Source organism: Sphingopyxis sp. H073 (assembly GCF_001468395.1).
GTDB lineage: Bacteria > Pseudomonadota > Alphaproteobacteria > Sphingomonadales > Sphingomonadaceae > Sphingopyxis.
Genome location: NZ_LNSG01000005.1, coordinates 331,827 through 382,670 on the forward strand (window position 1 = coordinate 331,827; position 50,844 = coordinate 382,670).

At 65.2% G+C, this 50,844-nt stretch carries 59 protein-coding genes; 44 read left to right on the top strand and 15 right to left on the bottom strand.

Annotated features, from left to right (window positions below; all coding sequences use genetic code 11):
- Nucleotides 1-21: 21 nt before the first annotated feature.
- The 5 genes from thiD to folP all read left to right on the top strand — a co-directional run bounded on the left by thiD (nucleotide 22) and on the right by folP (nucleotide 5,255).
- A complete protein-coding gene (gene thiD, locus ATE64_RS12195) occupies nucleotides 22-1,164 on the top strand; it encodes a bifunctional hydroxymethylpyrimidine kinase/phosphomethylpyrimidine kinase (protein ID WP_058457199.1) in 1,143 nt (380 codons plus the stop codon).
- A 139-nt stretch (nucleotides 1,165-1,303) separates the two neighbouring features.
- Nucleotides 1,304-1,858 carry a ribonuclease HII gene (locus ATE64_RS12200; protein ID WP_197410142.1) on the top strand — a complete coding sequence of 185 codons (555 nt, stop codon included), beginning with the start codon at nucleotides 1,304-1,306 and terminating at the stop codon, nucleotides 1,856-1,858.
- Nucleotides 1,859-1,873: 15 nt separating this feature from the next.
- Nucleotides 1,874-2,770 carry an oxidoreductase gene (locus tag ATE64_RS12205; protein ID WP_058457197.1) on the top strand — a complete coding sequence of 299 codons (897 nt, stop codon included), beginning with the start codon at nucleotides 1,874-1,876 and terminating at the stop codon, nucleotides 2,768-2,770.
- A 206-nt stretch (nucleotides 2,771-2,976) separates the two neighbouring features.
- Complete coding sequence (locus ATE64_RS12210) at nucleotides 2,977-4,125, top strand: site-specific DNA-methyltransferase (protein WP_058457196.1); 1,149 nt, start codon at nucleotides 2,977-2,979, stop codon at nucleotides 4,123-4,125.
- Nucleotides 4,125-5,255: a dihydropteroate synthase gene (folP, locus tag ATE64_RS12215; RefSeq protein WP_058457195.1), complete on the top strand. Its 1,131-nt coding sequence runs from the start codon at nucleotides 4,125-4,127 to the stop codon at nucleotides 5,253-5,255. Before ATE64_RS12210 ends, folP begins: the two co-directional genes overlap by 1 nt.
- Here folP and ATE64_RS12220 read toward each other — a convergent pair.
- On the bottom strand, nucleotides 5,252-5,968 hold the full coding sequence (locus tag ATE64_RS12220) for an SDR family NAD(P)-dependent oxidoreductase (protein WP_058457194.1): 717 nt from the start codon (nucleotides 5,966-5,968) through the stop codon (nucleotides 5,252-5,254). The two genes, folP and ATE64_RS12220, sit on opposite strands and share 4 nt — an antisense overlap.
- Nucleotides 5,969-6,013: 45 nt before the next feature.
- Nucleotides 6,014-7,447 (bottom strand): sigma-54 dependent transcriptional regulator, encoded by a 1,434-nt coding sequence (locus ATE64_RS12225; RefSeq protein ID WP_058457193.1) that lies wholly within the window; start codon nucleotides 7,445-7,447, stop codon nucleotides 6,014-6,016.
- A gap of 268 nt (nucleotides 7,448-7,715) precedes the next feature.
- Between ATE64_RS12225 and ATE64_RS12230 the strand changes: the two genes are divergently transcribed.
- The 6 genes from ATE64_RS12230 to ATE64_RS12255 all read left to right on the top strand — a co-directional run bounded on the left by ATE64_RS12230 (nucleotide 7,716) and on the right by ATE64_RS12255 (nucleotide 12,479).
- Nucleotides 7,716-7,835, top strand: coding sequence for an aa3-type cytochrome c oxidase subunit IV (locus ATE64_RS12230; protein ID WP_058457192.1), 120 nt, complete (start codon nucleotides 7,716-7,718; stop codon nucleotides 7,833-7,835).
- A 13-nt stretch (nucleotides 7,836-7,848) separates the two neighbouring features.
- Nucleotides 7,849-8,970: an NAD(P) transhydrogenase subunit alpha gene (locus tag ATE64_RS12235; RefSeq protein WP_058457191.1), complete on the top strand. Its 1,122-nt coding sequence runs from the start codon at nucleotides 7,849-7,851 to the stop codon at nucleotides 8,968-8,970.
- Nucleotides 8,971-9,089: 119 nt separating this feature from the next.
- Nucleotides 9,090-9,704, top strand: coding sequence for a fasciclin domain-containing protein (locus tag ATE64_RS12240; protein WP_058457210.1), 615 nt, complete (start codon nucleotides 9,090-9,092; stop codon nucleotides 9,702-9,704).
- 147 nt (nucleotides 9,705-9,851) lie between these two features.
- Nucleotides 9,852-10,133, top strand: a complete 282-nt coding sequence (locus ATE64_RS12245; RefSeq protein WP_058457190.1) for a proton-translocating transhydrogenase family protein — start codon at nucleotides 9,852-9,854, stop codon at nucleotides 10,131-10,133.
- Between the two features lie 59 nt (nucleotides 10,134-10,192).
- Nucleotides 10,193-11,644, top strand: a complete 1,452-nt coding sequence (locus tag ATE64_RS12250) for an NAD(P)(+) transhydrogenase (Re/Si-specific) subunit beta (protein WP_058457189.1) — start codon at nucleotides 10,193-10,195, stop codon at nucleotides 11,642-11,644.
- Between the two features lie 136 nt (nucleotides 11,645-11,780).
- Nucleotides 11,781-12,479 (top strand): amino acid racemase, encoded by a 699-nt coding sequence (locus ATE64_RS12255; protein WP_058457188.1) that lies wholly within the window; start codon nucleotides 11,781-11,783, stop codon nucleotides 12,477-12,479.
- Between the two features lie 145 nt (nucleotides 12,480-12,624).
- Here ATE64_RS12255 and ATE64_RS12260 read toward each other — a convergent pair whose 3' ends face one another.
- Nucleotides 12,625-13,041: a DUF2147 domain-containing protein gene (locus ATE64_RS12260; RefSeq protein ID WP_058457187.1), complete on the bottom strand. Its 417-nt coding sequence runs from the start codon at nucleotides 13,039-13,041 to the stop codon at nucleotides 12,625-12,627.
- Between the two features lie 100 nt (nucleotides 13,042-13,141).
- Here ATE64_RS12260 and ATE64_RS12265 point away from each other — a divergent pair, with 100 nt between their 5' ends.
- The 8 genes from ATE64_RS12265 to ATE64_RS12300 all read left to right on the top strand — a co-directional run bounded on the left by ATE64_RS12265 (nucleotide 13,142) and on the right by ATE64_RS12300 (nucleotide 20,726).
- A complete protein-coding gene (locus ATE64_RS12265; RefSeq protein ID WP_058457186.1) occupies nucleotides 13,142-14,356 on the top strand; it encodes a parallel beta-helix domain-containing protein in 1,215 nt (404 codons plus the stop codon).
- On the top strand, nucleotides 14,353-15,378 hold the full coding sequence (locus tag ATE64_RS12270; RefSeq protein ID WP_058457185.1) for an SO2930 family diheme c-type cytochrome: 1,026 nt from the start codon (nucleotides 14,353-14,355) through the stop codon (nucleotides 15,376-15,378). Before ATE64_RS12265 ends, ATE64_RS12270 begins: the two co-directional genes overlap by 4 nt.
- 7 nt (nucleotides 15,379-15,385) lie before the next feature.
- Entirely contained in the window at nucleotides 15,386-16,018 is a 633-nt protein-coding gene (maiA, locus tag ATE64_RS12275) for a maleylacetoacetate isomerase (protein ID WP_058457184.1), read from the top strand.
- Complete coding sequence (locus ATE64_RS12280; RefSeq protein WP_058457183.1) at nucleotides 16,015-18,063, top strand: TonB-dependent receptor; 2,049 nt, start codon at nucleotides 16,015-16,017, stop codon at nucleotides 18,061-18,063. The genes maiA and ATE64_RS12280 overlap by 4 nt, the downstream gene beginning before the upstream one ends.
- A gap of 69 nt (nucleotides 18,064-18,132) precedes the next feature.
- Nucleotides 18,133-18,579 (top strand): MarR family winged helix-turn-helix transcriptional regulator, encoded by a 447-nt coding sequence (locus ATE64_RS12285; RefSeq protein WP_058457182.1) that lies wholly within the window; start codon nucleotides 18,133-18,135, stop codon nucleotides 18,577-18,579.
- Nucleotides 18,572-18,853, top strand: a complete 282-nt coding sequence (locus ATE64_RS12290; RefSeq protein WP_058457181.1) for an HPr-rel-A system PqqD family peptide chaperone — start codon at nucleotides 18,572-18,574, stop codon at nucleotides 18,851-18,853. Before ATE64_RS12285 ends, ATE64_RS12290 begins: the two co-directional genes overlap by 8 nt.
- Entirely contained in the window at nucleotides 18,850-19,716 is an 867-nt protein-coding gene (locus ATE64_RS12295) for an HprK-related kinase A (protein WP_058457180.1), read from the top strand. Before ATE64_RS12290 ends, ATE64_RS12295 begins: the two co-directional genes overlap by 4 nt.
- Nucleotides 19,713-20,726, top strand: coding sequence for a nucleotidyltransferase family protein (locus ATE64_RS12300; protein WP_082657731.1), 1,014 nt, complete (start codon nucleotides 19,713-19,715; stop codon nucleotides 20,724-20,726). Before ATE64_RS12295 ends, ATE64_RS12300 begins: the two co-directional genes overlap by 4 nt.
- Nucleotides 20,727-20,802: 76 nt before the next feature.
- Here ATE64_RS12300 and ATE64_RS12305 read toward each other — a convergent pair whose 3' ends face one another.
- Nucleotides 20,803-21,462 (bottom strand): HAD-IA family hydrolase, encoded by a 660-nt coding sequence (locus ATE64_RS12305; RefSeq protein WP_058457179.1) that lies wholly within the window; start codon nucleotides 21,460-21,462, stop codon nucleotides 20,803-20,805.
- A 149-nt stretch (nucleotides 21,463-21,611) separates the two neighbouring features.
- Between ATE64_RS12305 and glmU the strand changes: the two genes are divergently transcribed.
- Genes glmU through ATE64_RS12345 form a run of 8 tightly spaced genes read left to right on the top strand, consistent with a single transcriptional unit; the run spans nucleotide 21,612 to nucleotide 27,199 of the window.
- Nucleotides 21,612-22,976 (top strand): bifunctional UDP-N-acetylglucosamine diphosphorylase/glucosamine-1-phosphate N-acetyltransferase GlmU, encoded by a 1,365-nt coding sequence (gene glmU, locus ATE64_RS12310; protein WP_058457178.1) that lies wholly within the window; start codon nucleotides 21,612-21,614, stop codon nucleotides 22,974-22,976.
- A gap of 4 nt (nucleotides 22,977-22,980) precedes the next feature.
- Nucleotides 22,981-23,520 carry a GNAT family N-acetyltransferase gene (locus ATE64_RS12315; RefSeq protein WP_058457177.1) on the top strand — a complete coding sequence of 180 codons (540 nt, stop codon included), beginning with the start codon at nucleotides 22,981-22,983 and terminating at the stop codon, nucleotides 23,518-23,520.
- Complete coding sequence (locus tag ATE64_RS12320) at nucleotides 23,517-23,831, top strand: hypothetical protein (RefSeq protein ID WP_058457176.1); 315 nt, start codon at nucleotides 23,517-23,519, stop codon at nucleotides 23,829-23,831. The genes ATE64_RS12315 and ATE64_RS12320 overlap by 4 nt, the downstream gene beginning before the upstream one ends.
- A 30-nt stretch (nucleotides 23,832-23,861) precedes the next feature.
- Nucleotides 23,862-24,086, top strand: a complete 225-nt coding sequence (locus tag ATE64_RS12325; RefSeq protein ID WP_058457175.1) for a ribbon-helix-helix domain-containing protein — start codon at nucleotides 23,862-23,864, stop codon at nucleotides 24,084-24,086.
- Nucleotides 24,083-24,451, top strand: a complete 369-nt coding sequence (locus ATE64_RS12330) for a PIN domain-containing protein (RefSeq protein ID WP_058457174.1) — start codon at nucleotides 24,083-24,085, stop codon at nucleotides 24,449-24,451. Before ATE64_RS12325 ends, ATE64_RS12330 begins: the two co-directional genes overlap by 4 nt.
- 17 nt (nucleotides 24,452-24,468) lie before the next feature.
- On the top strand, nucleotides 24,469-26,292 hold the full coding sequence (gene glmS, locus ATE64_RS12335; protein ID WP_058457173.1) for a glutamine--fructose-6-phosphate transaminase (isomerizing): 1,824 nt from the start codon (nucleotides 24,469-24,471) through the stop codon (nucleotides 26,290-26,292).
- Nucleotides 26,289-26,789: an STM3941 family protein gene (locus ATE64_RS12340; RefSeq protein WP_058457172.1), complete on the top strand. Its 501-nt coding sequence runs from the start codon at nucleotides 26,289-26,291 to the stop codon at nucleotides 26,787-26,789. Before glmS ends, ATE64_RS12340 begins: the two co-directional genes overlap by 4 nt.
- Nucleotides 26,786-27,199: a hypothetical protein gene (locus ATE64_RS12345; protein WP_058457171.1), complete on the top strand. Its 414-nt coding sequence runs from the start codon at nucleotides 26,786-26,788 to the stop codon at nucleotides 27,197-27,199. The genes ATE64_RS12340 and ATE64_RS12345 overlap by 4 nt, the downstream gene beginning before the upstream one ends.
- Here ATE64_RS12345 and ATE64_RS12350 read toward each other — a convergent pair.
- Nucleotides 27,189-27,410 carry a hypothetical protein gene (locus tag ATE64_RS12350; protein WP_058457170.1) on the bottom strand — a complete coding sequence of 74 codons (222 nt, stop codon included), beginning with the start codon at nucleotides 27,408-27,410 and terminating at the stop codon, nucleotides 27,189-27,191. The two genes, ATE64_RS12345 and ATE64_RS12350, sit on opposite strands and share 11 nt — an antisense overlap.
- Before the next feature lie 60 nt (nucleotides 27,411-27,470).
- On the opposite strand from ATE64_RS12350, the gene ATE64_RS12355 reads away from it, so the two are divergent.
- The 3 genes from ATE64_RS12355 (at nucleotide 27,471) to ATE64_RS12365 (ending at nucleotide 30,875) form a co-directional block, all read left to right on the top strand.
- Nucleotides 27,471-28,130: an HAD family phosphatase gene (locus ATE64_RS12355; RefSeq protein WP_058457169.1), complete on the top strand. Its 660-nt coding sequence runs from the start codon at nucleotides 27,471-27,473 to the stop codon at nucleotides 28,128-28,130.
- Between the two features lie 263 nt (nucleotides 28,131-28,393).
- Nucleotides 28,394-29,266: a dienelactone hydrolase family protein gene (locus ATE64_RS12360; RefSeq protein ID WP_058457168.1), complete on the top strand. Its 873-nt coding sequence runs from the start codon at nucleotides 28,394-28,396 to the stop codon at nucleotides 29,264-29,266.
- 64 nt (nucleotides 29,267-29,330) lie between these two features.
- Nucleotides 29,331-30,875, top strand: a complete 1,545-nt coding sequence (locus ATE64_RS12365; RefSeq protein ID WP_082657726.1) for a long-chain fatty acid--CoA ligase — start codon at nucleotides 29,331-29,333, stop codon at nucleotides 30,873-30,875.
- Here the strand turns inward: ATE64_RS12365 and ATE64_RS12370 are convergent.
- Nucleotides 30,860-31,876 carry an aldo/keto reductase gene (locus tag ATE64_RS12370; RefSeq protein WP_058457167.1) on the bottom strand — a complete coding sequence of 339 codons (1,017 nt, stop codon included), beginning with the start codon at nucleotides 31,874-31,876 and terminating at the stop codon, nucleotides 30,860-30,862. The genes ATE64_RS12365 and ATE64_RS12370 overlap by 16 nt on opposite strands.
- A gap of 63 nt (nucleotides 31,877-31,939) precedes the next feature.
- The gene (locus ATE64_RS12375) at nucleotides 31,940-32,530 is read right to left on the bottom strand and encodes a LysE family translocator (protein WP_058457166.1); all 591 of its coding nucleotides are present in this window, start codon (nucleotides 32,528-32,530) and stop codon (nucleotides 31,940-31,942) included.
- A 74-nt stretch (nucleotides 32,531-32,604) separates the two neighbouring features.
- Between ATE64_RS12375 and ATE64_RS12380 the strand changes: the two genes are divergently transcribed.
- From ATE64_RS12380 to queE, 8 genes are all read left to right on the top strand, one after another.
- Nucleotides 32,605-33,057: an Lrp/AsnC family transcriptional regulator gene (locus tag ATE64_RS12380; protein WP_058457165.1), complete on the top strand. Its 453-nt coding sequence runs from the start codon at nucleotides 32,605-32,607 to the stop codon at nucleotides 33,055-33,057.
- Nucleotides 33,058-33,125: 68 nt separating this feature from the next.
- Nucleotides 33,126-34,112, top strand: a complete 987-nt coding sequence (locus ATE64_RS12385; RefSeq protein WP_058457207.1) for an LLM class flavin-dependent oxidoreductase — start codon at nucleotides 33,126-33,128, stop codon at nucleotides 34,110-34,112.
- A gap of 108 nt (nucleotides 34,113-34,220) precedes the next feature.
- On the top strand, nucleotides 34,221-35,408 hold the full coding sequence (locus ATE64_RS12390; protein WP_058457164.1) for an aspartate aminotransferase family protein: 1,188 nt from the start codon (nucleotides 34,221-34,223) through the stop codon (nucleotides 35,406-35,408).
- On the top strand, nucleotides 35,409-36,332 hold the full coding sequence (gene argF, locus ATE64_RS12395) for an ornithine carbamoyltransferase (protein WP_058457163.1): 924 nt from the start codon (nucleotides 35,409-35,411) through the stop codon (nucleotides 36,330-36,332).
- Entirely contained in the window at nucleotides 36,329-37,243 is a 915-nt protein-coding gene (locus ATE64_RS12400; RefSeq protein WP_058457162.1) for an Hsp33 family molecular chaperone HslO, read from the top strand. The genes argF and ATE64_RS12400 overlap by 4 nt, the downstream gene beginning before the upstream one ends.
- Before the next feature lie 145 nt (nucleotides 37,244-37,388).
- A complete protein-coding gene (locus ATE64_RS12405) occupies nucleotides 37,389-37,793 on the top strand; it encodes a hypothetical protein (RefSeq protein ID WP_231729135.1) in 405 nt (134 codons plus the stop codon).
- A 180-nt stretch (nucleotides 37,794-37,973) separates the two neighbouring features.
- Nucleotides 37,974-38,657 carry a 7-cyano-7-deazaguanine synthase QueC gene (queC, locus tag ATE64_RS12410; protein ID WP_058800171.1) on the top strand — a complete coding sequence of 228 codons (684 nt, stop codon included), beginning with the start codon at nucleotides 37,974-37,976 and terminating at the stop codon, nucleotides 38,655-38,657.
- A 4-nt stretch (nucleotides 38,658-38,661) separates the two neighbouring features.
- Complete coding sequence (queE, locus tag ATE64_RS12415; RefSeq protein WP_058457160.1) at nucleotides 38,662-39,294, top strand: 7-carboxy-7-deazaguanine synthase; 633 nt, start codon at nucleotides 38,662-38,664, stop codon at nucleotides 39,292-39,294.
- A gap of 4 nt (nucleotides 39,295-39,298) precedes the next feature.
- On the opposite strand, the gene ATE64_RS12420 is transcribed toward queE, so the two are convergent.
- Together ATE64_RS12420 and lipB are read right to left on the bottom strand one after the other, a co-directional pair.
- The gene (locus tag ATE64_RS12420) at nucleotides 39,299-39,634 is read right to left on the bottom strand and encodes a hypothetical protein (protein WP_058457159.1); all 336 of its coding nucleotides are present in this window, start codon (nucleotides 39,632-39,634) and stop codon (nucleotides 39,299-39,301) included.
- A gap of 10 nt (nucleotides 39,635-39,644) precedes the next feature.
- Entirely contained in the window at nucleotides 39,645-40,298 is a 654-nt protein-coding gene (lipB, locus tag ATE64_RS12425) for a lipoyl(octanoyl) transferase LipB (protein WP_058457158.1), read from the bottom strand.
- 132 nt (nucleotides 40,299-40,430) lie between these two features.
- Here lipB and ATE64_RS12430 point away from each other — a divergent pair, with 132 nt between their 5' ends.
- Nucleotides 40,431-41,171: a hypothetical protein gene (locus ATE64_RS12430; protein ID WP_058457157.1), complete on the top strand. Its 741-nt coding sequence runs from the start codon at nucleotides 40,431-40,433 to the stop codon at nucleotides 41,169-41,171.
- A gap of 117 nt (nucleotides 41,172-41,288) precedes the next feature.
- Complete coding sequence (locus ATE64_RS12435) at nucleotides 41,289-42,164, top strand: hypothetical protein (RefSeq protein ID WP_058457156.1); 876 nt, start codon at nucleotides 41,289-41,291, stop codon at nucleotides 42,162-42,164.
- Between the two features lie 52 nt (nucleotides 42,165-42,216).
- On the opposite strand, the gene hemF is transcribed toward ATE64_RS12435, so the two are convergent.
- Together hemF and ATE64_RS12445 are read right to left on the bottom strand one after the other, a co-directional pair.
- A complete protein-coding gene (hemF, locus tag ATE64_RS12440; protein ID WP_058457155.1) occupies nucleotides 42,217-43,077 on the bottom strand; it encodes an oxygen-dependent coproporphyrinogen oxidase in 861 nt (286 codons plus the stop codon).
- On the bottom strand, nucleotides 43,074-43,532 hold the full coding sequence (locus ATE64_RS12445) for a tRNA (cytidine(34)-2'-O)-methyltransferase (protein ID WP_058457154.1): 459 nt from the start codon (nucleotides 43,530-43,532) through the stop codon (nucleotides 43,074-43,076). Before ATE64_RS12445 ends, hemF begins: the two co-directional genes overlap by 4 nt.
- A gap of 225 nt (nucleotides 43,533-43,757) precedes the next feature.
- Between ATE64_RS12445 and petA the strand changes: the two genes are divergently transcribed.
- From petA to ATE64_RS12465, 4 genes are read left to right on the top strand one after another with little or no spacing between them, the layout of a single operon-like run.
- A complete protein-coding gene (gene petA / locus ATE64_RS12450; RefSeq protein WP_058457153.1) occupies nucleotides 43,758-44,315 on the top strand; it encodes a ubiquinol-cytochrome c reductase iron-sulfur subunit in 558 nt (185 codons plus the stop codon).
- A gap of 13 nt (nucleotides 44,316-44,328) precedes the next feature.
- Complete coding sequence (locus ATE64_RS12455) at nucleotides 44,329-45,609, top strand: cytochrome b/b6 (protein WP_058457152.1); 1,281 nt, start codon at nucleotides 44,329-44,331, stop codon at nucleotides 45,607-45,609.
- Between the two features lie 31 nt (nucleotides 45,610-45,640).
- The gene (locus tag ATE64_RS12460; protein ID WP_058457151.1) at nucleotides 45,641-46,450 is read left to right on the top strand and encodes a cytochrome c1; all 810 of its coding nucleotides are present in this window, start codon (nucleotides 45,641-45,643) and stop codon (nucleotides 46,448-46,450) included.
- 28 nt (nucleotides 46,451-46,478) lie between these two features.
- Nucleotides 46,479-47,033: an adenine phosphoribosyltransferase gene (locus ATE64_RS12465; protein ID WP_058457150.1), complete on the top strand. Its 555-nt coding sequence runs from the start codon at nucleotides 46,479-46,481 to the stop codon at nucleotides 47,031-47,033.
- A 505-nt stretch (nucleotides 47,034-47,538) separates the two neighbouring features.
- Here ATE64_RS12465 and ATE64_RS12470 read toward each other — a convergent pair.
- The 4 genes from ATE64_RS12470 to ATE64_RS22105 form a co-directional block, all read right to left on the bottom strand.
- Nucleotides 47,539-48,294: a DUF1134 domain-containing protein gene (locus tag ATE64_RS12470; protein ID WP_082657732.1), complete on the bottom strand. Its 756-nt coding sequence runs from the start codon at nucleotides 48,292-48,294 to the stop codon at nucleotides 47,539-47,541.
- A gap of 322 nt (nucleotides 48,295-48,616) precedes the next feature.
- A complete protein-coding gene (locus ATE64_RS12475) occupies nucleotides 48,617-49,696 on the bottom strand; it encodes a site-specific integrase (RefSeq protein WP_058457148.1) in 1,080 nt (359 codons plus the stop codon).
- 160 nt (nucleotides 49,697-49,856) lie between these two features.
- A complete protein-coding gene (locus tag ATE64_RS21680; protein ID WP_156416583.1) occupies nucleotides 49,857-50,030 on the bottom strand; it encodes a hypothetical protein in 174 nt (57 codons plus the stop codon).
- A 27-nt stretch (nucleotides 50,031-50,057) separates the two neighbouring features.
- Nucleotides 50,058-50,844: hypothetical protein (locus tag ATE64_RS22105; RefSeq protein ID WP_197410143.1), on the bottom strand; the 787-nt coding region annotated here is incomplete at its 5' end.

Consider the following 50,844-nt stretch of genomic DNA (forward strand, 5'->3'; position numbering starts at 1 on the left):
CGCTGAATGGAAAGATGCGTTGTGACCGCACGCGTTCTGATCATCGCCGGTTCCGACAGCGGGGGCGGTGCGGGAATCCAGGCCGACATCAAGGCGGTGACGATGCTGGGCGGTCACGCGATGACCGCGATCACTGCGATCACCGCGCAGAATACGCTGGGCGTGCAGGGCGTCCACCCGATCCCGACCGAGATGGTGCTCGCGCAGATCGACAGCGTGGTGGCCGATATCGGCGTCGATGCGGTGAAGATCGGCATGATCGGCAGCGCCGAAACGGCCGCCGCGGTCGCCGAGCGGCTGACGAAGTCCGACCTTGCGCACGCGGCGGTCGTCTTCGATCCGGTGATGGTGGCGACAAGCGGATCGGCGCTCGCCGATGACGCGACGATCGCGGCGTTCAAGGCTTTGCTCGACCGCGGGATGGTCGCGACGCCGAACCTGCCCGAACTCGCAGCGCTCGGCGGCGAGGAGGCGGTGCTGGCGCATGGCTGTTCGCTGCTGATCAAGGGCGGGCACGGCGAGGGCGAGACGGTGATCGACCGCCTGCTCGAAACCGGCGAGGGCGAGGTTGCGCGCTGGGAGGCGCCGCGCATCGACACGACAAGCACGCACGGCACGGGCTGTACGCTGGCCAGCGCGATCGCGACGGGACTTGCGCAGGGTATGCCGCTCGAACCCGCGGTTGCGCGGGCGCGCGATTTCGTGCGGCTCGCGCTGATGGGCGCGCCGGGGCTGGGGAGCGGGCATGGCCCGATGGGGCAGCAGTTCGTGCGCAACGACGGGCTGTTCACCGGCCCGGCGCTCAACCAGATCACCTTGCCCGCAAACGATTATGCGACGTCGGTCGCCTTCTACAAACAGATGGGGCTCACGCAGATCGTCGATAGCCCCGGCAATGGGTACGCGCGCTTCGAGGCGGCAAACGGCGTGACGCTGTCGATCCATGTCGGCGACGGCGCGGCGGGCGGGGCGACGACCTATCTGGAGAGCGGTGCGCTCGATGCGTGGGTTGCCTATCTCGCGCGGCGCGGGGTGCAGTTCGAGCAGATGCCGCAGGACGAGGAATGGGGCTGGCGCGAGGCGCGGCTGAGCGATCCGGCGGGGAACCGCCTCTGCCTCTATCAGGCGGGCGAGTATCGGAGATATCCGCCGTGGCGCATTTGATCCCCCCTCCCGCAGGCGGGAGGGGTTGGGGGTGGGCTCGAGCGAAGCGAGGTCCTGCCGCCGGCTTTGCCCACCCCGCTGCGACTAGCGAACAGGTTCGCAAGTCTCGCTGCCCCTCCCGCTTGCGGGAGGGGGAGTCGTGATCGTCGGCGTCGACGAAGCCGGGCGCGGGCCGCTCGCGGGGCCGGTGGTCGCAGCCGCCGTCCTGCTCTGCGAGGGCGGGATTGCCGGGCTCGATGATAGCAAGAAGCTGACCGCGAAACGCCGCGCCGAACTCGAAGTCGAGATCAAGGCGCGCTGCCGCTGGGGCATCGGCGAGGCGAGCGTCGCCGAGATCGACAGCATCAACATATTGCAGGCGACCTTCGTGGCGATGACGCGCGCGGTCGAGGCGCTGGGATTCGAGCCGGGCGAGGTGCTGGTCGACGGCAACCGGCTGCCCAGATGGCGCTATAGGGCGCGGGCGATCGTGGGCGGCGATGCGTCGCACCAGTGCATATCGGCGGCGAGCATATTGGCGAAGGAGCATCGCGACCGCTTCATGGTCGCGGCGGCGCGCGACCATCCGGGCTTTGGCTGGGAGACCAATATGGGCTATGGCACGGCGCAGCATCTCGCGGCGCTGCGCAAGCATGGACCGACGCCGCATCACCGGGCCAGTTTCGCGCCGGTTGCGCAACTGACCCTGATCTGACGGCGGGAGAAAGACATGCGCAGCGGGTTTACGGCCGACGATGTTGCGCAGCAAAGCGGACGCCGCTTCCTGATCACGGGGGCGAATGCCGGGCTCGGCTTCGAGGCCGCGAAGGTGCTGGCGGCGCGCGGCGCGCATGTCGTGCTCGCCTGCCGCGACGCCGGGCGCGCCGAAGCGGCGATGGATCTGATCCGCGACGAGATGCCGGCCGCCACGCTGAGTTTCCAGCCGCTAGACCTTGCCGATCTCGACCAGGTGAGGGAGGCGGCAAAGGCTGTGCTCGCCGGACCGCGGATCGATGTGCTGGTCAACAATGCGGGCGTGATGATCCCGCCGCGGACGCTGACCAAACAAGGCTATGAGCTGCAATTCGGGGTCAACCACCTCGGCACCTTCGCCTTCACCGGGCTGATCCACGGCCATGTCGATGACCGGATCGTCGTCACCGCCAGCATCGCGCACAAGAGCGGAACGATGGATTACAGCGATCTCGATGCGAGCCGCAGCTACCACAATTGGCCGCGCTACCAGATGAGCAAGCTTGCGAATCTGCTCTTCATGTATGAGCTCGACCGGCGGCTGAGCGCAGCGGGCCGCGCGACGCAGGCGATCGGGTGCCATCCGGGCGTCGCCATGACCGAGCTGACGCGGCATCTGCCGCTGCCGCTGCGCTATATGACGCCGCTCGCGACGCCCTTTTTCAACAGCGCGGCGCAGGGCGCGTGGCCGATGCTGCAAGCGGCGACCGGCGCGCATGTGCAGGGCGGCGATTATCTGGGGCCGCAGGGGCTGGGCGAGATATCGGGGCGTTCGGGCCCGGCGCGCGCGACGCGCGATGCGCGCGATCCGAAGCTGGCGCGCGATCTGTGGCGCCGTTCGATCGATCTGACCGGGGTCGATCCCGGGATCTGAAATTATTTTTCGCGGGTGAGTCCTCATCGCCACACCACCAGTGGTTGAGTCCGCGCGGCGCGCATGACTCCATATGTCGTGGCAGACTCGTTTCGTTCTCGTGCCGTTAACCATTATGACACCTGGAATCCCTAGAATCCCGAGCTTGACGGCGGACTCCGCCGGACTCATCAGGGGCTTCTTTCGGGTTTGAACAGGGGCGAAACATGGGTGTGATGGAACGGGTCAAGGCCCCGGCGGCGAAGCGTGCGTCGAAATCGGCGCCCAAAATCAGCCACGCCGACCTGCCGCTCGACAGCATCCTGCAGGGTGACTGCGTCGAGATGATGCGTTCGCTGCCCGCGGCGTCGGTCGACATGATTTTCGCCGATCCGCCCTACAATCTTCAGCTGGGTGGCGATCTTCACCGCCCCGACGGAAGCCAGGTCGACGCGGTAAACGACGAATGGGACAAGTTCGACAGCCTCGCGACCTACGATCGCTTCACCCATGCCTGGCTCAAGGAAGCGAAGCGCATCCTGAAGCCCGGCGGCAGCATCTGGGTGATCGGCAGCTATCACAACATCTTCCGCGTCGGCACCGCATTGCAGGACAATGGCTACTGGATCCTCAACGACATCGTGTGGCGCAAGGCGAACCCGATGCCGAACTTCAAGGGCACGCGCTTCACCAATGCACACGAGACCCTGATCTGGGCGTCGATGGGCGAGAAGGCGAAATATACCTTCAACTATCGGGCGATGAAGACGCTGAACGACGAGCTTCAGATGCGCAGCGACTGGCTGATCCCGATCTGCGGGGGTCAGGAGCGGCTCAAGAAGGGCGGGACGAAGGTTCATCCGACGCAGAAGCCCGAAGCCTTGCTCTATCGCATCCTGCTCGCCTGCTCGAACCCCGGCGACGTGGTCCTCGATCCCTTCTTCGGGACCGGCACCACCGGCGCTGTCGCGAAGCGCCTCGGTCGTCACTTCATCGGGATCGAGCGCGAAGACGATTATATCGAAGCCGCGCTCGAGCGCATCGAGATGGCGCTGCCGCTCGACGAAAGCGCGGTGAAGACGATGATGGCGCCGCAAGCCGCGACGCGCGTCGCCTTCGGGACGCTGGTCGAGGGCGGGCTGATCGCGCCGGGAACGGTGCTGACCGACAGCAAGCGCCGCTGGAAAGCGAAGGTGCGCGTCGACGGCAGCCTTGAATGCGAGGGCCAGCTCGCGGGCTCGATCCACAAGGTCGGCGCCAGTGTGCAGGGCGCGCCGAGCTGCAACGGCTGGACCTTCTGGCACGTCGATACCGGCAAGGAATTGCGCGTGATCGACGCGGTGCGGCAGGACTGGCTGCTGGCGAACGAGGCCTGATGTTCCAGCCACTGACCAAGCCCGATCTCGGCAAGACGTGGGAAGATGCCCGCGTCTATTGCCGCCCGGCGTGCTTCGTCGACCGACCGCACGAGCTTGACGACGGCTGCCTGCGGATCGCCGACACGATGATCTGGTTCGCGGCGTGGCATGTCAGCCTGCGCGACAATGAGAGCGTCAGATCGGCGATCGTGCCGATATCCGAACTCGACGACTGGATCGCGGCGATGCCCGACCGGCTCGCCGAGGCGGTGACGGCGCAGCGCGCGGCGGTCGTACGGCCGCGCGGCACGCTGCAGCTCGGCGAGCGCGTCGTGCGGCTGAACGAGCCGCAGGTCATGGGAATTCTCAACGTGACGCCCGACAGTTTTTCGGACGGCGGCAAGCATATCGACACCGCGGCCGCCAGCGAGGCGGGCTATGCGTTGGCCTCGGCTGGAGCGGCGATCGTCGATGTCGGCGGGGAATCGACCCGCCCCGGCGCGCCGCTGGTATGGGAAGGCGACGAGATCCAGCGCATCGAGGGCGTCGTTTCAGCGCTGGCGAAGGGCGGCGTCGCGGTTTCGATCGACACCCGCAAGGCGACGGTGATGGAAGCCGCGCTCGCGGCGGGCGCGACGATCGTGAACGATGTTTCGGCGCTCCGCTATGACGAGCGCGCGATGGAGGTGGTCGTGCGCGCAGGCTGCCCGGTGGTGCTGATGCACGCGCCATCGGCAAAGAGCGATCCGCATGAAGGCGGCACCTATTCGAATATATTGTTCGACGTTTACGACATGCTCGCCGAGCGCATCGCGGCGTGTACCGCGGCGGGGATCAATCCGGCGAAGATCATCGTCGACCCCGGCCTCGGCTTCGGCAAGGGCGTCGCCGACAATCTGGCGCTGGTGAACGGGGTGGCGTTGTTCCACACGCTCGGCTGTCCGATCCTGTTCGGCGCAAGCCGGAAGCGGATGATCGGCGCGCTGGATAATGAGGCGCCTACCGACCAGCGGTTGGGGGGCAGCGTCGCGCTCCATTATCAGGCGGCGACGCAGGGCGCGCAGTTGCTGCGCGTTCACGACGTTGCGGAGACCCGGCAGGCGCTGAGGGTATGGCGCGGCCTGAGGGACGCTGCGCTGACGGCCTAGAGCGAATAGCCGCCATCGGCGGCCAGCACGGCGCCGGTGATACTGGCAGCATCGTCCGACAGCAGGAATGAAATCTGGCGCGCGGTTTCGTCGGCGCTGGCCCAGCGGCCGAGCGGCGTTGCGGCTTTCGCCATCGCATCGATTGCGCCCTCGCGGCTGCCATGTTCGGCGATCATCGCCGGAAAGAAGTCGACATCATCCCAGATCGGCGTGTCGACCCCGCCGGGGGCAATCGCGTTGACGCGTATGGCGTGCGGCGCGCCTTCCTTTGCAGCGATCCGCGCGAGCTGGATGACGCCTGCCTTCGACGCACCATAAGCGCCGACACCAGGTTCGGCCTTGATTCCCGAAATCGAGGCGGTGACGACGATCGCGCCGCCGCGGCCGTGCGCGATCATGGCGCGCATCGCGGCGCGCAAGGTCAGCATCGCGCCGTCGAGATTGACCGAGAGCGTGCGGCGCCAGTCGGTGAAATCCATGTCGGCGATCTGTCCCGCGGTGGCAATGCCGGCGTTGACGACGGCGACGTCGGTGTCGACAAGCTCGCTCGCAAGGGCGTCCCACATTTCAGGGCTGGCGACGTCGCGGCCTTGCGACAGATCGACGCCGATGATGCGCGCGCCCTCGGCTTGCAGCAACGCGGCGGTTGCCGCCCCGATGCCCGATGCGCTGCCGGTGATGAGCGCGGTTCGTCCGGAAAATCGCTTGTCCATTCGCTTGACCCTAATCGGGCCGGCCGAGACCGTCGATGCCAAAAATCAGGCCGCGGTATCGATCCCCAAATCGCTCAATTTGCGATAGAGCGTCGAGCGGCCGATCCCCAGGCGCCGCGCGACTTCGCTCATGCGGCCGCGGTAGTGGCCGATCGCGAGGCGGATGACGTCGGCCTCGATCTCCTCGAGCGGACGCAGGTTGCCGTCGGGCAGGTAGAGCGTGACCCCGATCGCTTCGCCGTTGATCGCGACATCGCCTTCGCCGCCGGGCGCGCCGCCGCCGAGCGCGGCCTCGATCGCCTTGAAATCGGCGCCGGTCAGGACGTCGGTCTTGCTCGACGTCGCGGCGCGGAACAATACGTCCTGAAGCTGGCGGACATTGCCGGGCCAGGCATAGGCAGCGAGCAGACGCAGCGCGTCGTCGGTGATCCCGATCTGCCCCATGCCGGGCAGGCCGCCGATACGCGCGAGCAGGTGGCGCGCAAGCGGGCCGACGTCGCCGCGGCGTTCAGAGAGCGAGGGCAGGGTGAATTGCGCGGTCGAGAGCGCGTAATAGAGATCTTCGCGGAAGTGCCCGGCCTCGATCAGCTTGTCGAGCGGGCTCGCGGTCGTCGCGATGATGCGGACGTCGACGCTCTGGCGGATCGAGCCGCCGATCATCTGGACTTCGCCGGAGTTTATGAACTCCACGAGCTTGGCCTGCGTTTCCAGCGGGATACATTCGACATGGTCGATGATGATGCTGCCGCCGTCGGCCTGGACAAGACGGCCGATCTGGCGGTCGAAGGCGCCGGGAAAGGCGCCGCGTTCGTGGCCGAACAGGCCCGAGCCGATCAGGCCCGGCGATACCGCCGAGCAATCGACCATCACGAGATGGCCGCGCGCGCGCGGCGATGCGCTGTGGATCGCGCGGGCGAAGACCTCCTTGCCGGTGCCGGGCTTGCCGTTGATCATCACCGGAACGCGTGCACGCGCAGCCTTCGCGGCGATCGCGAGCGCGCTGCGGAAATTGGGACTCGACCCGATGATCTCCTCGAACGCCAGCGGCGCGCGGAGCTTTTCGGTGAGCGGGCGGAGTTCGCCCTGCGGTCCGTTCGGCGAGACGATGCGGTCGAGCGCACCGAGCAGGCGGTCGGGGGCGATCGGCTTTTGCACGAAATCGCTCGCGCCGGCGCGCATCGACGACACGGCGACCTCGACGCTGTTGCGCAATGTGATGACGATGAGGGGCAGGGCAGGACGCCAGCGTCGCAGTTCGGCGACGAATTCGCCGATTTCCATGCCCGGCGTGCCCTGGTCGACGAGGACGGCGTCGAGCGCCATGCCCTCCTGCGTGCCCAGCTTCGCAAGCGCGGTGTCAGTGTCGCCGGCGACGATGCTGCGCCAGCCGCCGCGCGACAGCAGCGCCGACAGGAACCGCTGCTGTGCGGGTTCGCTATCGACGATCATCACTGTTCGCGTGTCGCGCTGGCTGGCCATAATCCCCGTTCTGCCCCTATGTTCGGATGTCTGATGCCGTGCCATCCGTTCAAGCGCTGTGATCTACGGCATAGGGGTAAAGGGGCTATTAAGGCCGTTCGGCTTTCGCCACGATGAAGGGCTTTTTCCCGCCAGCGCCCCTTGAGCATCGCGAAAGGCGTGGCTAAGACCGGCGCGACGCTCGATTCTGGGGCGCGCCACCCGCGCATCCAAAGCGATTATGGGCGCGTGGGCGCGCCTTTCGGCGAACAGGCAAAGGGGACAGGGCATGGCGGAACAGGAAATGAAAGCGGCGAACGAAACCTATGCGGGTTTCCTCAGCATGCTGAAAATCGGCACGATCATCACGGTGGTCGTCGCGGCCTTCGTCGTCCTCATCATCTCCTGACCGGCCCTTTGCCATGCGCATCGCCGTCCTGAAGGAACTCGCCCCCGGCGAGACCCGCGTCGCCGCGACCCCCGAAACCGTGAAGAAATTCATCGGGCTGGGCGCTGAATTGGCCGTCGAGACGGGAGCGGGGGAGGCGGCATCGATCGCCGACGCCGACTATACCGCTGCCGGCGCCAGCGTCGGCAGCCGTGCCGAGGTGCTGAAGGGTGCGAACATCATCCTCGGCATCCAGGGACCGGACCCCAAAGACCTCAAGGGCTTTGCCGAAGGCGCCTGGCTCGCCGCGGGGCTCAACCCGTTCGGCGAGCGCGCGCGCGTCGACGACTATGCGAAGCTCGGGATCGAAGCGCTCGCGATGGAATTCATGCCGCGCATCACGCGCGCCCAGTCGATGGATATCCTGTCGAGCCAGGCGAACCTCGCGGGGTACAAGGCGGTGCTGATGGCGGCGAATGCCTATGGCCGCGCCTTCCCGATGATGATGACCGCCGCGGGCACCGTCAGCGCCGCCAAGGCGTTCGTGATGGGCGTCGGCGTCGCGGGGCTGCAGGCGATCGCGACCGCACGGCGCCTGGGCGCGCAGGTCAGCGCGACCGACGTGCGCTCGGCGACCAAGGAACAGATATTGTCGCTCGGCGCGAAGCCGATCTTCGTCGAAAGTGTCGCCGGGATCGAGGGCGAAGGCGCGGGCGGCTATGCCACCGAAATGTCGGAAGAATATCAGAAGGCGCAGGCCGAACTGGTGTCGGGCCATATCGCCAAGCAGGACATCGTCATCACCACCGCGCTGATCCCCGGCCGCCCCGCGCCGCGGCTTATTTCGGACGCGCAGCTTGCGACGATGCGGACGGGCAGCGTGATCGTCGACATGGCGGCCGAAAGCGGTGGCAATGTCGAGGGTGCGGTCGCCGGTGAGGCGAAGCGCATCCACGGCGTTACCGTGATCGGCGCGAAGAATATCGCGGCGCTGATGCCTGCCGATACCAGCGCGCTGTTCAGCCGCAACCTGTTCAACTTCCTGTCGGCTTTTTGGGACAAGGAAGCCGGCAAGCCGGTGCTCGACGAGGAAATCGGCAATGCCGTGCGCCTGACGCAGGGCGGCAAGGTCGTGAACGAGCGGTTGCTGGGATAAGCAATTCCGCGCTGTCTTTCTTCTGAAACTTTCGCGCCGCAGGGCGCGTTTCGCTGCGAGTGGCCGCGGATTCTTCGAATCCGCGGCATTTCGCCTTTGGTTTCAAGGAGAATGACGAGATGACGAAACATATGCTGCTTGCGGCCGTAGTGGGTGCCGGTCTGGCGCTCGGCGGGTGCAACAAGGCCGCCGAGGCGCCCAAAGCCGAGACCGACGCGGCCGCGACCGGCGATGTCGCCACCGCGAGTGGCAACCCGACCATCGGCGGCGCCGAGATGTTGCCGACCCGGAACATCGTCGAAAACGCCTCGGCCTCGCCGATCCACAAGCAGCTTGTCGCGGCGGTCAAGCAGGCGGGTCTCGTCGAGACGCTGTCGGGTCCCGGTCCCTTCACCGTCTTTGCGCCGACCGATGAAGGTTTTGCGCAGATTCCCGCAGTGACGCGCGACGGCTGGATGCGCCCCGCGCAAAAGGATGTGCTCGCGGGCGTGCTCAAATATCATGTCGTGCCGGGCAAGCTGACGATCGCCGATATCGAGGCGAAAATCGCGGAGGGCAAGGGCAGCGCGATGCTCAAGACCGCCGATGGGCAGGATCTGACCGCGACCGAGAGCGACGGCGCGATCCTGCTGACCAGCGCAAGCGGGAACAAGGCGCTGGTGACGCAGGGCGACGTCGCCCAGTCGAACGGGGTGATTCATGTCGTCGACGCGGTGCTGCTGCCCAAGATGTAGCTTGTTCCGCGCAATTTAATTACGCCCCGGGCGCGCCTTTCCTCCGATCGCGAAGGGTGCGCCCGTTTTTTTGACAGCTTTGGAGTCGACACGCCCCCTCGCGCACGGCAAGAGGTGCGCCAAGCGGAATCAGCAGGGGAGCCGGCCGTGGACTTTATCTCGATTTTCTCGATTTTCCTTCTGGCCTGTTTCGTGGGCTATTTTGTCGTCTGGTCGGTGACGCCCGCGCTGCACACGCCGCTGATGAGCGTCACCAACGCGATTTCCTCCGTCATCATCGTCGGTGCGCTGATCGCCAGCGCGGCCGCCGGTTCGCCGCTGTCGAAATGGCTTGGCCTTGCCGCCGTGGTGATGGCGAGCATCAACATTTTCGGCGGCTTCGCGGTCACCGAGCGGATGCTCGCGATGTACAAGAAGAAAGAGCGCTGAGGCGCGGCAATCCTTGGATTTGACGGGCCGGGGACGGACGGCCCGACGGGGGAATTAGAATGCACGAAGTAGCACCGATCAATCCCTGGGTGGCGCTGGCTTATCTGGCCTCGGGCATCCTTTTCATTCTGGCGTTGCGCGGGCTGTCGAGCCCGGCCTCGTCGCGACGCGGCAACCGCTACGGCATGATCGGCATGACGATCGCGGTCGTCACCACGCTGCTGACCCACGTCCCGCGGACGGGCGAGGGCGCGTTCGACACGATCGCGATCGCCGAAGTGCTCGGCGCGATCGGTATCGGCGCGGTGATCGGTATCGTCATGGCGCGCAGGATCGCGATGACCGCGATGCCGCAGCTCGTCGCGGCCTTTCACAGCCTCGTCGGCCTTGCTGCGGTCGCCGTGGCGGCGGCAGCCTATCTCAACCCCGGCGCCTTCCACATCGCCGACGCGGCGGGCGAAATCTTCGCTGTCAGCCGTGTCGAAATGGGTCTCGGCATCGCGATCGGTGCGATCACTTTCTCGGGATCGGTCATCGCCTTCCTGAAACTGAACGGCAATATGTCGGGCTCGCCGATCATGCTGCCGGGCCGCCATATCATCAACCTCGGCACGCTCGCCGCGATCATCGGCCTTGTCGCCTATTTCCTGACCGACCAAAGCCCATGGGTCTTCTGGACGATCACCGCGCTGAGCTTCCTGATCGGTTTCCTGCTCATCATCCCGATCGGCGGCGCCGACATGCCGGTCGTCGTGTCGATGCTGAACAGCTATTCGGGCTGGGCCGCGGCGGCGATGGGCTTCACGCTCGGCAACACCGCGATGATCATCACCGGCGCGCTCGTCGGTTCGTCGGGCGCGATCCTGTCGTACATCATGTGCCGTGCGATGAACCGCAGCTTCATCAGCGTCATCGCGGGCGGCTTCGGCGCCGACGCGGCGGCCGCTGCGGGCGGGGCAAAGGAACAGCGTCCGTGGAAGCCGGGCAGCGCCGACGACGCCGCCTTCCTGATGAGCCAGGCCGAGAATGTCATCATCGTCCCCGGTTACGGCATGGCGGTCGCGCAGGCGCAGCACGCGCTGCGCGAGATGGCCGACCAGCTGAAGAAGGAAGGCGTCAACGTCAAATATGCGATCCACCCGGTCGCAGGGCGTATGCCGGGCCATATGAACGTGCTGCTCGCCGAGGCGAACGTCCCCTATGACGAGGTATTCGAGCTCGAGGACATCAACGGCGAATTCGCACAGGCCGACGTCGCCTTCGTCATCGGCGCGAACGACGTGACCAATCCGGCGGCGAAGACCGACAAGACCTCGCCGATCTATGGCATGCCCGTGCTCGACGTCGAAAAGGCCAAGACCGTGCTGTTCGTGAAGCGTTCGATGGGCGGGGTCGGCTATGCCGGCGTCGACAATGACGTCTTTTACATGGACAATACGATGATGCTGCTCGGCGACGCGAAGAAGATGGCCGACGACATCGTCAAGGCGCTGAGCGGTAGCGGGCATTAGGACCCGCGCGGCTCCGGGCGCTGACGGCCTGCCGCAAAACTTCGCTCGCGGGCTTGCCCGACGGCGACAGTTTTTCTAGCCAAGTTCGGGACCGGGTCCGACGAGACCCGGTCCCGTTGCATTTCGGAGGACCATTTTGCGCAAGATCGGCCTGATCGGGGGAATGAGCTGGGCATCGACCGAGCTTTATTACAGGCATCTCAACAAGGGCGTCCAAAAACGTCTCGGCACCGCCTGCTCGGCGCCGATCCTGATGGAGAGCCTCAATTATTGCGAGCTTTCGCGCATCTCGACGCCGGAGCAATGGGCGCATGCGAAAGAGGTGCTGATCGCGTCGGCGAAGCGGCTGCAGGATGCGGGCGCGACCGCGCTGATGATCGCGGCCAATTCGATGCACAGGGTCGCCGAGGATGTTGCCGGGGCGATTTCGATCCCGCTGCTCCACATCGTCGACGAGACCGGCGAGAAGATGAAGGCCGACGGCGTCAAGGCCGCGGCGGTCATCGGCACGCGCAACGTCATGACCGAGCCCTGGTTTCGCCAGCGGCTCGTCCGCCACGGGCTGACGCTTGCGCCCTATGACACGAGCCGCGCCGAGGAGATCGACCGGATCATCTACGAAGAGCTGATGCTGGGCAAGGTGAACGAAAGCTCGCGCCGCACGATGAAGACTTTCATCACCGACATCGCGAAACAGGATGTCCAGGCGATCGTGCTGGCCTGCACCGAACTGGTGATGCTCGTCGACACCGATGCCAATGTCCTGCCGATCTATGACACGACGCGTATCCATGTGGCGGCGGGGGTCGACTGGATACTGGGGGATGCGCCCTGAACTCGAATCCTCCCTGTGGCGCAGCCATGGGGAGGGGGACCATCCGAAGGATGGTGGAGGGGCGGCGACGTTGCGCTAATTGCCCCTCCGTCAGCGCTTCGCGCTGCCACCTCCCCATCGCTGCGCGACAGGGAGGATCAAAGGATCAAGCGATCCGCGTCCAGGTGACGGTCTTGCAGAAGACCGCGACGCAGCCCTTCATCGTCAGCTTGTTGCCCTTCACGCGCAGATGCGCGGTGTAATAGCGGCCATCTTCGGGGCTGTAGCCCGGCCCTTTCCAGCCGTCGTCATGCGGCACGAGATCCCAATATATCTGCAGGCCGGTGACCTGCCGGCCGCGCTTCGCCTTGTCGGGATTGCGTTCGTCGAGCTGGCCGCCCGCGGGCTGTTTGATCAGCAGGCGCTCGATGCGCCCGCACATCTTCGTACCGCAGGGCGCCATCGCAACGATGGCCTTGCCGTCGTCGGTTTTCCAGCGCCCGCTGACCGCCGCCGCTGGCGCCGCAGCCATCGACGGAACGGCGATGAAGGCTGCAAGCGCGAATCCAATTCTCAAATACAAGGCGACCACTCCCGGTTTTTATTAGCTACACGCATGTCAGCAACCCGCTTGGCATCCGTCAAGTCTTGCCGCATGGTTCCGGAAAACAAGGGAGAGACTCATGCGATTCCAACGCCTGCGCCAAGCTGCGACGCTCTGTTTCGTGGCGGCTTTCGTCGCCGTTCCCGCGGCGGCAAAGACCATCAGCGTCAAGGCGGGAACGCCCGACGCCAATGAAAAGCTGCAGGAGGCGCTGATTCTCGCCGAACCCGGCGACACGGTCGAACTGGGCGCGGGGGTGTGGAAGCTGACCGACGGGCTGTCGCTCGACGTCGACAATGTGACCGTGCGCGGCGCGGGGACGAAGGACGGCGCAGGATCGATCCTTGATTTCTCGGGCCAGCAGGGCGCGGGCGAGGGGCTGCTGGTCACCAGCGACGACGTGTTCCTGACCAATTTCGCGGTCCTCAACACCAAGGGCGACGGGATCAAGTCGAAGGGCGCGAACCGCATCGTCTATCACCAGCTTCGCGTCGAATGGACCGCGGGGCCGAAGGAAACCAACGGCGCCTATGGCGTCTATCCGGTCGAGAGCAGCGACGTGCTGATCGACAGCGTCTATGTCCGCGGCGCGTCGGACGCGGGCATCTATGTCGGCCAGTCGAAAAATATCGTCGTTCGCGAATCGATCGCGACCGAGAATGTGGCGGGGATCGAAATCGAGAACAGCTTCGACGCCGACGTCCACGACAATATCGCGGCGAAGAATACGGGCGGAATTCTGGTCTTCGACCTGCCGAGCCTGCCGCAGCAGGGCGGGCATAATGTCCGCGTGTTCGAGAATATCGTCAGCGACAACAGCACGCCGAACTTCGCGCCGAAGGGCAATATCGTCGCGAGCGTCCCGACCGGCACCGGCGTGCTGGTGATGGCGAACCGCAATGTCGAGGTTTTCGGCAATGTCTTCGACCAGAACGGCACCGCCAATGTCATGATCGTCGGCTATCGCTACGATCACAAGGATCCGAACTACCAGCCGCTGCCGAAGGCGATCGTCGTGCGCGGCAACCAGCATGGCAAGGCGGGCTATGCCCCCGCGTTCGATGGCGGGGCGCAGATCGCGGCGGCGATGGGCGGGGCGATCCCGCCGGTGCTGTGGGACGGCGCGGGCGACGCGATCGTTCTCGACGAGGTCGGGGTGCTGTCGCTGAACCTGCCCGATGTGAAGACGCCGCGCGATCAGGCGAAACCGACGCCGGTGACGCTGAAGGGCACGCCCCCGGCGGCGCTGCCCGAGATCAAGCTGCCCGCGAGCATGGAGGCGAAGGTCCAGTGAAGCCCGTCGTAGTGGCGCTCGCTGCTGCGCTGCTTTTTGCTAGCGGTGCGGGCGGTGTCGCGCCGCCGGCCGTCGACCAGGCGCTGGTCGACGGCGACACGATGCCGCCGAAACTGTCCGCCTTTGGCCTGTTCGCGGGCAATGATCCGGCGCGTCCGATCGCGAGCTTCGCCTATACGCTGAACACGCCGCTGTTCAGCGACTATGCCGAGAAGCATCGCTTCGTTTCGATCCCGGCGGGCAAGAAGGCCGAGGTCGCCGACGACGGCACGATCGCGTTCCCCGTCGGCACGGTGATCGTCAAGAGTTTCGGCTGGCACGACCGGAACGGCGGCCGCCCGGTCGAGACGCGGCTGCTCATCCACCGCGCGAAGGGCTGGGTCGCGCTGCCCTATATCTGGGACGCCGACGGCAAGGATGCGTCGCTCGCGATCGCGGGCCGCCGCGTGCCGGTGAGCTTCGAGAGTCCCGGCGGCGGCGCGCACAGCATCCAATATGGCGTGCCGAACAAGAATCAGTGCAAGGAATGCCACAGCCGCGCCGGCGCGATCGTGCCGATCGGTCCGAAGGCGCGCAACCTCGTGCTGCCGGCGACGATGAGCGCGGATGCGAAACGGTTGTGGTTCGACCGGCCCGAGGCGCTCAAGCCGGTCATGCCGCGCTGGGACGATCCGGCGAGCGGCAGTTTGCAGGACCGCGCGCGCGCCTATCTCGACGTCAACTGCGCGCACTGCCACAATCCGGAAGGCAGCGCGTCGAACAGCGGCCTGTTCCTGCGCTGGACCGATCCGGTGAATGTCAATTATGGCATCGGCAAGCGCCCGACCGCGGCGGGGCGCGGCAGCGGCGGGATGGATTTTGCGATCGCGCCGGGCGAGCCCGACCGCAGCTTCCTCATCTATCGCCTCGAAAGCACCGAGCCGGGGATCGCGATGCCCGAGCTCGGCCGCTCGACGGTCCATAAGGAAGGCGCGGCGCTGCTGCGGCAATGGATTGCGGAGATGCCGAAAGCATCGCATTAGGGCGCGCATGACCAGCCTCGTCCTCCACGATTATTTTCGCTCCTCGGCCAGCTTTCGCGTCCGCATTGCGATGAACCTGAAAGGGCTTGAATATGAGCGCGTCGAGGTCAGCCTGATCGCGGGCGACCAGCGCAGCGACGCCTATCTGGAACAGAATGCGCAAGGATTCGTGCCGATGCTCGTCGTTGATGGCGAGCCGATCATCCAGAGCATGGCGATCATCGACTGGCTCGACCGTGCCTATCCCGAGCCGCGCCTGATCCCGGACGAGCCGATGCCGCGCGCGGTGGCGCTGGCGCGCGCGCAGGTGATCGCGAGCGACATCCATCCGCTCAACAACCTCCGCGTCCTCAAATATCTGACGAAGGATCTCGGGCTCAACGAACAGACGAAGGATCGCTGGATCGCGACATGGATCGCGCAGGGGTTCGAGGCGCTCGAAGCGATGGCGGGCGAGGGGCGCTATCTGGGCGGCGATGCGCCGGGGATCGCCGACTGCTGCCTGGTGCCGCAGATGTATAATGCGCGTCGGTTCGAGGTGCCGCTCGATGACTATCCGCGGCTCGTCGAGATCGATGCGGCGTGCATGGAGCTGGAGGCATTTCAGCGGGCGCATCCCGATGCGGTGAAGCCCGCGTGATCAGGTTGCTCGCGGGGGCGGCTGCGCTGGCGTTGCCGGCGGCGGCGATGGCGCAGGAGGGTACCTCCTCCGGTCCGAGCGACGAGATCGTCTTCGCCGACTACCGCATCGACCCTTATGATATTGTCGTGCGCGGCGGCCTGCTGCCTCACAATCAGCACGACGGGGTGCAGAGTTCGGCCATTCTTCGCAACCTAGATCCGGGTTTCGGCGCGCGGGTCGAAAATCGCCTGCGCGACGAGGCCGGAATCGTCCAGTTCCGTCGCTCCGACGGGCGCAGCGCACATCCGACGAGCCAGGGCGTTACCTTGCGCGGGCTGGGCGGCAATGCGTCGAGCCGCGCGTTGGTGACGCTCGACGGGGTGCCGCAGGCCGACCCGTTCGGGGGCTGGGTCGCCTGGTCCGCCTATGATGCGATCAACCTCGGCGGTATCGTCGTGACGCGCGGCGGCGGTAGCGGGGTCGATGGACCGGGCGCGCTCGCCGGGACGATCGGGCTCTATTCGACGATGACCGACGGCGTCGAGGCGAGCGCAGCCTATGGCAGCCGCGACGGTTGGGACGCGTCGGCCTCGGCGGGCGGCGAACTGGGCAGCGGGCAGGTCGTGATCGATGGGCGGTATAGCCGCGGCGATGGCTTCATCCCCATCGCGAAAGGCCAGCGCGGCAGCGTCGATCGCGCGGCGCCCTATGAACAGGGCGGGGTCGGGCTTCGCCTGCGCTTCGATGCCGGCGACGACAGCCGGATCGAGGCGAGCGTGCGCGGCTTTGCGGACCGGCGAGATCGCGGCACCGATTTCACGCAGAGCAAGGTCGACGGCGTCGATGCGAGCGTGCGCTTCGTTCACGATCCCTATGGCGCGACGCAATGGCTCGCGCTCGGCTATATCCAGCTTCGCGATTTCGAGAGCGGCTTCGCGAGCGTTGCGGCGGGACGGAACAGCGTTGCGCCCGCGCTCTTTCAGCGCGTGCCCGCGACCGGTCTCGGCGCGCGGGTCGAATTTCGTCCGGCTTTCGATGGCGGAAACCCGCTGCGCGTCGGCGCCGACTGGCGCCGTACCACCGGCCGCACCGAAGAAGATTTCTTCTTCACCGGCACCATCCCCGGCCGTCACCGCATCGCCGGAGGCAGCAGCGATACGGTCGGGGCTTTCGCCGAATGGACGTCGGGCGACGCGAACGACGGGTTCCTCTGGACGCTGAGCGGGCGGGTCGACCACTGGTGGCTCGGCGAGGGCTATCGGCTCGAGCGCAATATCGGCGGATCGCTGATCACCAACCTGCGCTTTGCGTCGCGACAGGGTTGGGAAGGCAGCGGGCGCGCGGGTGTGCGCTGGACGTCGGACGCATTCGCGCTGCGCGCCGCGGGGTATCGTGGTTGGCGCCTGCCCACGCTCAACGAACTTTACCGGCCCTTCCGTGTCGGCGCCGAGGTGACGACCGCGAACGAGGCGCTGGAACCCGAGCGCCTCTGGGGCGGCGAAGTGGGCGCCGATTGGCAGCAGGGCGGGACGAAGCTGTCGGTGACGCTGTTCGCCAACCATCTGTCGAACGCGATCGCCAACGTGACCCTCGCGCCCAACCTCAACCAGCGCCGGAATCTCGACGCGATCGACAGCAAGGGGGTCGAATTCAGCGCCGAGCAGCGCGTCGGCCCGGCGACGCTTCGTGCGACCTATGCGTTCACCGATGCCAAGGTCGACGCTTCGGGTGCGGCCGTTGCGCTCGACGGCCGCCGCCCGGCGCAGATCGCAAAGCATGGCGGCAGCGTCTCGCTGCGCAGCAATGGCAACGGGCCGTTCGGCGGCTTCGCGACGCTGCGCTATATCGGTAGCCAGAATGAGGATGACCTCGGCCTGCTCCGCCTCGACGATGCGCTGACGCTCGATGCCGGGCTGTCGTGGCGCGTGACCGATGCGGTCAGCATCGAGGCGCGTGGTGAAAATCTGACCGACGAACTGGTCCCTGCGGCGATCTCGTCAGCGGGAATCGTCGAACGCGCGACGCCGCGCACGATGTGGATCGGCGGCCGCGTCACATTCTGACCTTCACAGGCCCGAAACAGGCGATAGGATGATCCTGCCGGGGAAACGGCATTTGGGGGTTTGCAAGGCATGGCCGCGAAGAAGCTGAATCTCGACAATTTCCTGCCCTATCGTCTGTCCGTCGCCTCCAACGCCCTGTCGAGCCGGATCGCCGCCGAATATCAGAACCGTTTCGGGCTGAAGATCCCCGAATGGCGGTTGATGGCGGTGCTGGGCGAGGGCGTGCCGCGCACCCAGCGCGAGCTTGTCGCGATCACCCATATGGACAAGGTGACGGTCAACCGCGCGGCGAAGGCACTGGCCGACCGCCAGCTTATCGCGCGGCAGGCGCACGAGGTCGACGGGCGCTCGCACCATCTCGAGCTCACCGAAACCGGTCGCTCGCTGTATGACGCGATCGTCCCGGCGGCGCTCGCGGCGGAGGAAAAGCTCGAATCGGCCTTGACCCGCGAGGAGCGCGCGAAACTGATGGAAATCCTCGTCAAGCTGCTCGCGACTGCCGAAAATTATGCCTGATCGCGCCTATCGCGCCGCGCCCGCCGACGCGCTGCGCATCGAGACGCTGGGCGAACTGACCGCGATCTTCGACCGGCGGTCGATGCAGACGCATCTCGTGATCGCGCCGATGCCCGAGATATTGGCCGCGATGGGAGGCGATGCGTGCGGAGCGGATGCGATCGCCGCGCGGCTTGCCGGCGAATTCGACCTCGATGGCGAGGGTGATGTCGTCGCCATCGTCGCCGACCGGCTCGCCGAGCTCGCCGCGATGGGGTTGGTGGCGGAAGCGTGAGGCACAGCGCGCGAATCCAGGTCGGCCCCGTCCAGTTCCGTATCGGCAGTGACTGGCGGCAACCGATTGCGGCGCTCGAGACATTATACGCCGGTTATCCGCGCGACGATGCGCGGCCCGCCGATGCGACGGTGCGCCTGTTCGCGGCGCGGCCGTGGCGGCGCTGGCTGCGGCCGTCGGTGCATATCGGCGGCGACTTCGTCGTCCCTGACGCGCTGCCGTTGCCACTCTCGATGGGGCTGCTCGCAGCCGAGATGGGGATGAACCTGCAGGTGGCGCTCGGCTGGCGGCGGCATCTGCTGCTCCACGCAAGCGCCGTCGCTAGGGACGGGCGCGCCGTGATCATGTCGGGCGAATCCGGATCGGGGAAGTCGACCCTCGCGGCGCTGCTCGGTGAAGGCGACTGGCGGCTGATGGGCGACGAGTTCACGCTGGTCGAACCCGCGAGCGGCGATGCGCTGGCCTTTCCGCGCGCGGTCAGTTTGAAGAATGAGGCAATCGCCGAAATGGCAGCGCGCGTCGATGCGGCGCGGCTCGGCCCGCTTCTCGCCGGAACGCCGAAGGGCGACATCCGCCACCTGATCCCGCGCGCCGACGCGATCGCGGCGATGCACGTGCCGGCGCGCCCTGCGTTGATCCTCTTCCCGCGCTTCGGCGGTGAAGCGGCGATCGAACCGATGGGCGAGGGCGAGGCCTTTGTCCGGCTGACCGAGGCGTCGACCAACTATATCGCGCTCGGCGAGGCGGGCTTCGCCGCGCTGACGCGGCTGGTGCGCGAGACGCCCGCTTTCGGCATTACCTATCCCGACAGCGCGGCAGGGATGGCGCTGGTCGAACGGCTTTGGGCGGAGGCGGCGCGGTGAGCGCGATCGATACTCTGGTGGGCCTGCTTGCGGGACGGATCGATGCGGCATCGCTCGCGCCGCGCGACTGGGACGGTGTGATCAGCGTCGCGCGCGCCGAGGCGATGCTGGCGACGCTGGCGCACCATCTGCGCGAGGCAGATCTGCCGCCGCCGGTCGCGGCGCTGTTCGCCGACCAGCGCGCCGCCGCCCAGGTTGCAAAGGATCAGGCGCTGTGGGAAGCGGAGATGGCGCGCCGCGCGCTCGCGCCCGAAGGGATCGAGTTCGTGCTTCTGAAAGGCACCGCCTATGCCGCCGGCGGCCTGCCTTGCAGCGCGGGGCGCCAGATCGGTGATCTAGACATCCTCGTCCTCGCACACGACATTCGCCGCGCCGAGAACGAGCTGCTCGAAGCCGGCTGGGAATGGGTCAAGTCCGACCCCTATGACGATTTCTATTACCGCGAACATATGCACGAGCTGCCGCCGCTCATTCACAAGGCGCGCGACCGGATGATCGACGTCCATCACACGATCCTGCCGAAAACGCACCGAGTCACGCCCGATGCGCTCGCGCTGGTCGGCGACGCGGTGACGACGGCGAGTGGCTTTGCCATTCTCAATCGCGAGGACATGGCATGCCATTGCGCCGCGCATATGCTCGCCGACGGCGACCTGCAGGGCGGACTTCGCAACCTGTGGGACTTCCATTTCTTGACGCGCGATTTCGCCGCGGCGGATACGGGTTTCTGGGGCAGGCTCGACGCGCGTGCGGACCTGCACGGGCTGCGCGGCGCTGTGCATCGCGCAGCGCGACTGGCGCGCGATCTTTATGGCGCGGAATTACCCTCCGGCTGGGATCGGCAGGACGCCCGCGACGTCTGGTATCGCCGCCGCCTCCTCGCGCGCGATGACTGGGGGCGCCCGACGAACTTCATGCTTCAGCAGGCTTTCTACATCCGCTCGCACTGGATGCGGATGCCGCCGACGATGCTGGCGAAGCACCTCTGGACGAAGTGGCGGAAGCGCTGACGTTATGATGTGATCCCCGGCGAAGGCCGGGGCCCATCTCCGAAGCTTGCCGATGGACCCCGGCCTTCGCCGGGGACTACAATGCTTCTAGCAGGGGAACCAGTTCGTCATAATGGCCGATCACATGATCGGCGCCGAAGTCTTCGGCGGGCCGGTCGAGGAAGCCGAAGCCGACGAGGATGCTCGGTACGCCGGCGGCCTTTGCAGCCATGACGTCATAAATGCTGTCGCCGACGAAAGCCGCTCGGCCGCCGTCGCTTTGCTCGATCATAGCGTGGATAGGGTCGGGAGAGGGCTTGCGCACGCCGATCGTGTCGCCGCCGATGATCGCGCTCATCCGGTCGACGAGGCCGAGTTCCGCAAGCAGCTGTCGCGCCAGCCCCTCAGCCTTGTTCGTGGCGACCGCAGTCCGGACCCCGAGCGCGTCCAGCCGGTCGAGCGCGTCGATCAAGCCGGGGAAGGGACGGCTGTGTACCGCGATATGCTGGCCATAATAGCGGAGCAGCTCGGGATAGAGCCGCTCGACCGCGCCGTCAGGAACGCCGCCGGTCGCGGTGAGGCCCTGTTCGAGCATATGCTTCGCCCCGAGCCCGATCATCGGCCGCACCTTTGCTTCGCTCAGCGGCGCACGATCGAGCAGCGCGAGCGCATGGTTCACTGCCGCGGTCAGGTCGCCCGCGGTGTCGACCAGCGTGCCGTCGAGGTCGAAGCCGACGATGCGGAAGGGAAAGTTCATGTGCAAACCTCTTTTTCCGTTCGTGTCGAGCGAAGTCGAGACACCCAAGGATCGAGCGCGCCTTCGCGGCATCTCGACTTCGCTCGATGCGAACGGGATTTGCACGATCGCATGGCGCGATGTGCTGGAAACCGCAATGATTTGCTGGCATGGCTCGCGCCATGAGCAATCCCATCGCCGCCATCATCCTTGCTGCGGGCAAGGGCACCCGCATGAAGTCCGACCTCCACAAGGTGCTGCACCCGATCGCGGGGCGGCCCATGCTGCTGCACCTGATGGCCGCGGTCGATGCGCTGGCGCCCGCGAAGAAGGTCGTTGTCGTCGGCGACAAGGCCGACCAGCTCGAGGCAGCGCTTGGCGGCAGTGCCGATCTGGCGGTGCAGGAACCGCAACTTGGCACCGGTCACGCGGTGCAGCAGGCGGAGCAGGCGCTCGCCGGTTTCGACGGCGACGTGCTGATCCTCTATGGCGATGTGCCCTTCGTGCCGACCGCGACGATGCAGGCGATGATCGATCGGCTCGGCGCCTCCGATGCGCCCGCGGTCGTGGTGCTGGCGTTCGAGCCCGACGATGCGTTGCAATATGGCCGCGTCATCACCGAAGGCGACCGAGTCGTGAAGATGGTCGAGCATAAGGATGCGACCGACGCCGAGCGCGCGGTGCGACTGTGCAATTCGGGGCTGATGGCGGCGAAGGCGCGCGACCTGTTCGCGCTGCTCGCGCGGGTCACCGACGACAATGCGGCGAAGGAATTTTATCTCGTCGATATCGTCAATATCGCGAACGCCGACGGGCGCCATTGCGCGGTGGTCAGGACCGACCCCGCCGACGTCGCCGGGATCAACAGCCGCGCCGAACTTGCCGCCGCCGAGGCGCAGTGGCAGGCGTTCAAGCGCGACGAGGCAATGGCGGGCGGAGCGTCGCTGAAGGCGCCCGAAACCGTCTGGTTCTCGTGGGACACCGAAATCGGCCGCGACGTGACGATCGAGCCCAATGTATTCTTCGGTCCCGGCGCGAAAGTCGCCGACGGGGTCACGATCCGCGGCTTCAGCCATATCGAGGGTGCGACCATCGGTGTCGGCTGCGAAGTCGGCCCCTTTGCACGCCTGCGTCCCGGCACGATCCTCGGCGAGAAGGCGAAGATCGGCAATTTCGTCGAGGTCAAGAAGGCGATCCTCGGCAAGGGCGCCAAGGCGAACCATCTCACTTACCTCGGCGATGCGACCATCGGCGCAGGGGCGAACATCGGCGCGGGGACGATCACCTGCAATTATGACGGCTATTTCAAATATCGGACCGAGATCGGCGAGAATGCCTTCATCGGATCGAACAGCGCGCTCGTGGCGCCGGTGAGGATCGGCCGCGATGCGATCGTCGCCGCGGGCAGCACGGTGACGCGCGACGTGATGGACGGCGAACTCCGCCTCGTGCGCGCCGAACAGTCGGTCAAGCCCGGCTGGGCCGACCGCTTTCACGATGCGATGCGCAAGAAGAAGGCAGCGGAGAAGAAATAGACCGATGCCCGCGCCGACGCTGACGACCGCGCGGCTCGTGCTGCGCCAGCTTCGCGAGGACGATGCCGGCGCGCTGTTTCCGGTGTTGTCCGATCCCGAGGTGATGATCTGGTGGTCGAGCGGGCCGCACACGTCGTCTGCGGAGACGGCGGATTACGTCAAAGGGAATGCCAGCGAAGGGCAGGGTCATCTCTGCTGGGCGATCACCGCGGGCGACGATGCCGCGCTCGGCTGGGTCATCCTGATCGACGGCAGGCCTCAGGTGAAGGAAGTCGGCTATATCCTGCATCGCGACCAATGGGGCAAGGGCATTGCGCGCGAAGCGGTGGCGCGAGTGATCGACTATGGGTTTGACGAGTTGGAACTGCGCCGCATCTTTGCCGACACCGACCCCGAAAATCGGGGTTCAATCGGGCTGCTCGAACGGCTGGGGTTCCAGCGCGAAGGCCGGCTGCGCGGCGAGTGGGAAACGCATATCGGCGTGCGCGATTCGCTGATCTACGGCTTGCTGCGCGACGAATGGAAGACGGAGAAGACGAGATGAGCGACCGCTACGACGACAAGCCATTCCTTCGCTACGTCGACGCGTGGGTCCTGAACGCGATCGGCCATCTCGACGAGCCGACGCGCGCCTATTGCGTGGCGATGGAGCCGACGATACGCCAGAGCCTGGGGCTGACGGGCAGCTGGGTGCAAATGGTCGCGCAACAGATGAAATTCGGACCCGAATTGCCCGATCAGGTCCGCAAGATCTGGGAAGAGGGCAGGCTACGTTTCGAGCAGGGCAACGGCCGCCCCGCCGATCCGGTGCAATTTGCCATGACTTTCGTCGACAGAAATTTCGGCAGGACTTGATTTGATATCATGATATGATATCAGAACTACATGCGCTTTCTCGCGGACATTCCCGATTCTGACGTCGAATGGCTCGATGCACTCGCCAATGAGCAAGGCGTCTCGCGCGCTGAGCTGGTGCGCCGCGCGGTTGCCGCCTATCGCGCCGACGTGTCGGGTGACGCGATCGACAATGCGTTCGGTATCTGGAAAGACCGCGACGATATCGGTGACGGCCTCAAATATCAGCGCCGCCTGAGGGGCAAGCGCGAATGATCGATGCGCAGTTCGACAGCGACATCCTGATCGACGCGCTGATCGGCGTCGAGGCCGCGCGGGGCGAGATCCGCCGCGCCGGACGCAAGAGCGTCAGCCGGGTGAGCTGGACCGAGGTGATGTCCGCCGCCGACCCGCAATCGGTCAAAGCCGTCGAGGCCTTTCTCGGCTGTTTCCAGGTCGAGGAGATCGGCGACGCCGTTGCGCGTCGTGCCGCCGCACTCCGCGCCGAACGCAAGGGCTTGACCCTTGCCGACGCCTTCGTATTGGCGACCGCGCAGATCAGCGGCCGCATCCTCGTCACCCGCAATATCAAGGTGTTTCCGGCGTCGATGCCGGGTATTCGCATTCCCTACACGCTCTAGAAGAAAGCCCAGCCCCCATGTGCGGAATCATCGGAATCATCGGCAAGGACCAGGTGGCGGACCGCCTCGTCGACGGGCTGCGGCGCATGGAATATCGCGGCTATGATTCGGCGGGGGTATGCACGGTCGAGGGTGGCCAGCTGATCCGCCGCCGCGCCGAGGGGAAGTTGAACAATCTCGTCAAGGAGCTCGCGGGCAACCCGGCGCCCGGCACCGTCGGCATCGCGCACACGCGCTGGGCGACGCACGGCGCGCCGACGACGAGCAATGCGCACCCGCATGCGACGGGCGAAGTCGCGCTGGTGCACAACGGCATCATCGAGAATTTCAAACCCTTACGCGAAGCGCTGCAGGCGCGCGGTCGCACCTTCGAGAGCGAGACTGATACCGAAGTCGTCGCGCACCTCGTCAGCGAACAGGTCGAGGCTGGCAAGTCGCCTCAGGAAGCCGTGCAGGCGGTGCTGCCGCAGCTCCGCGGCGCCTTCGCGCTCGCGATCGCCTTCCGCCAGCATCCCGATCTGCTGATCGGCGCGCGCCTCGGCTCGCCGCTCGTCGTCGGATATGGCGAGGGCGAGACCTATCTCGGCTCCGACGCGCTCGCGCTTGCGCCGCTGACCCAGAAGATCGCCTATCTCGACGAGGGCGACTGGGTCGTCATCACACGCGATGGCGCGCAGATCTACGACGCTGCGAACAATCCGGTGACACGCGAAATCACCACCTCGGGCGTCACTGCCGCGGCGGTCGAGAAGGGCAATTACCGCCACTTCATGCAGAAGGAGATTTTCGAGCAGCCGACCGTGGTCGCGCAGACGCTCTCCTCCTACATCCGCCCGCTCGAACAGACCGTCGCGCTGCCGCAAATGGACTTCGACCTGTCGACGGTCGAGCGCATCACGATCGTCGCGTGCGGCACCAGCTTCTATGCGGGCATGGTCGCCAAATACTGGTTCGAGACCTTCGCGCGCGTCCCCGTCGACATCGATGTCGCGTCGGAGTTCCGCTACCGCGACCCGGTGCTGCAACCCGGCGGGCTCGCGCTCTTCATCTCGCAGTCGGGCGAGACCGCCGACACGCTCGCGGCGCTCCGCCATTGCAAGGCGAACGGACAGACGATCGCGGTCGTCGTCAATGTGCCGACGAGCAGCATGGCGCGCGAGGCCGACCTGCTGCTCCCGACCCACGCGGGGCCGGAGATCGGGGTTGCGTCGACCAAGGCCTTCACCTGCCAGCTCGCGGTCCTCGCCGCGCTCGCGGCGCATCTTGCGCTCAAGAAGGGCAAGCTCAGCGCCGATGACGAGCGCGAGATCGTCAAGCATCTGATCGAAGCCCCCGCTGCATTGAACGCGGCGCTGGCGCATGACGAGGATATCGCCAAGATGGCGCATCTGGTCGCGCCGGCGCGCGACGTGCTGTATCTGGGCCGCGGCCCCGACTATCCGCTCGCGCTCGAGGGCGCGCTCAAGCTCAAGGAAATCTCGTACATTCACGCCGAAGGCTATGCCTCGGGCGAGATGAAGCACGGCCCGATCGCGCTGATCGACGAGGCGGTCCCGGTGATCGTCCTCGCGCCGAGCGGGCCGCTGTTCGAAAAGACCGTCAGCAACATGCAGGAAGTCATGGCGCGCGGCGGCAAGGTCGTGCTGATCAGCGACGCCGAAGGCCTCGCCGAAGCCGGCGACGGCTGCATGGCGACGATCGAAATGCCCAAGGTCCACCCGCTGATCGCGCCGCTGGTTTACGCGGTGCCGGTGCAGTTGCTGGCGTATCACGTTGCGGTCGCAAAGGGCACCGACGTCGATCAGCCGCGCAATCTGGCGAAGTCGGTGACGGTGGAGTGACCGGGGGGACCTTCACCGCTCGATCCTCGCCTTGGCGCCTTGCGCTGCTCGCACTGGGCGCAGCGGCGTTTGTGTTCGGAGGCCTGCTCATCGCCGGGGTGTTCGGCGCGTCGCTCCGACCGGGCAGCGAATGGATCGGCTGGTTATGCGTCGCCTTTTTCGGTCTCGGCGGTATCGTGGCGTTGCGGCGTATGTTCGACGGAGGCGACGTGATCCGCATTTCCACAAGCGGCGTCTATTTCAAGTCGTGGTCGGAACAGACGATCCCTTGGTCGGAGATTGTCGACGTAACCGTCTGGGAGTTCCAGCGTCAAAAGTCGATCATTCTTCATCTTCGCAATCCCGATCGTTTTCCGTCGACCAAATTGCTTGGCAGGGTGGCCGGCGCCAATCGCGCTCTTACCGGAGGCGACATTCCGGTCAGCCTGACCGGTACCGACGGCAGTTTCGAGGATGCGATGACCGCCATCGCCCATCATCGCCGGAGGGAATCATGAGCTGGGACACGACCTGCCACTGCGGCGCCGTTTCTGTCCGCCTCGCCAAGGCGCCGGAGGAGATTGCCGAGTGCAATTGCTCGCTCTGCTTCTCGCACGGCATCCTCTGGGCCTATTATTCGCCGCGCGATGTCGTGATCGAGGGGGAAACGCGGACCTATAATCGCGCCGACCGCCCGAACCCCAATTCGGACCTGCATTTCTGTGCCATCTGCGGCTGTTCGACGCACTGGTCGGCGACCGCGGGCCTGATCGAGCGGATGGGCGGTGCGGTCGACCTGATGGGCGTCAACATGCGCCTGTTCGCGCCGGCGCAGCTAAGCGGGATAAAGCTGAGCTTCCCCGACGGACGCCATTGGTCGGGCGAGGGCGCGTGGGGTTATGCCCGCGATCCGGCGCTCATGCCGTGACCGGCGGTCCGTCACCGGCTCGGCGCCCCGAGGCGTTGGCCTGCGCGAGGATCGAGGCCGAAACATCTTCGATGGTCCCCGCCACGAGCAGCGGCGTGCTGCCGACCATGCCGACCTGCGTCTGTCCGTTTTCGGCGGACCGGAGCCACGCGACATTTTCCGCGACAACCAGATAGTTGCCGCCACGCGAGTTTAGCGAAATGAATTTCATGATGATGTTTCCTGACCCGTTCAGTCTCTAGCGCCCAAGTATGAAGATTGTGCACACCCGATGACCTTCGCCGCCATCATCTTCGACTTCGACGGCGTGATCGCCGACAGCGAGGTGCGCGCGAATATGTCGCTCTCCGAAAGCCTGACCGCGGCGGGGATGCCGACGACCTATGACGAAGCCTTGCGCGACTATTACGGCCATAACTGGCAGGAGACGCAGCGGCGGATCGAGGCGCGCTTCGGCCGCGCGCTGCCCGCCGATTTTCGCGAAACGCATCGTGCCCGCGCCCGGGCGAGGTTCATGGAGGGGTTCGACGCGGTTCCCGGGGCACCCGCCTTTCTCGACGCGATGGGATCGATGCCGCGCGCCATCGCCTCGTCGAGCCGCGCCGAATATATCGACTGGGCGCTCGGGCTGTTCGGCCTCCGCCATCATTTCGGCGAGCATATCTACAGCGCCGATGGCTGGGATCGCGGCAAGCCGCATCCCGACATCTATCTCGCTGCGGCCAAAGGGATCGGGGTCGATCCGGCGGACTGCCTCGCGATCGAGGATTCGCCGACCGGCGCGCGGGCTGCGCTCGCGGCGGGGATGACCGTGGTCGGCTTCTGCGGCGCGGGTCATATCGTCGACCGTGCGGCGCATGGCGAGATGCTGCGCGGTGTCGGCGTGCATCATGTGGCGCATAGTTACGGCGAGATACGTCTCAACGCCTGACCTCCTGTCTCGTCATCCCCGCGAAGGCGGGGATCCAGCTAAATAGTCGCGTTGGAGGAAGCGGGATCCCCGGCTCCGCGGGGATGACGAAATGGGACCGATAACCCTTTCCTATTATCTTGGGCCGTGCTTAGCTGCCCCTATACCCATCGGTGCTCGTACTGCGATTTGTGAGTGAAGTTGCCTAGTTTTCTGCGCTTTCGAGAGAATCGGCAGCCTTTGGCGTTTCGGCGCGTATCGGGGTTCGGGAAGAGGAGAGAGCCATGTGCAACGACATCACCGAAGCCGATCTCGACCGCGCAGGAGTCCCGGTAAACCGGCGGAGCTTCGGCATGCTGGTCGGCGCGGGCGCGCTTGCCTCGATGCTCCCCGTCTCCGCCGGCGCCGCCGGGCCAGTTAGGGGCCGCGACGTCGAGATCCGGACTACCGACGGAGTTGCCGACGCCTATTTCGTTCACCCGGCCGCCGGAAAGCATCCAGGCGTGCTTGTGTGGCCCGACATCCGCGGCCTGCGTCCTGCCTTTCGCCAGATGGCCGACCGGCTGGCAGGCGAGGGCTATGCAGTGCTGACGGTGAACCCCTTTTATCGCTGGCAGAAGTCGCCCGTCGTCGACGCGACGAACGACTTCAACGACCCCGCGATCCGCGACAAATTGTTCGGCTATCTGAAGCAGCTGACCAAGCCATTGGTGACGACCGACGCGACCGCGCATCTCGCCTTCCTCGACGCGCAAAAGGAGGTCGATACGCGGCGCAAACTCGGCACGACCGGCTATTGCATGGGCGGGGCGATGACGATCTACACCGCGGCGTTGAAGCCCGACCGCGTCGGCGCGGCGGCGAGCTTTCATGGCGGCGGGGTCGGCACCGACAAGCCCGACAGCCCGCACCTGCTTATCCCCGGAACCAACGCGGGCTATCTGTTCGCGATCGCCGACAATGACGACAAGCAGGACCCCGAAGAGAAGAACCGGCTGAACGCCGTGCTGACCCCCCGCAAGCAATGGCACGAGGTCGAGGTCTATGCCGGTGCGATGCACGGCTGGTGCCCGCCCGACGGCCGCGCGTACAACGAGGCGGCGGCTGAAAAGGCGTGGGGCCGGATGCTCGAACTGTTCAAGGCCGAGCTCGCCTGACGCTGGCCTAGAATCGATTCGCTTTCTCGCGCGGAAAACGTAAGTTTGCTGCGGGAGAGACAAGATGAACGATATGCTGGTCTATGACTGGATCGCCGAAAATGCGCGCCGTTTTCCCGACAAGATCGCGACGATCGACATCCACAGTGGGCGGCAGCACAGCTATGCCGCGATGCACGAGCGGGTGGCGCGGATCGCGGGGCATTTGAGCGCAATCGGCGTCGCGAAGGGCGACCGCGTCGGCCTGCTCTCGATGAACAGCAGCGACATGCTCGACATCATGTTCGCCTGCTGGCGGATCGGCGCGGTGCTGACGATGCTGAACTTCCGCCTGACCGCACACGAGCTGGCCTTCATGGTGAGCGACAGCGGCGCGAGCGCGGTGTTTTACGACACCGATCTCGAAGCGGTGATCCCGGCGCTCAGGGAGAAGACCGATGTCGCGCACTGGATCACGATGGACCCGGCGGGGAAGGGCGGCGATCTGGAGGCGGCGATAGCCGCGGCGACGCCCGTTTACGGCCAGCTTCCGCAGCTCGGCAGCGATCTTTGCATGATCATGTATTCGTCGGGCACCACGGGAACGCCGAAAGGGGTGATGTTCAACCACGCCCAGTTCCTGTTCATCAATGCGGGGTCGGGCGGCATCTCGAATGCGTCGAACCAGATGGTCGGGCTTGTGGCGCTGCCCCTGTTCCACATCGGCGGGCTCGTCGCCTATACGACGATCAGCTTCGGCTTCGGCGGCACCGTCGTCGTGGTGCGCGCGTTCGAGCCCGGCGCCATGCTGCGCCTGTTCGGCGATCCCGATCTGGGTGTGACGCACTTTCTCGGCGTGCCGGCGATGTACAATGCGATGCAGGCGCATCCCGATTTCGCGACCACCGATTTCTCGCGCACCCAGACGATGAGCTGCGGCGCCGAGAGCGTTCCCGAAAGCCTGCTCCGCACCTGGTTCGCGCGCGGCGTGCCGATCCGCGAGGGATACGGGATGACCGAGACCTGCGCTGCGGCGCTGATGCAGGAGGCGCGCGACATCCCGGGCAAGATCGGCGCCGCGGGCAAGCCGGTACGGCATTGCGAGGCGAAGATCATGCGCGGCGACGGTACCGAGGCGCCGGTCGGCGAGCTTGGCGAGATCTGGATGCGCGGGCTCAACATCACGCCCGGCTACTGGAACCGGCCCGATGCCAATGCGTCGAGCTTCGTCGACGGCTGGTTCCGCTCGGGCGACGTCGGGCGGCAGGATGAAGAGGGCTATTTCTACATCGAGGACCGGGTGAAGGACATGTACATCACCGGCGGCGAGAATGTGTATCCGGCCGAAGTCGAAAATGCGCTCTACGCGATGGAGGCGATCCACGAGGTCGCGGTGATCGGCCTGCCCGATCCCAAATGGGGCGAATGCGGCTGCGCGGTTGTCGTGCCGCGCCCCGGCGCGAGCGTGACGATCGAGGAGATCAAGGCGCACTGCGGCGAGCGGCTCGCGCGGTACAAACACCCCGCCCGGCTCGAAATCGTCGACGCGCTGCCGCGCAACGCGACGGGCAAGGTGCTGAAGTTCGAGCTGCGCGAGCGGTTCGGCGGCGCGCCTCAGCCCATCGGGTAGAGGATGTCCTTGCCGACCTTGTGCAGCGCCTTCATCAGGTCATCGCTCAGCACGAGCTCCTTGGCGGCGAGAATCGGGTCGACCTGATCATAGGCGCTGACCCCGACGATCGTCGAGGCGACGAAATCGTGCTGCTTCGACCAGGCGGTCGCCATCGTCACCGGATGCAGGCCATGCTCTTCGGCGATCGCGAGATAGCGTTCGGTCGCGGCAAGGCTCTTTTCGTTGACGAAGCGCCGGCCCATCGCGGCCTGCCGCCCCTCCATCGCGAGATAGCGCGAGAAGCGCGCGCCCTCGGGCGTCGCTCCGTCCTGGTATTTGCCCGAGAGGACACCGCCGGCGAGCGGCGAATAGGGGATCAGGCTGACGCCTTCCTGCCGGCAGACCTGCGCGAGTTCATCCTCGAAGCGGCGATTGTTCAGGCTGAAATTGTTCTGGATCGTATGATAGCGCTGGGCGCCGAGGCGTTCGGATGCGGCCAGCGACTTCATCAGCCCCCAACTCGTCTCGTTCGAACAGCCGAGGATGCGCACCTTGCCCTCGCGGACCAGTTCGTCGAGCGCATCCATGATCTCGTCATAGGGCGCATCATGGTCGGGCCAGTGCGTCTGGTAGAGGTCGACATAATCGGTCTGCAGCCGCGTGAGGCTCGCTTCGATTGCGCTGCGGATATTGTGGCGGTCGAGTGCGGTCATCCCGCCGCGGCACGGCGACTTGAACCAGACGTGGCTCGGGCCCGAGACCTTGGTCGCGAGGATGATCGCGTCGCGGTTCTTGGTCTTGAGCCAGCGGCCGACAATTTCCTCGGTGCGGCCGACCCATTTCGTGTCGGGCGGCACCGGATAACCCTCGGCAGTGTCGTAGAAATTGATCCCCTCGTCGAAGCAGCGGTCGAGAATGCGGAACGCTTCGGCCTCGTCGGTCTGGCTGCCGAAGGTCATCGTCCCCATGCAGATGTCGGAGACGTGGATGGCGCTTTTTCCTAGGCGGCGGCTTTGCATGGCTCTCTTCTCCGATTGGGGGAGCGCCGTGTTTAGGTTGCGGATCGCAACCTTGCAATCGGATCAGATAAGAAGCGCGAGCGACCCCACCAGCAACGCCGCCATCGTCCAGTTGAACGCGCGCAACCGCGCCGGGCTCGACAGCCAACCGCGCAGCGACACGCCCATCACCGCCCACAGGCTGGTCGAGGGGAGGTTAATGATCCCGAAGATGACCGCGACGAGGAGCACCGCGGCGAAATTGCGGTCGGGGGCGTAGAGCGCGATCGCGGTCAGCGCCATCGACCAGGCTTTCGGATTCACCCACTGGAACATCACGGCCTGGAAAAAGCTCATCGGCTTGGCGCGCGGGTTTTCGCCGTCACCGGGCGCGGCCGCGTTGGCGATCTTCCACGCGAGCCAGAGCAAATAGGCGACGCTCACCAACTTGAGCGCGATGTTGAGCACCGGGAACATGTCGAACAATCCCATCAACCCCACGCCGACGAGGACGATCATCAGCGTGAAGCCGATGCCGACGCCAAGGGCGTGCGGTACGGTGCGGCGAAGGCCGAAGTTCGCGCCCGACGCCATCAGCATCATATTGTTCGGCCCCGGCGTGATCGACGAGACGAGAGCGAAAGCGGAGAGCGCGGCGAGGGTGGTCTGTTCCATGTGGCGCAACATAATGCGTTTCGATGCGCCACGGATTGCAAAGATAGGTAGTCTTGGGATAGATTGTGCAATCTATGATCAAGATCGACGCCATTGGCCGCAAGATATTGCGCGAACTGTCGCGCGACGGGCGAATCTCGAACCTCGAACTCGCCGATCGCGTCGGCCTGTCTCCCTCCGCGTGCCTGCGCCGCGTGCAGGAGCTCGAGCGCAGCGGCGTTATCAAGGGCTATCGCGCGGTGGTCGACCCGGCGAAGCTGGGGCTGACGTTCCTGGCCTATGTGACCGTCGGCCTGTCGTCGCACACGAAGAAGTCGCAGAATGATTTCGAGGCGGCGATGGCGCTCGCTCCCGAAGTGCGCGAGTGCCACAATCTCACCGGCGCGATCGAATATCTGCTGCGGGTCGAGACCGAGGATCTTGCCGCGTACAAACATTTCCATACCGAAGTCCTCGGCGTGCTGCCGCAGGTGCATTCGATCACCACTTATGTGCTGATGGAATCGCCGAAAGACGAGCGGGCGTAGATTTTCTTCTGCCTGCCCGCGGAGGGCTGTGGTTGAACCCGCAGCGCCGCGACCGCATATCGGCCCGCATGACGAAACTGTCCTTTCTCGACCTCGTGCCCGTAACCGACACCGGCACAATAGCCCAATCGCTCGCCAACGCCGCCGACCTCGCGAAGCACGCCGAGGCGCTGGGCTACGAACGCTATTGGGTTGCCGAGCATCACGGGATGGCGGGGATCGCGAGCGCGGCGACCTCGGTCGTGCTCGCGCATATCGGGCAGGCAACGTCGAGCATCCGTATCGGCGCGGGCGGGATCATGCTGCCGAACCATGCGCCGATGGTGATCGCCGAACAGTTCGGCACGCTCGAAGCGCTATTCCCCGGCCGCGTCGATCTCGGCCTCGGGCGGGCTCCGGGTTCGGACGGCGTCGTCGCCCGCGCGCTCCGCCGCAATCTCGCGAGCGACGAGCGCCAGTTCCCGCAGGATGTGGTCGAGCTGCAGGCATTCCTTGCCGGCGACGAGCGGCTGGGCATCCGCGCGGTGCCCGGCGAGGGGACAAGGGTGCCGCTCTGGATTCTCGGGTCGAGCCTGTTCGGTGCACAGCTCGCGGCGATGCTGGGCCTGCCCTATGCCTTCGCCAGTCACTTCGCGCCGGACGCGCTCGACGAAGCGCTCGACATCTATCGGCGCCAGTTCAAGCCCTCGGACCAGCTTGCCGAGCCATACGCTGCCGCGGCGTTCAACGTCTTTGCCGCCGACACGCGCGAGAAAGCCGAACTGCTCGCTTCGTCGCAGCAGCAGGCGTTCGTCGCGCTGCGCACCGGCAATCCCGGCAAGATGAAGCCGCCGCTCGAAGGCTATAAGGACAGCCTGCCGCCCAATGCGCGCGCGATCCTCGACCATGTGCTGCAATGCTCGGCGGTCGGGACCATCGACGATGTCGCCGCAGGCCTCAAGGCGTTCAGAGCGCGTACCGGCGTCGACGAGATCATCGTCGCTTCTTCGATGTATGATCACACCGCGCGCAAGCATTCGGTCGCGCTCGCGATGGAAGCGGCGAAAACGCTCTAACCCCCGTGTTGACGCGGCTCCGGCCGCGGCAGTATAGGGGCGGCCCCACCAAGGGCGGCCCGTTCGGGGTCGCCTTTTTACGTTTGTCTTTCTCGAAAGGTGCCCGACATGTCGATCACGCCGCTGATGCCCGTTTACCCCCGGTGCGGTGTGCGTCCGGTGCGAGGCGAGGGCGCCTATCTGATTGGCGAGCGCGGCGAACGCTATCTGGACTTCGCGAGCGGCATCGCGGTCAATCTGCTTGGCCATGGCCATCCACATCTGACCAAGGCGATCCAGGATCAGGCCGCGACGCTGATGCATGTGTCGAACCTTTACGGCAGCCCGCAGGGCGAAGCCTTTGCGCAGCGTCTGGTCGACAACACCTTCGCCGACACCGTCTTCTTCACCAACTCGGGTGCCGAGGCGGTCGAGTGCGCGATCAAGACTGCGCGCGCCTATCATTCGAGCGCGGGCAATGCCGAGAAGCACACGCTGATCACCTTCAACAACGCGTTCCACGGCCGCACGCTGGGCACGATCTCGGCGACCAATCAGGAAAAGCTGCGCAAGGGTTTCGATCCGCTGCTGCCGGGTTTCGCCTATGCGCCGTTCGACGACCTCAATGCGGCGCTCGACCTCGTCGACGACAACACCGCGGGCTTCCTTGTCGAGCCGGTGCAGGGCGAGGGCGGCATCCGTCCGGCGTCGCAGCCTTTCCTGCAAGGCCTGCGCGACATCTGCAACGAGCGCGATCTCGTGCTGGTATTCGACGAAGTCCAGTGCGGCGTCGCGCGCACCGGCACGCTCTATGCCTATGAACATTATGGCGTGATCCCCGACATCATGGCGACCGCCAAGGGTATCGGCGGCGGCTTCCCGCTCGGCGCCTGCCTCGCGACCGAAAAGGCGGCGCGCGGGATGGTGATCGGCACGCATGGTTCGACCTACGGCGGCAACCCGCTCGCGATGGCGGCGGGGCAGGCGGTGTTCGACGTCATCCTCGAGGAAGGCTTCCTCGATCAGGTCAAGACGACCGGCGAACGCCTGCGCGGCGCGCTCGAGCAGCTGATCCCGAACCACGACTCCTTGTTCGAAAGCACCCGGGGTCTCGGCCTGATGCTCGGTCTGAAGCTCAAGAGCGACAGCCGCGCCTTCGTCGCGCACCTGCGCGACAATCACGGGCTGCTGACCGTCGCGGCGGGCGAGAATGTCGTGCGCGTGCTGCCGCCGCTCAACATCGAACAGGTGCATATCGACGAATTCATCGAGAAACTGTCGGCGGGGGCGGCGAGCTATACGCCGCCCGAAGCGTAAATGCGGAACTTCCTGAACCTGTCCGATGCGGGCGGGGATGCGGTCGCGGCGATGCTGGCCGACGCGATCGATCGCAAGGCGGCGCGCGCGGGCTGGCCGAAGGCGAAGCCCGACGCCGACGCCCCGCTCGCCGATCATGTGCTCGCGATGGTGTTCGAAAAGAATTCGACGCGCACGCGCTGCTCGTTCGACCTCGCCATCCGCCAACTGGGCGGCGTGCCCATGATCCTCGACGCCGGAACGACACAGCTCGGCCGCGGCGAGACGATCGCCGACACCGCGCGCGTGCTGTCGCGCTATGCCGATGCGATCATGATTCGCACCGATCATCACGAGAAGATCGAGGAACTGGCTCAGTACGCTGACGTTCCGGTCATCAATGGCCTCACCGACCTGTCGCATCCGTGCCAGATCGTCGCTGACCTGCTGACGATCGTCGAAAGCGGCAAGGCACTGCCGGGGCTCGAACTCGCGTGGCTCGGCGACGGCAACAACGTGCTCGCCTCGCTGATCGAGGCGGCGGGGCTGTTCGGCTTCAACGTTCGCGCGGGCGTGCCGCAGGGCTATGAACCCGATGCTGGTTTCGTCGAGGCGGCGCGCGCAAGGGGCGCGCGTATCGACATCGTGCGCGACGCGCGCGAAGCGGTCGCGGGCGCCGATTTGGTCGTCACCGACACCTGGGTGTCGATGGGGCAGGATCATGCGCACAACAAGCTGGCGGCAATGGCGCCCTATCAGGTCGATGAGCGGCTGATGGGTGCGGCCAAGGGCGATGCGCTGTTTCTTCACTGCCTGCCCGCGCATCGGGGCGAGGAAGTGGTCGACGCGGTGATCGACGGCCAACAGTCGCGCGTCTGGGACGAAGCCGAAAACCGCGTTCACGCGCAAAAATCGGTGCTGCTTTGGGCCGTCGGGAAATTATGAGCGAGATTATCGAAACCTGGTTCGACCAGCCGCTGCTGTTCACGATCAGCGAGCGCCATGTTCGCGGCCGCCTCGTGCGTCTTGGGCCCACGCTAAACACGATCATCGCCGCGCATAACTATCCGCCGGTCGCCGAAAAGCTGCTCGCCGAGGCGCTCGCATTGACCGTGCTGCTGGGCTCGACACTCAAGGACGAGGGGAGCCAGCTTACGCTGCAGGCGCAGACCGGCGGCGGGCCGATCGAACTGCTTGTATGCGACTATCGCGGCGGCGAACTGCGGGGTTACCTGAAATTCGACGCCGAGCGACTGGTCGGCGTCGGCGCCGATCCGACGCTGTTTGCGCTGTTCGGTGAGGGGTTCCTGGCGATCACCTTCGACCAGGCGGTGACCGGCGAGCGCTATCAGGGCATCGTGCCGCTCGAAGGATCGTCGATCGGCGACGCCGCCGAGCATTATTTCGAGCAGTCCGAACAGATTCCAAGCCTGATCAAGCTGGCGGCGCGCCACGATGCCGAGGCGGGGTGCCTTGCTGGCGGCCTGCTGCTCCAGCATCTTCCCGAGGGCGAAGTCGGACGCGACCGCCTGCATGTGCGGCACGATCACCCCGAGTGGGAACATGCCAAGACCATCGCCGCGACGCTGAAGGACGAAGAACTCACCGACCCGGCGACCTCGCTCGAGACGCTGGCATGGCGGCTCTTTCACGAAGACGAGGTGCGCGTCCAACCGGGCGTAGCCGTATCGCGCGGCTGCCGGTGCAGCATCGACTATTTTGCCGGCGTTCTCTCGAAATTTCCCGAAGGCGAACGCCGCGAGATGGCTGATGACGATGGGCTGGTGCAGGTCGATTGCGCCTTTTGCTCGCGCGTCTTTCCAATCCCGCTCGACGATATCGCGGCGCACGGCTGAGTGTTTTACCCCCTTGATTTCACCGGGGTGACGACGAGACGAGGCATATCGGCGCCAAGCGGTTGAAATGCCTGCCCTGGCTTGCTAGCTAATGGGACCAGGGGTCGCGTTTTGCCCGGACCAGGGCAGCCAGATGGAAGGTGTAATGGCGATCTTCTCTCCCATGTTTCGAACGACCTTGCTGGCTCTCGGAGTTGCCGGAGCAACCGCGGTTCCGGCACAGGCGCCGTCGCTCGCGATGCTCGACCGCCTCGAAAAGGGCAGCTGGCAGCTTCGCGAACGCGGCAAGGATGCGGTGCTGCAGACGGTCTGCCTCGGCGACGCAAGGCGCCTGATCCAGGTCTATCATCCGCAGCAGGGCTGTTCGCGCTATGTTATCGAGGATACGCCGGCCTCGGTGACCGTCCATTACACCTGCCCGGGCGCCGGGCACGGGCGGACGACGATCCGCAGCGAAACGAACCGGCTGGTTCAGATCGACACGCAGGGGATTGCCGACGGCCGCCCCTTCTCGCAGGCGATCGAGGCGCGCCGCGCGGGCGGCTGCTGATCACCGCGTTCTAACGGCTTGTTAACCATCGCCTGCTAGAGGGGTTGGACGACGCACCGATGTGTGTCCTTCTCCCTACGGCTTTATGCCGACCTAGGCCGTGCGGCTCGCGCCGTGCGGCCTGTTTCTTTGTGCGCCGCAATACTTGCACGCCTGCGGGCGCAGGCCTATCTGGCGCCGATGCAGGATGTTTCCGGAAAAAGCGTCATCGTCCTCCTGTCGGGCGGTCTCGATTCGATGGTGTGCGCGGGGCTCGCGCGCGAGGCGGGGGCGCGGATTGTCGCGCTGACGATCGACTATAACCAGCGCCACCGCGTCGAACTCGAATCCGCCGCGCGGATCGCCGCCTACGTCGGCGCGGCCGAACATATCGTCCTGCCGCTCGACCTCCGCCGCTTCGGCGGGTCGGCGCTGACCGCCGACATCGACGTGCCCAAGGAAGGTGTCGGCAGCGATATTCCGGTTACCTATGTGCCCGCGCGCAACCTCATCTTCCTGTCGCTCACGCTCGGGCTTGCCGAGGCGCGGCACGCACAGGATATCGTGATCGGGGTCAATGCGCTCGACTATTCGGGCTATCCCGATTGCCGTCCCGAGTTCATTCAGGGGTTCGAGAAGCTTGCGGCGCTCGCGACGCGCGACGGGGACCAAGGCGTCGAGTTTCAGATCCACGCGCCGCTCCAGCATATGACCAAGGCCGACATCGCGGCCGAGGCTGCGCGGCTCGGCATGGATGCGGCGATGAGCTGGTCGTGCTATGACCCGACGCCGGAGGGGCTGCACTGCGGATCGTGCGACAGTTGCCGCCTGCGGTCGAAGGGCTTCGCCGACGCCGGGCTGCCCGACCCGACGCGCTACGCCTGATCCGATGACCTATTCCGTCAAAGAGATTTTCCTGACCCTGCAGGGCGAGGGCGCGCAGGCGGGCCGCCGCGCGGTTTTTTGCCGTTTTGCCGGCTGCAATTTGTGGACGGGACGCGAGCAGGACCGCGCGAAGGCGATCTGTAAATTCTGCGACACCGATTTCGTCGGCACCGACGGCACGCTCGGCGGCAAATATCGCGATGCGGCGGCGCTCGCCGCGGTGATCGCCGAAAGCTGGGGCGAGGGCGCCGACGACCGCTACGTCGTGCTCACCGGCGGCGAGCCGATGCTGCAGGTCGACGCGGCGTTGATCGACGCGCTCCATGCCGAGGGTTTCACCATTGCGATCGAGACCAACGGCACGCAGGATGTTCCGCGCAGCATCGACTGGATTTGCGTCAGTCCCAAGGCGGGTAGCGAACTGGTTCAGAGAAGCGGCGACGAACTGAAGCTCGTCTGGCCGCAGGCGGGAAGCGATGTTGCGATGCTGGCCGATCTGGATTTCGCGCATCGGCTGATCCAGCCGCTCGACGATCCGAACGCCGCCGCGAACGTACAGGCATGTATCGACCTGGTGATGGCCGACCCGCGCTGGCGCCTGTCGCTGCAGACGCACAAGAGCCTGGGGCTGCGCTAAAACCCTATTGGGTCTTTTTCGTCGCGCTTTCGGCAGAGATGGCCTTTTGCGCGACGGGCGCCTCGACCGCGTCGGGATCGCTGCTCTCGTCAGTTTCGGCGGTATCGGCCGTTTCGCTGGCGGCGGCCTTCGGCGCTTCCTTCTTCGTGCCGTCGTCGGGGACGCTGTTGTCGACCGCTGTGCCGTCGCCCGCCGCGTCGTCGAGGATGATCATCGAATCGCTGATCGTGCCCGGCTGCACCTCGACAGCGTCTAGCTTGGTCGTCGATTTGCCCGCGGGCTCGCTGTTGCAGGCGGCGAGCAGGACAAGGGGCAGGGCGATGAGGATGATCCGCGTCATGCCGCCGTTCCTAGTCGCTTGCCCGGAGCTTGTCGAGAAAGGCGGGCAGCGTCTCGGCGAGCGCCCGGTCGACGTCGGCGAAGGTGGCCGGGTTGCCGAGCGCGGCGAGGCTCGTGACCGGGAACTCGGCGATCCCGCACGGCACGATCCCGGTGAAATGGGCAAGGTCGGGGGTCACGTTGAGCGAGAAGCCATGCAGCGTGATCCAGCGCTTTACGCGCACGCCGATCGCGCCGATCTTCGCCTCGCGGCCATGTTCGTCGTCGGTCCAGATACCGATCCGACCCTCGGCGCGTCGCGCCTCGACGCCGAGCAGTCCGAGCGCGTCGATCACCCAGCCCTCGAGCGCCGACACATAGGCGCGCACGTCGCGTCCGCGCCGCGTGAGGTCGAGCTGGACGTAGCCGACGCGCTGGCCGGGGCCGTGATAGGTGTAGCGCCCGCCGCGCCCGGCGGCGAACACCGGAAAGCGCGGATCGAGCAGTTCGGCGGGATCGGCGCTCGTCCCGGCGGTGTAGAGCGGGGGATGCTCGAGCAGCCAGATGCGTTCGCCAGCGTTGCCCGCGTGCATCGCGGCGGCACGCTCCTCCATGTCGGCAAGCGCGGCCGCATAGTCGGTCAGGCCGGGCGAGACGTGCCATTCGGGGGTGGGCAGGATGGTCATCGGGCGCGCTTCCTGCCCCTTTGCGCGCGGACAGGCAAGGGGGCGCGGACGCCGTAGCGACAAGGCTGGACATTGGGGGCGAACAAGGTCAGTCTCCGATCCTGGGCTTCTGCCGATAAATATGGGGTATCAATGGCAAAATTCGACATGGGTGCGGCATGGGAAGACAGCGTGGCATTGCTGAAGTCGCACACGACGCTGACCGGGACCATCGCGGCGGTTTTCCTGTTCCTGCCGTCGCTTGCCGTCGCATGGTTCGGACCCGCACCGATCGAGCCGCCGCAGGGCGCGACACTCGAGCAGATATCGACAACGTTCCAGCAGAATGTCTGGCAGATGCTGCCCTATCAGCTGACGGTCGCGGTGTTTGCGATTGTCGGAACGGTCGCGATCTTGCGGCTCTGGCTGTCGCGCACCGCGACGAGCGTCGGCGAGGCGCTGGCCTTTGCCGCGCGGATGATCCCGACGCTGATCGGCCTGCAGATCCTGACCGGGCTGATCGTCGGGATCGGCTTCGTTCTTCTGATCATTCCGGGCCTCTACCTGATCGGGCGCCTCGCGCTCGTCTCGCCGCTGGTCGCCGACCGCGGCATCGGCAATCCGGTCGAGGTGATCCGCACGAGCTGGGACATGACGCGCGACAATGGCTGGGCGATCTTCTTCTTCCTGTTGCTGGTGACGATCGTGATCGTGATCATCATGCTGATCCTGATGGGCGTCGTGAGCGTCGTCACCGGAACGGGGCCCGGGATCGGGCATATCGTGAGCGGTTTCCTCGAATCGGCGCTCGGCGTCGCCGCAACGATGGTGACGATCGCGATTTCCGCAGCGGCCTACCGGCAACTCGCGACGCGGGCGTCGACCTTCGAATAAGGGCATTACCCCGTCCGCGCCGGGGAAGGATGCGCGACTGGTGTGAATAGAACATAGGAGGTTTGGGGTCGCCTGACGTGACGCAACAACAAGGTCAGGTATGAAAGGGGGAATGAGATGAACAAGATGAGTATCGGTGCGGCTTTTTCGGAGACGTTCGCTTTCCTGAAGGCCAATTGGATGCAGATGTTGACGTGGATCGTGGGCGCCGTCGTCGTGCTCGGTTTGCTCGGCTATCTCATGCTCGGATCGACTATCACGACGATGGCGATGTCGGCCGGCGATCCGTCGGCGGTGATGGGGGCCATGGGACGATTGTTCCTGTTCGGCGTCTTGGCCGCGGTCGTTCTATATGCGGCTTGCATGCTGATCTGGCGCAGCGGGCTTTATCCCGGCGAAGCGCCGAACTTCGGTTGGGCGCTGCAGGCCGGACCGGCATTTGCTTTCGGCATGTTGGTCGTATTCATCGCGATCTATCTTCTCGTGATCATAATCGGCTTCATATTCGTGCTGATTTTCGGCGCCGCCTTTGCAGGTGCCGGCGGCTTTTCGCCGAGCGCATTGGAGTCCGGTACGCTCGGTGGCGGGGCCATGGTGTTGATGGTCATCTTCTACCTCGCGATGTTGGTTTTCTTCCTGTGGGTATTCGGTCGCCTCTCGGTAGCGGGCCCGGTCATGGCCGACCGGCTGACGCGCAATCCGGTTACGGGCATCACCGAATCGTGGCGGATGACCGCCGCATCGCAGTGGTCCATCGTCGGCTTCTACGTCCTCATCTTCATCCTCTCGATCGTTTACGGGTTCGTGGTGGGGATGGTGTTTGGCGGAATCATGGGGGCCGCGATGTCGGGCGAGCCGGGTGTTGGCGCGTTCATCTCGATGATCGTGATGGCGCTCGTCGTCTATGTGCCGCAGTTGCTTCTGTCGTTCGCGATGCCGATCGGCATCTATCGGGCGATCGCGCCAAAGGCATCGGCCGACGTTTTCGCCTGAACGGGCTTCAGGCGAGGAAGGGGCGCTCCGGAAACGGAGCGCCTTTTTCGTCTCACTTCCATTTCGCGAGCGGCGGCAGGCTCATCAGGATCGCGTCGATATTGCCCCCGGTCTTGAGCCCGAACAACGTCCCGCGATCGTAGACAAGGTTGAATTCGGCGTAGCGGCCGCGCCACACGAGCTGCTCCTCGCGCTCCGCCTCGGTAAAAGGCTGGCCCATCCGCCGGCGGACGATCTGCGGAAAAATGTCAAGAAAGGCCTCGCCGACCGCTTGCGTGAAGGCGAAGTTGCGATCGAACTCGGGATCGTCGCCGCATTCGAGATGGTCGTAGAAGATGCCGCCGACGCCGCGATGTACACCACGGTGCGGGATGAAGAAATAATCCTCGGCCCATTTCGAATAGCGTTGATAGACGTCGGGACCGTAAGGCGCACATGCCGCGCGCAACCGCGCGTGGAAGGCGTCGGTGTCTTCCTGGTAGGGAATCGGCGGGTTGAGGTCGGCGCCGCCACCGAACCAGCGCTTCGTCGTCGCAAGGAAGCGCGTGTTCATATGGACGGCGGGGACATGCGGGTTCGCCATATGCGCGACGAGGCTGATGCCGGTCGCGAAGAAATTCGGATCGTCGCCCGCGCCGTGGATCGATTTGGCGAAGTCGGGCGCGAACTCGCCGCCGACGGTCGACACGTTGACCCCGACCTTTTCGAAGACCTTGCCGGTCATCACGCCGCGGACGCCGCCGCCGCCCTCGCCGGACGGGGTGCCTTCGGCCTCGCGATCCCACGGCGTGTAGGAAAAGCTGGCGTCGCTGCCCGCCTCGCGTTCGATCGCCTCGAACTCGGCGCAGATGCGGTCGCGCAGCGATTCGAACCAGGTGCGCGCGGCTTGCTGCTGGGGATCGAGCGGGATCATCGGGGAAAGCCTTTCGTCTGCCGGAGCGCCTCGGCGAGCGCGATGCCAGCCGCGACCGCGACATTCAAGGATCGAAAGCCCGGCTGCATCGGAATCGCGACCCGCGCGGCCACGGCCTCGTGAACATGGTGCGGAACGCCGGCGCTCTCTGATCCGAACAGCAGCACGTCGCCATGACCGAAATCAAAGTCGGGAAGCGGCGTGGCGCCCGCGGTCGTCAGCAGCACGATGCGCTGTCCGCCGATCTGCGACCCTTGCCGGAAGGCCTGCCAGTCGGGGTGGCGCCGGACATTCGCACGCACCGCATAATCCATCCCGGCCCGCTTCAGCGCCGCGTCGCCGAATGGGAATCCGCAGGGTTCGATGATATGCGCGGGGACGCCGAAACAGGCGGCAGTCCGCAATATCGTGCCGACATTGCCGGCGATGTCGGGCTGGAACAGGGCGATTTCCATGCCGCTCCCATAGCGCCGGAAGGGCCGGGAATCGAGGGGAGGACGGCGAAGCGCAAGCCAGCATGGACAAAGCGGAAATTGCCTGTTGGCAAGCCCGGACAGTGCGGCTATCAGGCCCGCAATTCCCGGAGGGGCCGCCGGGCTGCGCCATTTCGCGTGCGCGTTGGCAGGGGCGGGTCATCCTTCTGGGGAGCTATGTCAGTTCACCCATGCAAGGGCAGTCGAATGACCAGTGAAACCGATATTTCCGCCCGCATCGAAGATGGCGTGCGGCGCCGGGACTTCATCAACATCGCAGCAGTGAGTTTTGCCGGTGTCGGTGCGGCCGCGGTGGTGCTTCCCCTGGTCAATCAGATGAATCCGTCGGCCGACGTGCTTGCGCAGTCCACCACCGAAATCGACATTTCCGCGATCCAGTCCGGGCAGGCGATCAAGACGAGCTGGCGCAAGCAGCCGGTGTTCGTCCGTAACCTGACGCCCGTCGAAATCGCGGAAGCGAAAAAAGTGCCGCTGTCGGATCTGCGCGACCCGCAGACGATCGACGAGCGCACCAAGCCGGGCAAGGAAAACTGGCTGATCACGCTCGGTGTCTGCACCCACCTCGGTTGCGTGCCGCTCGGCGCCGCCGAGGGCGAGAATCGCGGCGACTTCGGCGGATATTTCTGTCCGTGCCACGGTTCGCACTACGACACCGCGGCGCGCATCCGCAAAGGCCCGGCGCCCAAGAATCTGGTCGTGCCGCCCTATGAATTCAACAGCGACACCGTCGTGACGATCGGCTGAGGAGCGAGATAAGATGAGCTTTCCCTGGGCCAAGAACTACGAACCCAAGCAGCCGCTGATGAAGTGGCTGGACGAGAAGCTGCCGCTGCCGCGTCTCGTCTATAACGCCATCGGCGCCGGCTATCCGGTGCCGCGCAACCTCAACTATTTCTGGAACTTCGGCGTTCTCGCGGGCGCCGCGCTGGTCATCCAGATCGTCACCGGCATCGTGCTGGCGATGCATTATGCCGCCAACGCGGGCGTCGCGTTCAACTCGGTCGAGCATATCATGCGCGACGTGAACGCCGGCTGGTTCATCCGCTACGCGCACATGAACGGCGCGAGCATGTTCTTCATCGTCGTCTATCTGCACATCTTCCGCGGCCTTTACTATGGTTCGTACAAGGCGCCGCGCGAAATGGTCTGGCTGCTCGGCGTCGTGATCTTCCTGCTGATGATGGCGACCGCCTTCATGGGCTATGTCCTTCCCTGGGGCCAGATGAGCTTCTGGGGCGCGCAGGTGATCACCGGCTTCTTCTCGGCGATACCCGTCGTCGGCGATCCGATCCGCGTCTGGCTGCTCGGCGGCTTTGCGCCGGACAATGCCGCGCTCAACCGCTTCTTCTCACTGCACTATCTGCTGCCCTTCGTGATCGCGGGTGTCATCATCCTGCATATCTGGGCGCTGCACATTCCGGGTTCGAACAACCCGACCGGCATCGAGGTGAAGGATGAGCAGGACACCGTCCCGTTCCACCCTTATTACACCGCGAAGGACGGCGTCGGCGTCGGCGTGTTCCTGCTGCTGTTCGTCGCGCTGACCTTCTTCAGCCCGAACCTGCTCGGTCATGCCGACAACTATATCGCCGCGAACCCGCTTTCGACGCCCGCGCATATCGTGCCCGAATGGTATTTCTGGCCTTTCTACGCGATCCTGCGCGCCTTCACCTTCAACTTCCTGTGGATCGATGCGAAGCTGTGGGGCGTCATCGCGATGTTCGCGGCGATCGCTTTGCTGTTCTTCCTGCCCTGGCTTGACAGCTCGCCGGTGAAGTCGTCGAACTATCGCCCGCTCAACCGCATCTTCTTCTGGGTGCTCGTGGTCGACGTGCTGATCCTTGGCTATTGCGGCAAGAGCCCGGCCGAACAGCCCTATGTGCTGCTAAGCCAGCTCGGCGCGATCTACTACTTCGCCCACTTCCTGATCATCCTGCCGATCGTCTCGCGGATCGAACGTCCGCTGCCGATGCCGAATTCGATCACCGAAGCGGTCCTCTCAAAGCATGCCGACGACACGTCGGCGGCCACGGCCTGAGCGCCGGACTTTAATAGGAGCTGATACAGCCATGGTTCGTCCGCTCGGTTTCCTCGTCGGCCTGGGTTTCATTGCCGCGCTGCTGTTCGCGATCTTCACGACGCCGCTGACCAATGAGCCCAACGCTTCGCACGAGTTCCACAAACATCCGAAGCATCTGAAGCTGGCCAGCGATGGCCTGATGCCGCACTGGGACAAAGCCCAGCTGCAGCGCGGTCTTCAGGTGTACAAGGAGGTCTGCTCGGCCTGCCACAGCCTGCACCTCGTCGCCTTCCGCGATATTCAGGATCTGGGCTACACCGAAGGCCAGGTGAAGACGTTCGCCAAGGGTTTCCAGGTCCCGTCGGTCAACCCCGACACGGGCGAACCGGCGACGCGTGACGGCCTGCCGTCGGATTATTTTCCCGGCCCCTATGCCAATGAAGTCGCCGCGCGCGCAGCCAACAACAATGCGCTGCCGCCCGATCTCTCGCTGATCACCAAGGCGCGCGAAGGCGGCAAGGACTATGTCTATTCGCTGCTGACCGGTTTCCAGAACCCGCCGGCGAACCTGCCGAAGGAACTGAAGCCGGGCACGGGCCTGCACTTCAACCCCTATTTCGCGAACCTCAACCTCGCGATGGCGCCGCCGCTCACCAAGGGCCAGGTGACCTTCGCCGACGGCTCGCCGAACACGGTCGATGCGATGGCCAAGGACGTTACCGCGTTCCTGGTGTGGACCGCCGAGCCCAAGCTGGTGAAGCGCGTGCAGGTGGGCTGGGCGGCCTTCCTCTTCCTGCTCATCTTCACCACGCTGACCTATCTGTCGTACCGCAACATCTGGGCCGACAAGAAGCATTGAGGATTGCGGGGGGAGGGCGACCGCCACGATGATCGCCCTCCCGCCTCAGCCCGACCTCGACCTCGCGTCGCTCGTCCGTACCATCCCGGACTTTCCGAAGCCGGGAATCCAGTTCCGCGACATCACCACCCTGATCGGCGACGCGGCCGGTTTCTCCGAAAGCGTCCGGCGTCTGGCCGCGCGCGCTGCCGCCTATCGTCCCGATTTCATCGTGGCGGTCGAGGCGCGGGGCTTCCTGTTCGGCGCGGCGATGGCGACCGCCTTGGGGATCGGCCTCGTCCCTGTGCGCAAGGCGGGCAAGCTGCCCGGTGTGACGATCGGCGTCGACTATGAGCTGGAATATGGCACCGACCGGCTTGAGCTACACGAAGGCGCGATCCTGCCGGGGCACCGCGTCGTGCTGGTCGACGACCTGCTGGCGACGGGCGGAACGATCCTCGCCACGGCCGCGCTGATGCGCAGCGCCGGTGCCGAGGTCGCGGCGGCGCTGTTCGTCATCGACTTGCCCGACCTCGGCGGCTCGCAGCGGCTGGAGGCCGCCGGACTGGCGTGCGAGACGCTGATCGCCTTTGACGGGGATTAGGATAGCTGTCCGCTTCGGTGTGAAGTGCCGTCACGCCTGCCTTGGTCATCGCGGCATAGTTTGCAAAGTTAAGGAAAGTTCAGCCCATTGCAGCGCCCGTTTGGCGCCGGGAGGGTTGCCGAACGCATTTCGCGTGCCTTGCCGCGGCCTGACGCCAAGCCGGACCACAACCGAGTTTGTCCGCCAGATGAAAGAGCCGGACGAAGGCTGGCATAGCGGGATAATGTAGGAAAGGCCTATTTGAGGGTAGTGGCGGCTTTGGGGTGGATTCCAGACCTTCAATTCTCGTCATGCTGAACTTGTTTCAGCATCCATGGCCGGGCCTTGCATCCGGCGCGGCGCCGAAGGAAACGGCAGACCATGGACCCTGAAACAAGTTCAGGGTGACGATGCAGGATGGGTCAGCTTCCGGTCGAAACCAGCCGCGCACCACCCCCTGGCCACAAAAGAAAAGCCCGCGCCGGAGCGCGGGCTGTGTTCGCCCCCTTGGCGCGATCCCTGGCCCTTAGAAGGGGATCCAGTTCTGCTTCTTGCGAATCTTCATATAGCCGGCGTTGATGCCCAGCCGCGCGCCGACGCCGACGCGGATCGGGATCAGCACCACGTCGCCGCGGCGCAAGTAGCTCGCGTTGAAGCCGCCAACGAGATAGGCGGCGCCTTCGCCCGCCGGATAGCGCTTGTAGAGATCCTCGGTGTCGAAGAGGTTATAGACGAGGACGAAGGTATTGCCCGCATTGGCACCCGCGTCGAAGCCGATCGACGGGCCGGTCCAGTAAGCGGGCTTTTCCCCCTCGACCTTGTGATGGAGCGTGCCCGAACCGTAGCGCAGCCCGATGCCGAGCGCGCCGCCGGCCTCGCGCCCGACGATATAGGCGTTGGGCTGGCCCTGCTTCTTGAGGATATCCTCGATCAGTCCGGCGAGGCCCTGCGCGCCCTTGCCGAACACGCCCTCCGCCGCCCCGATCAGATCGTCTTCCTTGTAGGTCGCGCTGGAATCGGCGGTTGTCACCGTTGCCGGCGGCGTTGCCGCGCCAGTGTCGGGGGTCGCGTCATATTGCTGGCTGCCCGTCGCAAGGTCGCTGCTGTAGCTGTCGTTCGCGGGCGGCGTCGACGGTGGAGGCGGCGAGGGATTGTTGAGATCGGCATCGATCGCCGTGTTCGGGTCGACCGAGGTCATCTGCGCGGCCGCCGGGAGCGGCGACAGCGCAAGGCCGATCGCGGCGATGGCCGCGGCGGTGAAGGTGGCAAGGGCTCTACGCATAAATTCCCCCAAATCGATCGGCGCCCGCGGCGCGTTGCGGTTAACCATGACTCCGACAGTGAATCCTCGGCAATGAACCGGCGATGACCCGAGTCGATTTTGCGCCAGACCGAATCATTTTTGCTGCGAATGGCGCAACAGGGGATCAAAAAAGAGCAATGTTTGACGTTGCGGGGCGCGAAACGCATGGCTATAGCGACCCGCCTAAGGCCAGCCTGTCGTTAGCGCGGCAGACCATGCGGAGACGTGGGTGAGTGGCTGAAACCAACGGTTTGCTAATACGTTAAACCACGATCCGCTAATCTCGTCAAGCGCTAGGTTTTTAGCCATTTTCGCCACCTTTCCCTTGGGCTAACCGTTGGTTGCGATGCCCGTTTTGTGACACCCCATGTTGGGCCGCCAGCTTCTCGGCGGGTGTCAGGTAGCGCAGATAATATTCCGTCGTCTTGACCGACGTGTGCCCGAGTTCCTGTTGCAATGCGTAGATCGAACCGCGCAGCTCGCGCAGATATTCGACGGCGAACAGGTGACGCAAATCGTGGAAGCGGAAAGGCCGAAAGTCGCCGCCCGCCTGTCGCACCTTTTGTTGCACCCGACGCACCGTCGCATAGAATTGCGCGGAGACGTTTTTGAACGCCACCCCGTCCCCGCGCCAGAACACAAATTGCCCCTTGTAGTGGCGGGGCTGGCGGCCGATTATTTCGAGCGCCTTTGCTGTCAGGGTGACCGCTCTCGCCCGTCCCGTCTTGGTCGCCGTCAGGGTCGCGACATTGCCGCGCACCTGGTTGTGCTTCAGGTTGACGATCTCGCTCTCTCTCATGCCCGTCTCGCGGGCGAAGGCGGCAAGGTCGGTGAAGCGGCTGCGCAATGCCAACACGGCCTCTATGTCGTCAGGATCGGGGAGAGTGATCGGGTCGCGTTTTTCCTTCACGCGGGTCCGGTCGATCATCTTTGCGGGGTTCTCTTCGATCCATCCTTCATCGACTGCCACCGCCAGCACAGACGATATGGCGGAAAGGTCGCGCCGGATCGTCGCGTTGGTCACGCCTCGCTTGCTGCGGTCGCGAATGAAGCGCTTGATGAAAGCGCCATCGATCTTCTGGACATGAACGCCGTCGAACCACTCGCGGGCCTGTCCTAGGCTAACCAGATAGCGCGACACCGTTGCAGGGCGAAGGTCGAGACGGGGAAGGGAGCTATTCCACTCCACTACCGCGGCTTCCCATGAGACTGGCTCGGCAGCGCCATAATAGGCTTGATCGATGATGCGCTGGCGTTCACTTTTCAGCCGCCGCTCGGCCTCTGCTTCAGAACGAGTTCGTAGGCTGAAGCAATATTGGACGTTTTTGACCTTGAAACGCGCCCACTGGATGCCGTTTCTCTGGAAGATGTTTTTTGGCATGGTGATCGTCCTAGGCGGCGAAGGGATTGAACGTCGAAGGTCCAGCGTCCAAAGGTGAGGCGCGCGCCGGGGATTAGGCCATTGGCGGCCTTTTCTTGCAAGGTCCGAATTGGGAGCCCGGTTATCAGGCTCGCTTCGGCACTACGGACACGCTCTGCCGTCACCTCCCCAGCACCCTGTCCAGAAAGGATTTGCGCTCGGGGCGAGTCTCGACGCGGCGCGGCACGGTACGGACATGCCGTCCGTTGCGGACATAGCCGGTGCTGGTCATCTTGACCGCGTTGGGATCGTCGGGAAGTCGCTCGATGGCGGTCCAGTTTCGGGAACGCATCATAAATTTCACCCGCCGCTTATTGGGCTGTCACGGGTTCCCTGTGGAAATGGATTGAAGGGTGGCGCGATTGTCGATCATCTGCTGATTGAGGGTCTCAGCGATCCAGACGCATGTTCCGCCGCCGTCGGCAATCGCTTCGGCTTTCACCGCCGAAAGCGTCGCTTGCGTATCTTCCAACGCCTCCCGCAGCCTCTCGTTCTCTTCCGCCAGATCGGGGGAGGGGGACGGGGCGGCGGTCGGGTCGGGAAGCGCCATCCAGCGGTCGGGATCGCCGTTGAAAGCCTGTCCGTAGGTGTTGCACCAGCCGAACCTGTGCTTCCATTTGCCAAGCTCGACATGCGGCGACATCTTCTCGTCGCCATCCCAGCAGACTAGGACGCGAGTTCCGTCTTTCGGGGCAGATTCCATCGAACGCCACCCAATCTCCCCCATCCCAAGCGAAGGACTGGCCTCAGGGGAGGCGGGACGGGTGCGATGCCCTTCGCCTTCGCAATCGGGGCAGGGCTCGACATATTCTTCCCCGCTGGCGTCCATGTCGCCTTTCATGTAGCGATCCCAATCGGTGACAAGCTCGCCATTCCCTTGGCAGCGTTCGCAAAAGACAACGTCAGGCTCGAAGGTCAGGGCGGCGATTACAGCGCCAAGACCCGGCATCTCGCTTGCGGCATGATCGTGCGCCGCTTCGGTGAAATCGGGATCGTCGGACAGCCCGTCATCTAGGAGCCCGTCCACGAACTCTTTTTCGCAGGTGTCGCGGCGGACATGACGGCGTTCGCGCCGGGTTTTGACCTGAGGGGTGGTAGAATCGCGGTGA

Bases quoted from the DNA above. Each gene is read 5' to 3' on its own strand.
- ATE64_RS12205 (WP_058457197.1), top strand. From the start codon at position 1,874: ATGCGCAGCGGGTTTACGGCCGACGATGTTGCGCAGCAAAGCGGACGC.
- ATE64_RS12210 (WP_058457196.1), top strand. From the start codon at position 2,977: ATGGGTGTGATGGAACGGGTCAAGGCCCCGGCGGCGAAGCGTGCGTCG.
- folP (WP_058457195.1), top strand. From the start codon at position 4,125: ATGTTCCAGCCACTGACCAAGCCCGATCTCGGCAAGACGTGGGAAGAT.
- ATE64_RS12220 (WP_058457194.1), bottom strand. From the start codon at position 5,968: ATGGACAAGCGATTTTCCGGACGAACCGCGCTCATCACCGGCAGCGCA.
- ATE64_RS12225 (WP_058457193.1), bottom strand. From the start codon at position 7,447: ATGGCCAGCCAGCGCGACACGCGAACAGTGATGATCGTCGATAGCGAA.
- ATE64_RS12230 (WP_058457192.1), top strand. From the start codon at position 7,716: ATGGCGGAACAGGAAATGAAAGCGGCGAACGAAACCTATGCGGGTTTC.
- ATE64_RS12235 (WP_058457191.1), top strand. From the start codon at position 7,849: ATGCGCATCGCCGTCCTGAAGGAACTCGCCCCCGGCGAGACCCGCGTC.
- ATE64_RS12240 (WP_058457210.1), top strand. From the start codon at position 9,090: ATGACGAAACATATGCTGCTTGCGGCCGTAGTGGGTGCCGGTCTGGCG.
- ATE64_RS12250 (WP_058457189.1), top strand. From the start codon at position 10,193: ATGCACGAAGTAGCACCGATCAATCCCTGGGTGGCGCTGGCTTATCTG.
- ATE64_RS12265 (WP_058457186.1), top strand. From the start codon at position 13,142: ATGCGATTCCAACGCCTGCGCCAAGCTGCGACGCTCTGTTTCGTGGCG.
- maiA (WP_058457184.1), top strand. From the start codon at position 15,386: ATGACCAGCCTCGTCCTCCACGATTATTTTCGCTCCTCGGCCAGCTTT.
- ATE64_RS12285 (WP_058457182.1), top strand. From the start codon at position 18,133: ATGGCCGCGAAGAAGCTGAATCTCGACAATTTCCTGCCCTATCGTCTG.
- ATE64_RS12290 (WP_058457181.1), top strand. From the start codon at position 18,572: ATGCCTGATCGCGCCTATCGCGCCGCGCCCGCCGACGCGCTGCGCATC.
- ATE64_RS12305 (WP_058457179.1), bottom strand. From the start codon at position 21,462: ATGAACTTTCCCTTCCGCATCGTCGGCTTCGACCTCGACGGCACGCTG.
- glmU (WP_058457178.1), top strand. From the start codon at position 21,612: ATGGCTCGCGCCATGAGCAATCCCATCGCCGCCATCATCCTTGCTGCG.
- ATE64_RS12315 (WP_058457177.1), top strand. From the start codon at position 22,981: ATGCCCGCGCCGACGCTGACGACCGCGCGGCTCGTGCTGCGCCAGCTT.
- ATE64_RS12320 (WP_058457176.1), top strand. From the start codon at position 23,517: ATGAGCGACCGCTACGACGACAAGCCATTCCTTCGCTACGTCGACGCG.
- ATE64_RS12325 (WP_058457175.1), top strand. From the start codon at position 23,862: ATGCGCTTTCTCGCGGACATTCCCGATTCTGACGTCGAATGGCTCGAT.
- ATE64_RS12330 (WP_058457174.1), top strand. From the start codon at position 24,083: ATGATCGATGCGCAGTTCGACAGCGACATCCTGATCGACGCGCTGATC.
- glmS (WP_058457173.1), top strand. From the start codon at position 24,469: ATGTGCGGAATCATCGGAATCATCGGCAAGGACCAGGTGGCGGACCGC.
- ATE64_RS12345 (WP_058457171.1), top strand. From the start codon at position 26,786: ATGAGCTGGGACACGACCTGCCACTGCGGCGCCGTTTCTGTCCGCCTC.
- ATE64_RS12350 (WP_058457170.1), bottom strand. From the start codon at position 27,410: ATGAAATTCATTTCGCTAAACTCGCGTGGCGGCAACTATCTGGTTGTC.
- ATE64_RS12355 (WP_058457169.1), top strand. From the start codon at position 27,471: ATGACCTTCGCCGCCATCATCTTCGACTTCGACGGCGTGATCGCCGAC.
- ATE64_RS12360 (WP_058457168.1), top strand. From the start codon at position 28,394: ATGTGCAACGACATCACCGAAGCCGATCTCGACCGCGCAGGAGTCCCG.
- ATE64_RS12365 (WP_082657726.1), top strand. From the start codon at position 29,331: ATGAACGATATGCTGGTCTATGACTGGATCGCCGAAAATGCGCGCCGT.
- ATE64_RS12370 (WP_058457167.1), bottom strand. From the start codon at position 31,876: ATGCAAAGCCGCCGCCTAGGAAAAAGCGCCATCCACGTCTCCGACATC.
- ATE64_RS12375 (WP_058457166.1), bottom strand. From the start codon at position 32,530: ATGGAACAGACCACCCTCGCCGCGCTCTCCGCTTTCGCTCTCGTCTCG.
- ATE64_RS12380 (WP_058457165.1), top strand. From the start codon at position 32,605: ATGATCAAGATCGACGCCATTGGCCGCAAGATATTGCGCGAACTGTCG.
- ATE64_RS12385 (WP_058457207.1), top strand. From the start codon at position 33,126: ATGACGAAACTGTCCTTTCTCGACCTCGTGCCCGTAACCGACACCGGC.
- ATE64_RS12390 (WP_058457164.1), top strand. From the start codon at position 34,221: ATGTCGATCACGCCGCTGATGCCCGTTTACCCCCGGTGCGGTGTGCGT.
- argF (WP_058457163.1), top strand. From the start codon at position 35,409: ATGCGGAACTTCCTGAACCTGTCCGATGCGGGCGGGGATGCGGTCGCG.
- ATE64_RS12400 (WP_058457162.1), top strand. From the start codon at position 36,329: ATGAGCGAGATTATCGAAACCTGGTTCGACCAGCCGCTGCTGTTCACG.
- ATE64_RS12405 (WP_231729135.1), top strand. From the start codon at position 37,389: ATGGCGATCTTCTCTCCCATGTTTCGAACGACCTTGCTGGCTCTCGGA.
- queC (WP_058800171.1), top strand. From the start codon at position 37,974: ATGCAGGATGTTTCCGGAAAAAGCGTCATCGTCCTCCTGTCGGGCGGT.
- queE (WP_058457160.1), top strand. From the start codon at position 38,662: ATGACCTATTCCGTCAAAGAGATTTTCCTGACCCTGCAGGGCGAGGGC.
- ATE64_RS12420 (WP_058457159.1), bottom strand. From the start codon at position 39,634: ATGACGCGGATCATCCTCATCGCCCTGCCCCTTGTCCTGCTCGCCGCC.
- lipB (WP_058457158.1), bottom strand. From the start codon at position 40,298: ATGACCATCCTGCCCACCCCCGAATGGCACGTCTCGCCCGGCCTGACC.
- ATE64_RS12430 (WP_058457157.1), top strand. From the start codon at position 40,431: ATGGCAAAATTCGACATGGGTGCGGCATGGGAAGACAGCGTGGCATTG.
- ATE64_RS12435 (WP_058457156.1), top strand. From the start codon at position 41,289: ATGAACAAGATGAGTATCGGTGCGGCTTTTTCGGAGACGTTCGCTTTC.
- hemF (WP_058457155.1), bottom strand. From the start codon at position 43,077: ATGATCCCGCTCGATCCCCAGCAGCAAGCCGCGCGCACCTGGTTCGAA.
- ATE64_RS12445 (WP_058457154.1), bottom strand. From the start codon at position 43,532: ATGGAAATCGCCCTGTTCCAGCCCGACATCGCCGGCAATGTCGGCACG.
- petA (WP_058457153.1), top strand. From the start codon at position 43,758: ATGACCAGTGAAACCGATATTTCCGCCCGCATCGAAGATGGCGTGCGG.
- ATE64_RS12455 (WP_058457152.1), top strand. From the start codon at position 44,329: ATGAGCTTTCCCTGGGCCAAGAACTACGAACCCAAGCAGCCGCTGATG.
- ATE64_RS12460 (WP_058457151.1), top strand. From the start codon at position 45,641: ATGGTTCGTCCGCTCGGTTTCCTCGTCGGCCTGGGTTTCATTGCCGCG.
- ATE64_RS12465 (WP_058457150.1), top strand. From the start codon at position 46,479: ATGATCGCCCTCCCGCCTCAGCCCGACCTCGACCTCGCGTCGCTCGTC.
- ATE64_RS12470 (WP_082657732.1), bottom strand. From the start codon at position 48,294: ATGCGTAGAGCCCTTGCCACCTTCACCGCCGCGGCCATCGCCGCGATC.
- ATE64_RS12475 (WP_058457148.1), bottom strand. From the start codon at position 49,696: ATGCCAAAAAACATCTTCCAGAGAAACGGCATCCAGTGGGCGCGTTTC.
- ATE64_RS21680 (WP_156416583.1), bottom strand. From the start codon at position 50,030: ATGATGCGTTCCCGAAACTGGACCGCCATCGAGCGACTTCCCGACGAT.